Here is a 57,671-nt window from a genome sequence, read left to right on the forward strand (position 1 = left end):
AGAGAAGCTGCGCTTCGCCATCCGTGAAGGCGGCCGCACCGTCGGTGCCGGCATCGTCGTCACCATCAAAGAATAATCGAGCCCGGCATCCGCCGGATCGACAAGGAAAGGGCGGCCCTTGGGCCGCCCTTTTTCGTTGGCTCGCCGCAGGATGTGCCTGCTTTGGTGTCCCAATCTCTGTTGCAAGTCTCTGTGCCTATACTACTATAGATTGCCATTGAAGGGCTTGGTCGTATGGTTCCACGGCACCGTTTTCAGGTTTGGGCGTGCCGGGCACTGGGGCTGATCTGCCTGGTGTTGCTGCTTGCCATGGACAGTGCCGCCTTTGCGGGCCAGACAAATGCGGGCCAGACAAAAAATTCCGAGCCTGACCCGGATTCGCCGATGCGCTTCGTCGTCGTGCGCAGCAACGCGCCGCGTTGCGAGCCGACCTGTCCGGAATGGATATCGGCCGAGGGGGCGATAACGGCCAAGTCGCCGGCGTTGCTCAAGGCCGCCCTGAAAACACTTGGCCGCCGCAAATTGCCGATCGTCGTCAACTCTCCCGGCGGCGATGTCGATGCGGCCATCGCCATGGGCCGCATGATACGCAAGAACAAGCTCGACATCGCAGTCGGCCGGACGTGGTTTGTCGGTTGCGAGCCGGGGACGAAGAACTGCAAGGAGAACGACGCCAGAGGCTCGCACTATATCGGCAACCCCTATGTGCTCGGCAGCTATTGCGCCTCCGCTTGCCCGATGATGCTGGCCGGCGGCACCAGTCGCCTGGTCGGGCCGCTGGCCTTTCTCGGCGTCCATCAGATCACGACGACGGTCGTGCAAATGAACGTGCAATATGAAGTTCGCTATCGCATCGTGAAAGGCAAGAAGCAGGTCGTCAGCAAGAAGGTCGTCAGCCGCAAGAACGCCGGCAGCTACAAGACCTACGAGATGAGCAAGAAGGTGGAGCGCAAGCTGGCCACCTATTTCAAGGAGATGGGTGTCGACCTCAGCGTGCTCGAAACGATGAAGAGCACGCCGGCCAGCGACATCCAGCAGATCGACCTCAGCGACATGCTGGCAATGAAGCTGGTCACCAGCGTCGACGCCGTGGATTTGCTGACCAGCGCAAGCCTGTGCACGCTGGACCTTCCGGCCCCGAATTGCCGGGAAATACCGGCGAACAAGCCAGCCGGCGGCCTGCCGGCCGTGGCCAAGGCGGCGCCGCTGCCGGTGAAGCCGGAAAACGCGCAGCACGATGACGGCATGCGCTTTGTCGTTGTTCGCGGCAGCAATCCGCTCTGCAACCCCGATTGCCCGGAGTGGATTGCGGCGCAAGGCGCGATTACGCCTCAGACGCCGCAGAAGCTCAGCCAATTGCTTGCCACACTTGGCAACCGGCGGCTGCCGGTGGTGATCAGCTCGCGAGGCGGTGACCTATCCGGCGCCCTGGCGGCCGGCCGGATCATCCATGAAAAGAAGCTCGACGTTGCCGTTGCCCGGACCGATTTCGTCGGCTGCGACCCGGCAGAGTGGAACTGCCTGGCCAAGGACGGCGCCTATGCCGGACTGAGCGTCGACGGGGAAGGCGACTGCGATTCGGCCTGCGCGCTCATGCTGGCGGGTGGCGCCAGACGGCTTGTCGGTCCCCAGGCGCGGCTCAGCCTTTATCTGATGGGGCAGAAACAGGCGGTCAAGGCCTATCTCGACGAGATGGCCATAAGTCCGGCTCTGTTCAAGGCGCTTCAGGGCAGTTCGGCAGAGCGTCAGCTCGAACCTGACATGATGCTGAAGGTCGGCCTGACGACCGGGCGTCAGTCGGTGGATGCGCTGACGGGTTCCAGCATCTGCAAGTCAGAGCCGAAACCTGAGAACTGCCGCGTGGTAGCTTCGTCAAGCGCGCAGGCCGAAGCGCCCGCCAAATTGTAGGCGCCTCGGTTTCGGGAACTCGCCATCGAGGCAGGTTGAGTGAGGCGCGATTTTTCCGCTATCGTCGCTGCCGGCGCTGGGGGGCTGGCGGAGGACCGAGAATGAGCCAGGATATCCCGACGCTTTACGAATGGGCCGGCGGCATCGAGGCGCTCGCCCGGCTGACGGAGGCTTTTTACGACAAGGTGAGATCCGGTGGTCGGACCGGTGTTCAAGCACATGTCGCCGGACCCTCCCGCGCATGTCGCGGCCTTTATCGGTGAGGTTTTCGGTGGACCTAAGACCTATAGTGAAAAACGTGGCGGCCATCGCGAGATGGTCATGCATCACCTCGGCAAGCATCTGAGCGAAGAACAGCGCCGCCGCTGGATCAGCCTGCTTGCCGATGCCGCCGACGCGGTCCGGCTGCCCGACGATCCTGAATTCCGTTCCGCCTTCATGGGTTATGTCGAGTGGGGATCGCGGCTGGCCAAGATGAACTCCACCCTCGGAGAAACCTGCGACCCACAGACCGAACCGATGCCGGCCTGGGGCTGGGGCGTACCTGGCAGGCCGTACAAGCCGCCAGCCGGGGATTGAGCGCCGGCAAGCCACTTCGGGCAGGCGGAAAATCACGATGGGAAGGCAGGGGCTGGCCGTCACCTATCCGGATTTCCGGCGAAGGACATGAAAGCGCGTCAGACCACTCTTTACAGCGCGCCCGGAAGCTTTTAGGAAGCGCCTGCGCCGAAACGCGCGTACGGGCATAGCTCAGTTGGTAGAGCGGCGGTCTCCAAAACCGCAGGTCGTAGGTTCGAGCCCTGCTGCCCGTGCCATTTTCCAAGGAAAATCAAGCACTTATAAATCGCCTTGCTAGGCGAGGATGCCGAAAGTAGCCTTACACATCTCTTGCACAAACTTGCACGCACGCAGGGAGTGTCTGGCGGTGGCGGAAAAACACACGATTCTGGAAGGCAAGGTTCACGTCTATCGGCGCAATGACAGCCCGATTTGGCATTGTTCGACGTATCTCAAAGGCAAAAACTGGCGGGTTAGCACGAAGGAGGAAAGCCTATCGAAGGCCAAGGATTGGGCCGAGGATTGGTATTTCGGCCTCAAGGATAAGGGCCGGCGCGGCGAGTTGGTGTCAGAGAAGACGTTCAAGGACGCTGCCGACCAGTTCATCAGCGAGTACGAAGTGCTGACCGAGGGGGAGAGGAACGCCCGCTGGGTCAAGGACCACTATCGTCGCGTTCGCACCTATCTGGTGCCGTTCTTCGGCAGGATGGGCCTTTCAACCATCAATGCCGGCACAGTGCAGGAGTATCGCATCTCCCGGATGACGCCTGAGGAGGGCAAGAAGCTACCCTCACGCAGCACCCTTCACCACGAAACCGTGACCTTGCGGCTGGTGCTGAAAACCGCTGTCCGCCATCGGTGGGTGTCGCATCTGCCGGACATCTCCCAACCCTATAAGAAGTCTGCGAAGGTCGTTCACCGCGCCTGGTTTACGCCAGATGAGTACAAACAGCTGTACCAAGCGACGCGGGGCCACGCTCAGGATGCGCGTGCCGTCAGCCACAAAGCCCAGAAGGGCGAGCAGGCCCATCGGGTATGGCTGGCCGAACAGCTCCACGACAAGATCCTGTTCCTCGCCAATACGGGCCTGCGGCCAGACGAAGCCAACTGGCTTGAGTACCGGGACGTTGAGGTGGTCAAGGACGTGGCGACGGGGCAGAAGATCCTGGAAATCCAGGTGCGCGGCAAACGTGGGGTAGGGTACTGCAAAAGCACCTCAGGCGCCGTGTTCCCATTCCAGAGGATGGTGGCACGGAACAAGCCGAAGCCGACCGACAAGCTATTCCCGGTCGACCACAAGAAGCAGTTCAATGGCATTCTCGACAAGATCGGGCTGAAGATGGACCGCGAGGGCAATCGGCGCACGCTGTACTCGTTGCGCCACAGCTACATCAGCTTTCGGCTGCTTGAGGGCGCCGACATCTACCAGATCGCCAAAAACTGCCGGACGAGCGTCGAGATGATCGAGAAGCACTATGCCGTGCACCTCAAGAACCGCCTTGATGCGGCGGCCATCAACGTGCGCAAGGCCAAGCCCGCTAAAAAGGCAAAGGCTGAGACGCCCGACTTGTTTGACCAATGAAAGGCAGAGCGGGTCCTGAGCGGCGCTTGAATGGCGGACGGGAGTTTGCTGCAATGCGTACAGCGCACCTACGCATCGCCCCAACGTGTACGCATTGAGCAAAAGGGGGGCGATGCATGCTCGGTTTTCTGACCGGCTGCGGAGCGCAGACCGGAGAAAACCGGCAGGTGCGCTGGGGGACACCCCCCGTCCCCCGTCCGTGCCGTGGAGAGGTTCGTGGCCATCTTTCACCTGAACGTTAAGAACATCAGCCGGAGCGAGGGGCGTTCCATTGTGGCGGCAGCCGCGTATCGGGCAGGTGAGGTGCTTCCCAACGAGGCTGAGGAACGCCTCTCGGATTTCGGTGGCCGCCGCGACGTGGTGGCGACCGAGATCCGCTTGCCTGAAAGGGCGCCGAGGTGGATGGGGGAACGGGCCGCTCTCTGGAACGCCGTGGAGGCCGCGGAGAAGCGTAAGGACGCACGATTGGCCAAGGAGGTGGAGTTTGCGCTTCCTCTCGAATTGCCACGCTCCGCGTGGCTGGCTGTGGCCCGGACGATGGCTGACGCCTATACGGCGCAGGGCTTTGTAGTTGACTTGGCCATCCATGACGACGGAACGCGCCATAACCCCCACGTGCATTTGCTCATGAGCACACGCGTGGTAGGAGAAGACGGGTTCGGGCTGAAGATCCGCAGCGCGGACGGAAGGCAGTTTGTCACCGAGGCAAGGGCACTGTGGGAGCGGGTTGCGAATGACGCGTTGAGCAAGGCGGGGCTCGCCGTTGCGATTGATGGGCGCAGCTACGCCAAGCGCAGGCTGGGGCAGCATCCTGGTCTTCACCGTGGCCCAAATCGCCAGGAACGGCGCGCCCGCAGGGTTCTCGCCCAACGAGAGAGGGATCAAATGTCACCAAGGGAGCCTGACGAAGACCTACCCGTGCCGGATCCGGATGGTTCGCCGATTCATCCGAGCGAGCTGGAGGCCGCTGAGGACCGAATGCTGGACGATATGCATCGTCCCGCCTTCGGGGATGCGGCACACGTCGGAGGCGGCCAGGAGGCCGCCCAGACGGCCGTAGACCGGCAGAATGCCCTTCAGATGACCGAGGGCGATGCGGCGGCTTACCGCCTTTCGCCGGAGAACATGCTGGACTGGCTCAACGACCATTCCTCAGTCACTGACGTGCAGACCCTGGAACGCTGGGAGAATCACCTGGACTGGCTGGACGGTCAGGGTCCCGAAGAGCCTCTCGAGCAAAGGCGTTTGCCCGAGCCGGACCGGGATGAGCGTTAAGGGCTGGCCGTCATTTTCGGCCTGGTCGTGTTCCCGTTACATACGGGTACGGACATAGTTGGTGGACGGAGGGCACGCGATGAACGACGAAACAGAACTCAACCTGCTATATGATCACACCCGCTCCCTGGAGAAGTCCATTGGAGATATCGAGCGTGACATCAAGACCTGGGTCCACCGCGTGGGAGCCCAGCGGGTTATGGGGTTTCTTCAGGACCGCTACAGCAAGCAACGGGAGTTCATCTACGAACTGGGCGCCGTCGAAGCGAGAATAGAGGCAATGGAGCAGCTGGTTCCCGAGCTTGAAAGCCGTCATTCCGTCCGTCAGGATGACGACCGGCGTACCGAGGGTAAGAGCCACCTCCAATGGCTTGAGAGGATCCAGCCGGTGCAATTCGAACCTGACCAGGACCATCTGGACTGGTTCAAGGAACAGTTGGCGCAGAACCCGACAACGCCTGAAGAGCCTGAAGTCGGCGAGCAGCCGAGGCAGCGCGAGCCTTCGCCTGACGATTTGCTGGCCTGGCTGCCGGGCCGTGGGCGCTTTCTGTGAGTTTTCAGACACTTCCGATGCCTATAAACTCAGCAGGTCTCTGCTCTTGGACCCACGGACCACTTGCGGGATTCACAATGCCGCCCCATCATCTATCTATGGCCAGGTTACATCAAGGATCTGTATTCGGAATCCGTGAGCTCACGGCCGAACAGCGCGAGAAGACCCGAAAAGTGCTGGAATGGCTGGAAACGGACCTTGTCCGGCGACGAAAGCGCCTAGCCTATTGGGCGATGCGTAAGCACCAGGCCGAGACAATTCCGGGGATTGACGAGGATTTACGCGAAGGTGCGTTCTATTTCCACGCCCGCGCTCAACAGCTCGTCGATTCCGGGGAGAGGCTGCGCGCCCATCTCATCACCGAACTGCAAGAGCAGCCTGAGCATCTTCCCGCCTACCACTACGAGCACTAACCCCTTCGGAGGTCAACGTGAGTCAAGAGGACGAGTTAGCGCGACTTCGCGAGCATGCGCTTTCACTGGAACAATCCATCGAGAACATCGACCACGAAATCGACGCCACCGTCGGCCACGAAGGCTCAGCCCGGCTTATCGCCTACCTGCGGGAGCGTCATAACGTCCAACTCGGCCACATGTATGACCTTGGCAAGGTCGAGCGGCAAATCCAGGATCTGGAAAACCTGCTCCGCGAGCAATGGGAGCAACCCCAGGAGCAGCGCCTTGCGGAGAAGTGGCAGGAGAGCCATCCTGCGCCCCAAGAGGACCACCTCGACTGGTTCAAACAGTCGCTGGCCGAAAACCCGCCGCAGATGGATGAACTTGACCAGGCTGAGCAGCGGATGGTCCAGGACATGGAGCGTGAGCCTACGCGTGATGACCATCTGGACTGGTTCTCAAGTCGGGGTTAGCGGACACAGTCTGTGTGACCGCCCCGTTGCAGAGCCCCAGCAGTTCTGCCTCATTCCACACAGACCTGCCGCGTCACCTCACACGGCCGGTGATTGCGTTGGAAGCATTCTGACAACGCCATCTCCTCGGCGTCCCGGATCGTCGGCTCCAACTGAAGGGCGTAGTGTGATTTTCTCGTCACCGGAATGACTCGCGCCACCGCCGCGCAAGTGTTGCGGAAAACTTGCTTCACTGCGCATTGACTCCCGCCGCTGTACTGGCTGCAATCGGCCATGGCCGCGTCAACCGCCGCTTGCTCGGTCGCGAAACTGCGATCGGTCAGAATGAGGGTACCGTTGGCGGCAGCGGCGAACGCGCCGTAGCGGCCTTGCGGCGCAGACGGCGCCGGACGGACAACCGGCATGACCGGCTGTTCTTCACCGGTGTTCAGTCCATACGTGAGACTGGCAATCCGATCCTGGAAGGTCTGAATTTGCTTGTCGAGGTCGACGCGGGCCATGTCCCGGTCGGCGATTTGCCCCTTAAGCTCAAGGTTCATCTGCCGCAGTTCGTCATTGCGCCGGACCATCTCGTCGCGATCGGCCGTCATCGAAGTCAACTGCTGCGTCAACGAGGCGATCTGGCGTTGCAGGTCGGCTTGGTTCGCAGCCTGCGTTTCAGTTCCCGGGTCGTTCTGCTTGGCGAGCCGCGCGGTGAGCGCGGAGCGGTCGGTGTTCGCCGTGTCAAGCTTGAGGAGCAGGTCCTGAACCTGCCGACGGGCCAGGTCCCGCTCAGCGAGCGCGCCAGAGAGGCCAGAATTGCTGGCGGATGTCTGCTGGGCGAGGGCACTGCGGTCGGCGGCAAGACGTGCCTCCGCCGCCTTCACCGCCTGCTCCCTCGCGTCAAGCTGTTGGGTGCGCGCCATGTCCTGGGTGTCGCTCGACCACCCTGCCTTCGTTTCGGACACCCAATTCCACGACGACGTGATGGCGAGGGCCGCTGACGCCTTAGCGTCATTGAACCGGCGCTCGAGGCCATAGAAGCTGAAGATTGCCGGCGCCACCACGACCAAAAGCGCCATGACCGCGGCGGTCGCGACGAGCCGCTGTGGATTGACCTTCCCGCGCACGAACGCGACACCGCGTCGCGTGCCGCGTCCAAGTGTGTAGGCGAACGCGCTATGCTGCGCGCGCGTGGCGATCTGGAACCCGTCCTTGGCCGTCGCACCGGCGAGGCCGAGGCCCGGCATCTTTTCGGCCGTTCCAGCGGAACCGGGCACAACCGCCGTGGCGGCCTCCTGGGAGGCCGCGTGGACGTCCAGTGCCCGCAGCCGCGCCTTGAGAGGGGGGTGGGTGGCGAAGAGGTTGCCGAAGGCCGCGCCGCGGAACATCAGGTAGCCGTAGTGGCGCTCCTCGGCGGTGGGCTTATCGGCGACACTGTGAACGCGCTTGAGCGCGCGCGCCATGGCGTCGGGCGACGTCAGATGGGCGCCAACCGCGTCGGCGTGAAACTCGCGATTGCGCGAAATGCCCTTGGCGACAAGCTCGGAGGCCACGAAAACGGTTGAGCGGACGATTTGGCCGCTTCCTTTAGCGAGGCGAATGTTGCGATGGGCGTCCGAGCGGCGCTTCGAGCCGGCAGCGGCCGCAATCACGCCAATCACGGTCAGGATGTTCACGACCGTCACCAGCATGCGCTGAAAGCCTTCGGCGAACTGCATCCTCGCCACGTCGTTGTGCAGGATGTGGCCGAGTTCGTGGCCGATGATGGCGTCCAGCTCGTCCTGCTCATAGGCAAACAGGGGTTTGCCGATGACGACCATGGACGATTTCTGGTTCGCGCCCATGGCGAAGGCATTCATGACATTTGTCACGCCGACCGCCGGCCTCGGCAGGCCGAGCCTGTCGGCCAAGCCATGGACCCGCTCGGTCAGCCAGTGGCTTCCATCGACGGTCACCACGCCGAAACTGGTGGTGACGTCGCCGGCCGCGCGCGCAATGTAGCGCCCACCAAACATTAGCCCCAGCACGGACAACACCAAGCCGATCAGCATCGCCCGGTCGGCGTAGTAGGTCATCATGAATCCGTCGAAGGGTGCCCACTGACCGAAGGACAGCATCAGAACAAGCCAGGTCACGGCGCAACAGGAGAGCATGACAATGGCGCAAAGCAGCAGCGCCGTCGGCCACCAAGACTGATTGCGCGGGGTCAGGTGCTGTTCGGATACCGGTGCCGCAGCCGAAAAGCCTAAGAACGCCGCCGCGTCGGGGGCGAACCGCAACAGCAATAATCGGGCGAGCCGCAGGCCCGCGCGGAATTCATAGAGCAGCAGCGCAATGTCAACCGCCAGCACAGTCCTGGTGAACGCGTGCTGGGGCCATGGAGCCAAAGCCCAAGCGAATGACAGGGATCCCGGCGGATAAGCGTTGATCGCGAGCCAGACGGCGCGTAAGGCCGCCACTAGGACCAATGATTTGATGAGCGGCTGAAGCTGGGTCTCGCGCCCGAAGATCTTGCTTGCGAGCGTCATGGAGATCCCCGTTCAGCCATACCGATGCGCGATTTGCAGGTCTCACTTTCCGTGTAAGACACAAGCCTTGTCTTGAAAGGCCGGGCGCCACGCGCATAGTTGACCGCCCAGCGCCAGCCGTTGCGCTGCCAGCCGGAGAGCAACTCCATGATCTCGTCTGGGGTCATCAGCGGCCGCCCCAGGAACTGAACGGTCTCGTTTCCGGACGTTCCCGTGTTGACGGACGCATCCTCGTACCATCCTCCCAAGTGGGAGGACCCATTATGGCCGCTGGACGAGTTGAGATACGCGAGCGTCTCGTGGCCGAGGTATTTGCCGATGAGCTCGCCCGTTATCGGGTCGTCGACGCCGAAAAACTGCTTGACCGAGCAGTTCAGGAACGGCTGCCAGCTATTGCCGGGGTATTGTTCCTGCAGCGACATAACGTCCTGCAGGAAAAACCACAGGCGCACACCCGTGCTGGCATGGGTGCGGATCGCCGCGCGGAATTCCGGGAAAGGCCCGAGGTTGAGAAATTCGTCGAGAACGAAAAGGACGGGGATGTCCGGCAGGCGGCGATTGCTCTCCATCGCGTCGAGCGCGCCCTTGAGGAGAATCCGCAGCCATGGCGCATAGGGTTCCATTTTCCCGAAAGGGATGTCGATGTAGACCGTAATCGGGCGGTCCTTGAGGTCCTCAAACGAGAAGTCGGATGCGCTCAGGCTGTGCTGGATATCGCTGTCGCGCCAAAGGGCGAGCTTGCTTTCCAGCGTCGCTTCCAGCGTTTGAAGACCGCGATCCTGCGTTTTTTCGAGCACCGCCTTGCCGGCATCCGCCGTGGGCGGGAACTCCGTGAACTTTTTAGCAACGTCGAGCAGGTCACGCCCTTTTCGGGAGGCCAGTTGGCAGACCGTCGCGAGTGTGCGCCGATGGGCTGGCGCGTTCCCATTGACGTACATCATCGTGGCGGTGAGGAATCCGGCAGCATCCTCTTGGAAGAACGACGACGCCCGAGGGTCGCGGGGAAACATCTGTTCCGCGAGCGAACGAGCGTCCGATTGGCTCCGCACCAGCGCCAAGGGGTTGTAGCGATGTCGCATCCAGCCTGACGCCCGATCGAACGGGGCGATACGGTAGATTTCGTGTCCAATGGACTTGCGCCATTGCGAGGTCTTCTCGAAATGCTCGCCCTTGGGGTCGAGCACCACACAGCTTCCCCGATACCGCAACAGGTTCGGAACGATGGACGTCACCGCCTTGCCAGAACGGGTGGGAGCTATGGTCAGCAGATGACCATCGTCGTCCCAATGGACAAATTGCGCCTCCGGGCTGCCCTCATTGTCCGAATATGCTCCGAGCAGGATGGATGAGGGGTTGTCGAAGGCCGAGCGGCCGGCAAGGTACAATTTGCCGTTCGGAATTGTCCTCAGCTCCTGGGGGGTCGCCCAGCGACCAGACCCGTACAGCGGAGGCGGGTTGGCGAGTTGCCTCTCGCGCTCCTCGCGGGCCTCGAGGTCGCGCTTGGCGCGCTCGATGATTGGGCCGGGATCGCGGCCGGAGCGGATAGCGGCTTCGACCTGGTCGGCCACTTCGGGCCCGTAGAGCTGTTCGACCTGTTTTCGGGCACTTTTGGCCCGCATATGGCGGCCGATTTTGAGGCCGTATTGGCTCCACTTGACTCCGTTCGAAAAATTTTTGGACAAATCCCCCAAGGGATCGAACTTAAAGTCGCCCATAGCCACACCCCAGCCCCACCGAAGAGAGTAACAACAGCCAAGCCGAATACAATGGCAACCCGGAAAATTCGTTAAGCTAACCTTGAATGGGAAGCATCTGCTTACGCATTATTAGCCAGGCCTAAAGGGCCACTTGCGCCGGACCAGCAGAACTGCTGGCCCCAACACCTCCGGAAGCGGAGGCAAAAAACAGAAAAAGGGATGAACATCCCCTTCTCTGCTGCCAAGGGCGAACGCCCTGCTTTCTTTTGTTTGCTTCTGACCAAACTACCAGGAAATCTCAAGCTCCGGATATTCCGCCAGGATCGACGGGCGATACGCATCCTGTTCGAGACGTGTCGGACGCCAGACGTATTCGAACTGCTCGGAATCGAGCCATTTCTCAAGCGCCTTGGCGGCCTCCGTGTCGGAAAGGTCGAACGGGAACTCCTGAAGGACGCGGTAGCGCCGATGGCCTTGCATGGCCGCCTCATCGATGGCAGCGGCGATCGTCGCGAGCTTGAAAAGCCCCTCGGCGTACTTCGTCCTCTTGTTGGCGGCCATGAGGAAATTGCCTTCCGCGCGTTTCATCAGAAGGCACTCCCGAGATAGGTGTCGGTGATTTTCAGGCGGCTGTGGCCAAGTTCAGCGGAAATCCTGTGGCGCGCGGCGCGGTCGGCCGCGCGTTCCGTGCCGGTCATGTCGGCCCAGCGCTTGCCCCCTGCCAGCGGACAGGGTTGGCTTGCCAGCACCGCGTAGCGTTGCTGGGCATAGGCGTGGCGGAAACCGTGCGTGTTGCGTAGCCCGGCCTTCAGTGTCTGGTACTCGAACCGCTTGAGGTGTTCGACGTAGCTCATCTGGGCCGGGATCAAGGAGCCGCTCCCGGGGACGAGGCGCAGGACGTGCTCCAGGACCTGACGTTGTTCCAGCGTGGTAACCGGCACGGTCCTTGCCCGCCCCCCTTTCGTCCAACTCGCCTGCAAGGCGATATGGTCGGCTCGGGCGGCCGCATGCGGCTGGAACTTCATGGCTTCCTCGCGCCGCAGGCCGAACGCGACCTGCAGCATGACGGAGGCCTTGATGTTGGGGCATTCGATGGATGCGAGCTTGGCATGGTCGAGTAGTTGCGCACGGTTACGCGTGATTTCGCCACGCTCGGCAACGCCATACGCCGCGTTGTCGCGGTTGACGACATTGAGCTTGTTGACCTTCTCGGCCCACCATCGCAGCCAGGTGAGGCGGTTGCGGATGCTGGCATCCGACGTATCGGAATCCTGCCACCTTTCGACAAGAGCCTCGACATGCTTGGGCTTGAGCGAACCGGCGGCCGGCAGCTTGTAGCCAAGGTCCGTGAGGTCGTTGGCCATTGCGGACAGGCCGCGCCGGCGGTTGTTTTGAGTGCCGTAAGAGCCGTCCCGGTTGCGTTGGCACAGCCGCACCAGGTCCATGGTTAAATCGTCCATCTTGCTCGCTTTTTATTTTTTTGGCTGAGTGTTGATGGCCGATGCACGTCCGTAGATCGTGGCACCCCGCGAAGATGATTCGCGGCATGGCCGGAATGCGTAGTTTTCTTTACGGTATGAGCCTCCCGAGCCAGCCGGGTGGCTGGCCGATATGGTTTGCCCTGTTGGGCGTCCGGTTACCGAGAGGTTGAAACCGGAGGTGTGGCCGCCGCGGCGGCGCACGGATGTGATGAGCTTGCATTCTGCTCTCCTATGGTTTGGGGAAAATGGTCGGGTGAGATGGATCAGGCAGTTTTTGCCTGCCGGGATATTTGACGGTGTCGCCCGTTAATGGCCAGCACATTGCACCGGAAATGATCACCGAAGCGCAGCGTCATTTGCGCGTCATGTCGTGGCGTTTGCGCGATCTCGGCATCCACCGTGGCTTTGGGGGCGGTCTGTCACTCCCCAATGCATTGGCGAGTGACAGACCGCCGGCCGCCAGCATGGTCGGGCATCCCATGTCCGACCATGTTGGCTCACTCCTCCGCGTGGTCGCCCCTACACCCGGATGACCCGGCAGATGAGCGGTGGCATCTGTTTATGCCGAAGCCAGGCTATCGTGGCCACCTGGAAGCGCGCTTTCACCGGTGAATCGCCGCGCCCTTGATTTGGAGAATGGGTCAGCCGCCTGGCGCCGTTTCTGCGTCTTTCGCTCCTTTGTGCCAGCCACGGGTCACAACGGCCAGCAATGGGTCGTGTGTGCGCCGTCCGCGCCGGCCTGCAAGGCATCCAACCGTCTCCCTGCGGGACCCTCGGTCGGACCCTCCGTTGCAGGCCGGCTCCGTCGTACGGCGCCTTGCGCACCCGACCGGCCGCAATGACGTGGCCGGAGTATCAAAGGAGAAAGACGATGTCAGAAACCACCACCAAACGGCCGACCCACACCGTATTCGTTGTCGAGGGCGAGGGCGATAAGACCACCTGGACCGAAATCGGCGCGCTGTGGAGCCACGATGACCGCAAGGGCTTCAACCTCAACCTGAAGGCCATGCCGCTCAGCGGACGCCTGGTGATCCGCGAACGCCGCGCCAATACTAAGGAAAGCGTGGGGGCATGAGCCCCCACCGCTTTGGCGGCACAGTGAGTGTCGCCGGCCACGCGTTCGCCGTCAGGGCTGCCGTGCCTATCCGACACCGGTTTATTCCAACCCAGCGACTGGGACCCGTCCCGGCAGTCGCTGCCGTCACATGTCCCAGCAATACCGTGCTGCACGGCGACTGCATCGAGGTGATGGCCGGACTTCCGGCCGAATGCGTCGATTTTATCCTGACCGACCCGCCGTACCTGTGCCGCTACCGCGACCGCAGCGGTCGCACGATCGCCAACGACAATGACCCGCGCTGGTTAAAACCCGCCTTCGCCGAAGCCTATCGCGTTCTGCGCCCGGACAGTCTCTGCGTCAGCTTCTACGGCTGGAACGCGGCCGATCAGTTCCTCGACGCGTGGCGCGCAGCGGGATTCCGCATTGTCGGGCATCTGGTTTTCAGCAAGACCTACGCCTCGTCGACGCGATACGTCGCGGCACAGCATGAATGTGCCTACATCCTTGCCAAGGGATACCCACCGATGCCTTCAGAAGCGCTTCCAGACGTTTTGCCGTGGCGCTACACCGGCAACCGGCTTCATCCTACCGAAAAGCCCGTGGAGCCGCTACGAAGGCTCGTGGAGGCCTTCTGTCCCAAGGGCGGCTTGGTTCTGGACCCGTTTTGCGGGTCGGGCTCGGCGCTTGTTGCCGCGCAGGAATGCGACCGGGCTTGGCTCGGCATCGAACTCGATGCTCGCCACGTTACGACGGCACGGGGCCGAGTTCCCTCCTAGCCGGTTAAGAGCGCCCACCTGCCGCTACCACGGCGCGCGACGATGTCCCGGCCCGTCACCATGCCTGATTGGGCCCTGCGTGCCCGCACGCCCCGAGGCCCCGCGCATCAGGGCTCGCCGGAACCGGGGCGAGCTCAACGCCGCCTCGCTGGGGCTCTGACCCAAATCAAACTCCCGCAGAACGGTTCAATCCATTCGACCACTTGCTCTAGGGGCCCGCTGCCGACAATGCAGGTCGGCGGCACAGTTACGCGAGGCGCGATGTCTCTTCGTAATACGTGCCGATGATGGCGGCGACACCCTTGCAGGCAACCGGCGGGCTGAACAGGAAGCCCTGCAACTCGCCGCATTTTTCGGCGCGCAATGCCTCCAGCTGTGCGACCGTTTCCACCCCTTCGGCCGTAGTATCGATGCCGAGGCTGGCGCCGAGGCCGATGACGGCGCGGACGATGGCGAGCGACTCTGGACACCGGCCGATCTCGCGGACGAATGACCGGTCGATCTTGAGGCGGTTGAACGGAAACTGCCTGAGGTAGCTCAGGCTGGAGTAGCCGGTGCCAAAATCGTCGAGTGCAATGCGCACGCCGAGCGACCGAAGCTGCTTGAGGATGGCGAGGTTGGTGCTGCTGGCCGACAGCAGCACCGACTCGGTGATCTCGATCTCCAGTTGGTGCGGCTCCAGCCCGCTGCCGGCCAGGGCCAGTCCGACCGCTCCGACGAGGTCCCCTTTGCGGAACTGCACCGGCGAGACGTTGACGGACAGCACCAGCTCGCGCGGCCAGGTTGCCGCCTCCCGGCATGCCACCGCAAGTACCCAGCGGCCGAGCTCGTCGAGGATGCCGGTTTCCTCGGCGATCGGGATGAAATCCGCGGGCGACACCATGCCGCGGCGCGGATTGTGCCAGCGCAGCAGAGCCTCAAACCCGCGCAGCTTTCCGGTTTGCGTCCGTATGATGGGCTGGTAATGCAACTCGAAGTCGCGGTCGATTTCGGCGCCGCGCAGCTCTATCTCCAGCGCACGCCGCTCGCGCTGGCGCATGTCCATCCCGGCTTCGAACCAGCGGAAGGTACCCTTGTCCGATTGCTTCGCCCGGTACAGGGCGAGATCGGCGCATTTCAGCAGGCTGTCGATGTCGGCGGCGTCGTCCGGGACCAGCGCCGCGCCGACACTCGCACCGATCACTATCTCGGCGTCGTCGACCTTCCGTATAGAGGTGAGATCGCGGATGATGCGCTGGCCGAGTTCCTCGACGTCGGAGCGGCGTTCGACCGCCGGCACCAGGATCGCGAATTCGTCGCCGCCCAGCCTGGCCACCACGTCGGTCTTGCGCACCAGGTGTCTCAGCCGGGCGCTCACCTCTATGAGGAGTGCGTCGCCTGCCGCGTGTCCGAGAGTGTCGTTGATCGTCTTGAAATTGTCGAGGTCGATCAGCACCACGCCGAACCGCCGTCCATTCTGCTCGAGGCTGTCGGCCGCCCGCTCCAGCTCGCGCGTGAAGACTGTTCGATTGGCCACTCCCGTCAGCGGATCATGATGAGCGAGGTAAGTGATATGGGCTTCGGCGCGCTTGCGCTCGGTTATGTCGACGATAGTCGATAGTATTGCCACCTGGTGGTCTGCGAGGGTTTCGCTTGTGTACTCGATCACATCGAGCTCGCGGCCGTCGGCGGTGCGGTGCCGGAGCACTAGCTCGCGACCGTCCCTCTCGCGGTTGGTGGGGCCATCCACGCGGATTTCGGCAAGGGTGCTGTCCAGGAAGTCGCCGCGACTGTAGCCATAGAGGCGCAACGCCGCTTCGTTGACGTTGAGAAAGATGCCGGTCGACTGGCTGCGCACGAACATCGGCACCGGATTATCGTCGAAAAGCGAGCGGAACAGGGTCTCGCGCGCCTTCAGGTCGCGAATGTCGGTCAGTGTGACCGCCAGCACGCCGCCGGCGATGTCGACGCCGACCTGCAGAGCGACCCTCTGCTGTCCCAGCCGATAGGCCAGCTCGAAGCTCGATATGCACCCCCCTGACCCCGCGCGCAGCAGCTCCTGTGGTATCTCGCTTATGCCGACCTTGGTCAGCGCGTCGGAGAGCCGGGTGAACTGGAGACGGTCAATGGTCGATCCGAGGAAGCCCGCCGCGGCCTCGTTGATGCTCAGTATGTAGAAGTCAGACGTTGCGCCATGCCCACAATCGATCGGGCTCAGCCCGATGATGCCTTCCTGCGTGGAGTTGATGAGCAGACTCGCAAGCTCGACCTGGCTGGTGCGCGGGCGAAGGAATAGAACGAAGTATTCGCCCGGCCAGCGGCACGACAACGGCAGCGCGACGATCTCGATCGCGGAAACCTTGCCGTCAAGGACCCAGTGGCAAACTGTGAGCCGCGGCTCGCCTGCTGAGCAGGCCTTATCGATGGCGGAGCTGATCGCCAGATTGAAGGCATATGGCAGGTCCTGGAGGCTGCGCGCGGACTCAGCAAAGCCCACGATCGCGCGGAAGCGCTGGCCGCAGCGCAGCAGGAAAGGTGGCTCGTCCCCCAAACGACGGACGACAGCGATCTCATCCGAGAAGCGGCCGACGCTGCCCAACGCGATCTCCTCATAGGGCGGCAGCGCGCCTGCGCCGCAGGCGGATTGCCAGCGGCGCAGGATGAGCCTCACCTCGTCGAACTCCGTTTGGGCCGCTACGCTCTGCCCTGCAGCGTCGACCGTGCCGCGGCCCGTATGATCCAGCTCGATCATCGAGTGTGCACCCTTCTGCAGGGAAACGTTTCTGAGAGCCGCAATCATGGTCGCATCTCGCCGGTTCTGCTGCGGTCCAATCGGGTCAAAGGCATCTGAGTAGCGCAGCTCCGGTCGGCCGGGCCATCTGGAGTTCTAGGCAAGCCGGTAGATCTGAGGGTCTGCCGCGGTGCGGTCGCGCGCCTTGTCTGATCCCGTCCCCACTCGTCGAACCTATGGCGAGGACCCTTAACGTTCGACTAAATGAAGCGTCATGATCCTGTTACATCGAGTGCCGCGCAGAGGCATTTGGTTCGTCGGCCTGCTTGTCGACATCACGCACTGGGATGCCACGGAGGGCCTGTTCCGAGTGCGCTCACAACCTGAGGGGCCCGCATGTTTGCGAGGCCATGCCTAACCTCCTCTTAGCGCCCGCGCTGGACGACGCCAGCCCAGGCGGGTGCGTCTTGGATCCAGCCCTCTCTTTCATCGCCTCTCTGGTGGGATCGCGTCGATGGTATGGCTACGAAGGGCGCCTTGCTCAAGGGCGCCCTTCGTATCGACCGGCACGCTTCGGTCCAAGGGAGAATGGACCTAACCACCTCGTGGGGAGCCGCCGATGTACGTTTTTGGTATCGTTAGAACGAGCGCTGGAGGCGGAGGATGCCGCCGATGCTGTTTCGCTTGTCGGCACCGGTCCAGTTGGTGACGGTGTCTTCGCCGACATGCAGATAGTCGACTTCGCCCGTGACCTTGAAGCCCTTGACGATTTCGTAAGCAATGTTCGCCGCAACGCCGAAGTTCTTGCCTTCGTCATAGGACAGCTGGGCGTTGAACGAGGTCTTCTCATTGAACTTGTAGGTGCCACCGCCCCAGACAGCCCAGTTGCCGCTCCACTGCTTGTAGAAGCCGCGACCGTGGGCGTCGATAACGTTGTTCGCGTCATCCAGGAGGTTGTCGTCCGTGCCATAGCCGCCCATCACGAACAGCGACAGTTCGCTGGTAGCGTTGACGTCCAAGCGGACCTTACCGGCCACTTCTTCGTAGTTGCTGTCGTAGGCCACGACGCCGGTGATGGCGCCCCAGCCCTGCGTGTACTTCACGCCGCCGACGACATGCGGAACATAGCTGTCGATGGTCCCGACCACGCCGGAGCCTTCTTCGAGCGAAGCCACGGCCGAGAAGCCGTTGCCGGCGTCGAAGTAGTACTGGACGACGTTGGTGTCGAAGCCGCCATAGGGAACCAGCGTATCCTGGATGACGCTGCCGGCGTAGCCGATGAACGTATCGAAGGCGGATTCGTCCTTACCAACGCGCAGACCACCGAGCTGGATCCAGGCGAAGTTCAGCGAGGGGCCCTTGAAGTGGGCGACATTGTCGGCTTCGAAAGCGTTGTCGTTGCCGAAGTTGAAGCGGGTCTCGGTGTAGGTCTTCAAGGTACCGAGTTCGGTTTCCTGGCCGGTCCAGGTCTTCAGGTTGAAGCGGGCGTTCTTTTTCCAGGTGCCCTGGACATCGCCGTCCATCCGGTCAGTGGTTTTCGCACCGTCGAACGAGCCGAGGTCGCCGCCTGCGATATCGTAACGGACATAACCGCCGATGCGCAGGCAGGTCTCGGTGCCCGGGATGTAGAAGTAGCCGGCACCGTAGACGTCGCAGATCTTGACGTATTCGGCGGGTTCGGGCTCGGCGACAGTAACCGCGTCGGCGGCGCGGGCACCGGAAACTGCGACCAGGGCCGCAGCGGAGCCGAGAAGAAGGCTCTTGATGTTCATTTTTCTGATCTCCAGACAAAAGTTAAAACGGGTTTGATATCTTTGCTGAAGGGCAGCGTTGCCACCCCATCCCCAACTGTCGAAAAAGAAGCGCGCACTGCACCGCCTTCTCACGCCCGACATGGACTAACCGGACGAGGCGTTCAACAGAGATTGTGTCAGAAACGGGGCTTTTCGAATCTTGAATAAGTATTGTTGCGTAAATATCACTGTATCTACCTAAAAAATGGCACATATTCAACATTTTGCACGAATGACACGTGGAGTTAGATTTGCACCGCATGAAACTGAACCGATTTAGACGGTTTTATGAAGTAAATCATGCCCAAAGCGTCGTGGCTGGGCACAGGATTTCCAATTGCAGGGTTCGTGGTTCTGTGGTGAGAGGAGATTCGCGCACGTTCGCCGATCCGAGGCCCAGATCGGCCGCCATATCGTCAGAGGCACCCAGTGCTGCACCGATCGTGCCGGCTGCGCACCACTTCTGGGTTCCTGTCGCTGCGTGTACCGGAAGCCGCCGCCGATGGAATGGGTCCGGTGGAAAGGCTCAAGCCGAAGAAAATTTGCGGGCAGCCGACACGACGTCGCACACCATGTCCTGCTTGAGCACCTCGATCGGAATGCGGCCGTCGAGCTCGGGCAAGGGGCGGGTCAGCCAGAACCACGCCAGCCTTGGATTGCCGATTGCCGACAGCACTTCGCTAATCCCCGATGCCGGTCTGCCGTCGACGAACTGGGCGAGCGGGAAGACATGCTTGCGGCCGCCCTTGCGCAGGGCGACAACCTCATTGCGCCTTTGCCAGCGATGCAGCGTCGAGCGCGGTATGCTAAAATTGTCTTCCAGATAGGTCGATCCGGCGACCTCGCCCGCCCAATCCTCAATCAGCACCGATTGCAGATCGTTGGCCGGCTGCAGCGGTGAAGGTGCTGCGGTTGCCGGCATTAGACTTTCATCCGCGCTGCTGGCACTTGCCAAGCCGCCGTGCGCGAAGTCCGCCACTGCGCGGAAGAACTCGGAGGCAAGCGCAGTGCATTCGCCCTTGAAAGAGCCTATCGAGAGCCGCTGTGCTTGTGGAAGGAAGGGAACGGCGGCGGCGACGCTGCCGGCAATAGCGCTGGCTGAAACCAGGGTCTGTGTATCAAGAACGATGCCGTGCTGGATCAGAGCCTGTTGCACGGCTTCCGCCACAAGGCCTGCCAAGGCCTCCTGCGAGATCCCATCCGTCGGATTTTGAAATCTGGTCATGTATCTGTCTTCGGGCCACGCGCCCCCTCCCTAGCTGGCCGATTGTTGAACGGCTACAGCGGGAAGAAATGGCAGCGGCAACAGATACAGCGACCCCACAGGTTGCTGCATTTCGATACCCCCAAACGAACTGTCGAGGCGTCCCGAAATGTCAGTCACGGGACGCCTCGATTTTCGTTTAGGTGCGATGTGTGACAGCCGCGCGACGGAGGCGGCCGAATTAGTCTCATACGAGGAAAAACGAAAGTTTCTACCAAACAACGGCCGCGTTCGCCGCTGTTGTTTGTTTTGACAATATTGTTTTACGTTTCCCTTTGTTCTCCAACGCGAGAGCAAAGAGAAACACCGCCTTCACTTAGATGTTGCCTTTGCTCAGGCGCGACTCCTCGGCAGCGGCGCTGATATGATCACGGCGATCTTTTGGCATGTCGGAAACTCGCCCTAGTCGGGGTAGGCCTCAGGCCTTGGCCTTGCGCTTTGCGGGAGGCTTCTTGGCTGGAGCCGCCTTTCTCCCCAAGCCCAACGATTTTGCTAGCGCTGATCGGGTTGCCGAGTAATTCGGGGCGACCATGGGGTAATCCTTCGCCAATCCCCACTTTGTCCGGTATTCATCGGGAGTCATGCTGTGTCTGACGGCAAGATGTCGCTTGAGCGACTTGTATTTCTGGCCGTCTTCGAGGCTGATGATATAATCCGGGAACACGGATCTCTTGGGATTAACTGCCGGCTTTTGGATAGGCGTTTCCGTTGGGGTAGCCTGACCAATATTGGCCAACGCCGAATTCACGCTCGCGATCAAATCCGGCAATCCAGACGTTGGTACCGGGTTCTTCTGGACATAAGCGGAAACGATATCCGCAGTAAGTTCGATTAGATTATTGCCTGATTCCAGGGACATCTTTGTTCTCCTTAATTCCCCCAGGTTCTCATACCCGCCAAATCGGTGATGTGCAATATGTGCAAATAATGCGGTTCTGGGCACACTGAAGCGACCGGCTTTTGTAGGGTGCCAGCTGTAAATGGCGACCAACTAGACCGCATCTGCCAGCAAGCTCAACAACATGGCTGCTGTTTGTCGTAGAGGCACGTAAATGTGCTCAGGCGGCGCTCTGCTTCTGGTTGCCGTCAGTCGGGAAGTCGCCGCCGAAGGGACGGAGACGAGCGATTTTCCTGGCCACGATGGCTGATCCGATGCGTGTGCTGATTACGAACTGCCACAGGTGAAACCGGACGAATTTACGGTACTGTGGGGTAGGCGGGCAGGAATTGGCATATGCAAGGAACGGAAATTCGATCGCGCCCCGGGAAATCTGTCGTCGCCACAGAGGTTCCCTAGTCAGAATACCCTGACCGACTATGGCCAGAATGCCAGCGAGGAAGGTACGGCGCGAAAGCTTGGGAATCGATCCGGTGGAGGAGCCGAGCCGTGCCCGCAAATCTGTGAAAAGCCACCTCGCGCAAGTGCAGTGGCTCGTGACCACCGGCTACAAGGAACTGTGCTGGGACTGAGAAGCAGTCGACAGCCTTACGGACAGTGCTTGGCGTGTTCCGATCGCGTCACGGTTTCGCCAAGAGCAGCTTCACCTTGGACAATCTTATGCGGGCCAATCGTCGCGCTGAATTCTGGGATGCCTCTCTGCCGCCGTCAACAAGGAAGACCAGCGTCATTAACTCGATCAGGAGATCGTCGATCGCCGTCGAGACCAACTGAGAGCAGCCTTCGAACTGGCGGAGCAAAGTCCGAGCTTCGGCCACGGCGTTGGTGCCTCCGGCATCGATTAAAGACTCGAGCTTGTTGAAGCAATCCAACGCCTGACACCTTCGCCAGTTCAATGGGCTATCGTACGGCAAGATATATCAGCGCCAGCATAACCAAGGCCAGAGTAGAACCGACACACCTCCTGACGAATATTTCCGACAGTTCAGATGCATCTTTGTGTGGCGGCTCTTCATTATTCCGAATTTCCACCTCAACAATTTGCCGTCAGTTCGTCGTGAGGGCTTATCGAGGAGCCCGTAGCCGCCGTTAGGCGATCTGCAAGGTCGGTCTTCTCCCAGGAGAAGGAACCGTCCTGGCCTGCCTTGCGGCCGAAATGGCCGTAGGACGAGGTCTTCGCGTAGATTGGCTTGTTGAGGTCGAGATGACGGCGGATGCCCGACGGCGACAGGTCCATCACCTTGCGCAGCGCCTCCTCGAGCCTGGCTTCGTCGACCTTGCCGGTGCCGTGCAGGTCGACGTAGACCGACAGCGGCTGAGCGACACCGATGGCGTAGGAGAGCTGGATGGTGCAGCGGTCGGCGAGCTTGGCCGCAACCACGTTCTTGGCAAGATAGCGCGCCGCATAGGCGGCCGAACGGTCGACCTTGGTGGTGTCCTTGCCGGAAAAGGCGCCTCCGCCATGGGGGGCTGCGCCGCCATAGGTGTCGACAATGATCTTGCGCCCGGTCAGGCCGGCGTCGCCGTCAGGCCCGCCGATGACGAACTTGCCGGTCGGGTTGATGTACCAATTGCAGTCTTCGGACACCTTGAGATCGCCAAGGGCCTCGCGGATATAGGGCTCTACGACCTTGTGAACCTTTTTGGAATCCCAGCTCGAATCGAGGTGCTGGGTGGAAAGCACGATCTGCGTGACTTCCGCCGCCTTGCCGTCAGCATAGCGCACTGTGACCTGGCTCTTGGCATCCGGGCCGAGCTTGCCGGCCTCGCCGTCGCCCTCATGGCGCGCTGCGGCCAGCAATTCGAGAATCTTATGGCTGTAATAGATCGGCGCCGGCATCAGGTCGGGCGTCTCGCGGCAGGCATAGCCGAACATGATGCCCTGGTCACCCGCACCTTCCTCGCCCTGGCGGTCGGCGGCATTGTCGACGCCCTGACCAATGTCGGGCGACTGGCCGTGCAGCAGCACGTCGATCTTGGCGGTCTTCCAGTGGAAGCCCGCCTGCTCGTAGCCGATTTCACGGATCGCCTTGCGGGCCACCGACTTGAACTTCGCAGGGTTGACGACCGGATGGCCTGCGGCGTCCTTCAGGACGTTGCCCGCCTTATCCTTCTTGAGTAGGGTTTCGGGGACGCGGACTTCGCCGGCGATGACGACGCGGTTGGTGGTGGCAAGCGTCTCGCAGGCAACGCGAACCTTCCACGGATCCATGCCCGTCTTCTCGGCTTCGCGATAGACAAGATCCACGATCTCGTCGGAGATACGGTCACAGACTTTGTCGGGATGGCCCTCAGAAACGGATTCCGAGGTGAAGAGATAATTCTGCAGCGTCACGGGTGTCCCCTCTTGAAAACATCGGCAGGCTGCCGATTTGGCGCGCCACGTGTTAGCGGTGGCGGCCGGCCTCCGTCAAGCATTACTGACGTCGGAACCAGCCAATAGTCTATATTCACATCAGTTTTGTGACGAAGTACGAATGCAAATGCTGCCGTGCCCCAAAGAATACAGAGATCAGTGTATAGTTGAAAAATTTTATCTAACAGACGCGCAAAAATGCGACATCATCGACACAACTATATACCATCTATAACGCTAATCCGAGACTATCTATGCCATATATACTAAGATCAGAAGAAAAACGATCCAAAGCCGCTGAATACATTCGGACGCTCTTCATTGACGATGGACATTTTGTCGCGCTGGATCGCGTCGCCCCAGATAACGAGATAAACGACATTCAGAAAGTACCCTGCCTGCAGCACCAAGGCGGCAACGGCAGCCCAAATCAACGAATATCGGATCGAGCCGGTCATAATATATATCGATGTCAGAAAAATCGTTAATACGGCAGTCGCACCCACCAGAAACCGCGGGAAATACATTAGTTTGCCCCAATAACCCGGTTTGCCATCGACTCTTCATTTGGCGGGCGCTTCGGTGAGCGGTCGGACCCGACGAATTGAAGGCCGATTTCCAGCCAATCTCTCTACAGCAAGGATATGGATGAGTCTACTGACACATCTTTGCGGAACAACAAAAAATAAACAATTATTACAATTGCGAATTTTTCTATAAAAATAGTTTGGCTTCGCGTAACTCTGTTTGTATGATCCAAAATTCCTTGGAATCCCTACACAGTGCACCAAATGGCGAGACCTATCGCCAGGACTGTTACGATTATCCAGAATAAACACGCCTGGTCTCCGTTTTGGCCGTCATCGAACAAGTTTCATTCTCCATCTCCTCCAAATCAGATAAATCCGTGCCGCGAGGATCGCTTAATCAGCGTGCCTCGACACGACGTGGATAAATCGGATTCGGTTAACCTGCACTTGGTTGGAAGTGCTTTGTAAAACATGGTTTTTTGCAACTGAGGCATGATACCTACCGTCGTCGCGCCACCGGTTCCTCAGACTTTTGAAATTGAACAGAGCCGCGTCCCAGAACCGGCCAGATATCAAAATCCCAACATAATGCATTTGCCACGAACAGCATCGTCCGAACATCGGTGAATTTTTAGTTAGGAAACGTACCACAAAACACTAGACCTGCGCCCGGGCGACATGGCAGAAGGCCGGGCGGGTCATTGGCGGAGACACTGATGCCGGAATATGATGTGCTTTGCATCGGCAATGCCATTGTCGACATCATCGCCCAGTGCGACGACGCCTTCCTCGAGACCAACGGCATCATCAAGGGTGCGATGAACCTGATCGACACCAGGCGCGCCGAGCTGCTCTACAGCCGCATGGGCCCGGCGATCGAGGCCTCCGGCGGCAGCGCCGGCAACACGGCGGCGGGCGTGGCAAGCTTCGGTGGCCGCGCCGCCTTCTTCGGCAAGGTCTCGAACGACCCGCTCGGCGAGATCTACGCCCACGACATACATGCGCAGGGCGTTGCCTTCGACACCAAACCTCTCAAGGGCGAGCCGCCGACGGCGCGCTCGATGATCTTCGTCACGCCGGACGGCGAGCGTTCGATGAACACTTATCTCGGCGCCTGCGTCGAACTCGGCCCTGAGGACGTCGAGGCCGACAAGGCATCCGGCGCCAAGGTCACCTATTTCGAGGGCTATCTGTGGGATCCGCCGCGCGCCAAGGAAGCGATCCGTCAGACCGCGAAGCTTGCGCACGAGGCCGGACGCGAAGTGTCGATGACGCTGTCGGATTCGTTCTGCGTCGACCGCTATCGCGACGAGTTCCTCGAGCTGATGCGTACGGGCACCGTCGACATCGTCTTTGCCAACAGCCACGAGATCAAGTCGCTTTACCAGACCGCTTCCTTCGAAGAGGCGCTCGCCGCCATCCGCAAGGATTGCAGAATAGCCGCCGTCACCCGTTCCGAAAAAGGCTCGGTCATCGTGCGCGGCGACGAGACCGTCACCCTCGAGGCGACGAAGATCAAGGAGCTGGTCGACACGACCGGAGCCGGCGACCTCTATGCCGCAGGCTTCCTCCACGGCTACACGACCGGACGCAGCCTGAAGGATTGCGGCGACCTCGGCTCGCTGGCCGCCGGGCTGGTGATCCAGCAGATCGGCCCGCGGCCCAGGCAGAATCTGCGCCGTGAGGCCGAGCAGGCCGGGCTGCTGAGAAGAGTGGGTGATGGCTGGTGAGATCCCAAAGCCCCCTCTGCCTGGGCTAGATCGCGAGGTTGCGGTTGCCAAAAGATCGTATTGCACCCCTCGAGCGAACGGAGATCAAGCAGACACGACCTTAACCGTAGTGCCAATGTGGCTTTGGCTCTGTACCCGCGAACATAACCCCAAGCCTGTCCGATCGGCGCCACTGGACCACTGCTTTATAACCCACGCCATCAGTCGGGATGTAGAGAAGGAATTCACTAGGAACGCGTGCTTCAATTGACACCTTCAGCTCAGCGCCTTGAGAATTCATGTTTCTAACAGTGCACTTGACTTCAGAATTCGAAATACCTGTCAGAATCGACGCTCCTTTGAGAACGCGCCTCCGACATTGTTTTCTGGCGTCGTCAACATTGTTCATGAAAATGCCCGTCGATCAGTAAGGGTGGATTGCTTCATCCACTCATTTACTTAGCAACGGAGCGGTGGGCAAGGTCTGTTATTCAGGAAATGACGAAAAGGACGCTTGCTCCATTTCTACGGACGGCAGTAGTAGGGTCGACCATTGACCATCTTCATGGTGCCGTAGGCGCCTGGACCGCAAGTGGCCGGAGGGCCGTCGGCCAGTTGCAGAATTGTGGCGGAGACGGTGCCCGAGACTTCGAGTGACGTGGCGGGGTTGGTGGTGCCGACGCCGACATTGGTGGAGAAATAAGCTCTGCTGCCGCTAACTGTACCAGTCGTGGAGACGCCGCCTGCGACCCAGATGCCATTGTAGAAGTAGCCGGTGGTCACGCCGGATTCAGTAATGGAAATGCTGTTGGTGGTGCCGTTGGCGATAACCTGGGCGGTGCCGGAGGCGATCCGGTCGGAGCCCGCTGCGATGACGCCGGTAAGGCCCGAGCCATCACCATAGAAGTGCGTGGCCGAGATATTGGCAAAGTAGCCGGTGGTGGCGCTGACTGTGCCGTTGCGGGTGGCGTCGATGTAGGAGGCAGAGACGTTGGTGGCGCTTACGCCCTTACCGACGTAGACCCCGGCGGTGGAGACCTCCACCACGTTGCCATCACCTAGGACGACTTGATTGGATTTGTTAGGCTGGGCGTTGAAGCCAACGCCGGTGACGTTGCTGTAGGTGTTTGAGACGGAAGCGTTCTGGACAGCATAGGCACCAAGGGCCGTAACGTTAGAGGCCAGGTTGTTCCGCGCCGCGAGATAACCCAAGGCGGCGGTATTGAGGCCGGTATTATATTGGCCCGCGTAGGATCCGATGACGGTGGAGTTGGAGCCTGTATTATACTTCCCGGTGGCTACGCCCATTGCGACCAGGGCGTAGCCGGAGTTCAGTTGCCCGGCTTCTTCACCCACCGCCGTTACGTAGGCGGACGTATTGTCCTTCCCGGCGAAATAGCCGACGCCCGTAAGGTGGGTCTGGGTGTTGTTCTGCCCGGCAAAGCCACCGACCAAGGTGGAATAATCCCCTGTGTTAATCTGCCCTGCGGCATAGCCCAAGGCGGAGAGATAGAGGCCGGTGTTGGTCTGGCCTGCCAAGTACCCCGCCGCCGTTATGCTGTTGCCTGTATTGTTCTGGGCGGCATAGGTACCCATTGCGGTGACATTGGTGCCGCTGTTGTTCTGGGCGGCGTAGGCACCCGCAGCCGCGGTGTTGGCGCCTGCATTGCTATAGCCGGCGTAGGTGCCCATCAGCGAGGCGGTGCCACCGGTATTCTGGTAGCCCGCGCCATAGCCGAGTGCCGTCACATTGCCACCATTATTGAGGCGTGCCGCCGAGGCGCCCAAAGCCGTGACGCCGGTGCCGGAGCTGCTGAGGCCTGCATTACTGCCCACGACCACCACGTTGGTGCCGGTGACGATATCGAGCAGGCCGCGAACGGAGAGGTTGCCGTTGGGGCTGAGGGTGGCGACAGAGGTGCCGGAGACAAGGCGGTCGGTGACCGTGCTGACGCCGGTGAGGCCGGACCCGTTGCCGACGAAGTTGGTGGCGGAGACGGTACCGGAGACCTCCAGAGCGGTGGTTGGGGTTGCGGTGCCGATACCGACTTGCCCGGTGCCGAGGATGCGCATCAGCTCGGTACCGCCAGCCATGAAGTAATGGTTACGGGCACTGTTGTAGCTGCTGTAGTAGAGGTTGCCGCTGGAGCCGTTAACGCTTGAATAGAGGCCGGTTATGTCACTCAGGCGGATTATGGGGGATGAACCCATGATGTTGAGAGAGGTGCTGGGGGTTGCCGTGCCGATGCCGACATTGCTGCTGAAGTAGCCGCTGGTGCCGGAGATGCCGCCGGTGGTGCTGACGCCTTTGCCGACGTAAACGCCAGCTGTACTCACTTCGACAACGTTGGCGTTTCCCAGAACCACCTGGTTGGACTTGTCGGCAGTATAAACGGCATAGCCCAGGAGCGTGACGTTGCTGTAGGTGTTGGACGTGCCAGCCCAGCCCCCGACGGCGGTGACGTTGTTGCCGGTATTGGTCTGTGCGGCGGCATGGCCAACCGCTGTGAGTGCGGTGCCGCTATTATACTGCGCGGCGAAATCGCCAACTCCCACAACGTTGGGGCCAGCATTGCCGTACCCAGCCGACTTCCCCACGAAAGTGGCAGCGCTGCCGGTATTGATCATACCAGCCGAGCCCCCCAGTGCCGTCAGGTTGTCTGCGGTGTTGGAGGTGCCGGCCCAGCCCCCGACGGCGGTGACGTTGTTGCCGGTATTGGTCTGTGCGGCGGCATGGCCAACCGCTGTGAGCGCAGTGCCGCTATTATACTGGGCGGCGAAATCGCCAACTCCCACGACGTTGGAGCCAGCATTGCCGTAACCGGCCGACTTCCCGACCAACGTAACGGCGCTGCCGGTATTGGTCATGCCGGCGTTGGTTCCAACAGCAACGACATTGGTGCCAGAATTGGTTAACCCGGCGTTGTTCCCGATCGCGACCACATTGGTGCCGGTCACGATTTCAAGCCTCCCGGCCACGGTCAGGGCACCAGTCGGGTCGATAACCGCCGAGCTTGTGCCGCTTACGATGCGATCGGTTGTAACCGTAAGGCCGGTGAGGCCGGATCCATCCCCCACGAACGTGCCCGTAATCGTCGAGCCGCTGACAACCGGCGCGTTGGATGGACACCCAATGTCGCCCCGCGAGGCTTCTCCATAGCAAAGGCGGTTGCCGGTAATGCCCATGGTGGTGGAGACGTTGACGACTGCGCCCCAATCTTGCGCCCACGCTGGCGCCGCCGCCAGCGTGGCGGCCAACAGCAAAAGGCGGAAAAGGAGGCGCATAAGTCACTCTACCGCAACCTCAGCCGCTTGGCGTCGTCAGTGATACCGAATGGGGCACCCGCCGTTGCGGCGTCGCCACTTCGTGATTGTGCACACTGGTGACGGGGGCGGACGCCTGGCGAAATGGGAGCCTCATGCTGCCGTAGCATAACTGCCCGTATTCGCTTTGTTCTCGTGTAAGCGCAAGCGGCCAATCAGCGCACGCAAATGCCGCCCCCTGGGGGCGGCATTCCGGAGGACCAACGTTAGTTGATGGTGTTGGCGGCGTAGCAGAGGATTACGGAGTTGGCCGTAGGCTGGGCGGAGGGAACGGTGGTTGCGCCGCCGCTGGTGGCGTTCAAGCAGGCGGTGGTGCCGTAAATCACACGGCCCTTGGTGGCATCAACGCTCCCATCAATGGCTTTGTCGGCTTCCTTGGCGTCGGCCAACGGCATATCGGCAAACTGGACGACCAGACGCTGGTCGGGACCGGCGGTAGCCATGGTGTTGACCTGTTCGGTGATAGTGCCGGTGGTGGAGGTACCGCTACCGAAGCCATGGTAAACCACGGCAGAGGTGCCGGTGCCGGTGATGCGGAAGCCGGGCAGAATGTTGCGCAGGTCGGACTGGTCGATGTTGGAGGCCCAGCTGGCAGCGGGAATGGACTGGTTAACCAGAACGGCCAGGTTGGAGGTGGGGGTACCCGCAGTGGTGAGGGCGGATTGCGGCCACACGTGCTGGCCGGAATAGAACTGGCCGTTGGCGTCTTCCACCTGCTTGAGCTGGGCACCGGCCTTGGTACCGCTGGAGCGGTTGATAAGCTGCCAACCCACGGTGATGATCACGAGGGTGATAAGAATGGCGATGATGGCGACGATCAGAATGGTCTGGTCGATCGTATAGCCCTTGTTGGAGGTTAAACGGTTGAACAGGTGGTTGAAGGCGAGTTGCATTGTCGGGGGGTCCTTAGCTGATTGTTGGTCTTGAAACCTATGTTACCCCGCTCCAGATGTTCTGACAGGCAAAGGAGAAATTTCTGACAGGGCTGTGTGTGATTTGTGCACTGAACCAAAGGGTTGCAGTGTCCGAAAGGAAACCACCCCGCGCCAGTGGCCGCCCAGTGGGACCGCCAATGACGCGTCTTCTGGGCTTGGCGGTAATTGGGGCGCCGCAATCAAAGGCCCCCTGGGGGGGCCATCAAGTGGCTTTAGAACGACTGGCAGAGGCTGGAGGGCAGTCGCCATCCCTCCGAAATATGTCCTGCGTCAAAGGTCAAAATTCGCGAGCGAGCTCGGCGATTTCACTTTGTGGTCTGGGCGGGTGGGTTGCGGCCGAAGCCAGTGGATTTCGCAAGCAGGGATCGTTGGGCGGCATAGTTGGGGGCCACCATAGGATAATCCGGGTCGAGTCCCCACTTTGCTCTATATTCCTCGGGCGTCATGCCGAAATGGGCCCTGAGGTGCCGTTTAAGAGACTTGAGCTTCTCCCCGTCCTCTAAGCAGATGATATAGTCGGGAAACACGGAGCGCTTTCGATCAACGGCCGGGACAAGCTCAGGTTCTCGGAACGCAGGCGGTTGTAGAATTCCCGTCAGCGCAGAACTGACACTTGCGATCAAGTCAGGAAGGGAGGCAGCGGGGGTCGCGTTGCCCCTGACAAACGCCGCCACGATGGCGGACGTCAAAGCCACCACGTCAACCGTTGCCTGTTCAGTTTTGTCATCATCCATAGACATGCTCTTCGCCTTTCGCTGGCCCTCGTATCCGGAAGACTGGCAGCTCCATCTCCCTCGAGGGCGTTAACTGCACCGTCACGTTGGTGCTTGCCAGAAATTGCCGTAGGTCGTCGCTTCCGCGTCGGAGGGATGCCTGTCAGATACTTGCGCTTGGCAGGCTTGGCATTGCTTTCGCATCATCTCCAGGCCCCACGGTCAGCCTGCGCAATCTGACTTATCTCCGTAGGTTCTCTGACCTTCTGGGCTGTTTCACCGGAATCTGGGGGCCTAGACGGTCTCCTCCTGGAATTCACATCCCAAACTGAAAACCGACCTTCCGAGAACGTCTGGCCTGCACCTGACGAGGTTCGAATCTCCCAATCTGACCGGCTGAGACCGCTTACGGCATTTTGTCGCACGACCATTTTTTTGTCCCCCTCCAGACTAATGTCGGGCTTTCGGTCCCCACCCGGAAGACGGCTTGCGATCTCCTTTTCAAGCGCTAAAACCATGGTTGCACCCTTAACGTTACTATTACTTTTTGGCCGACCGACTGGCTGGGAGGGGCTTGTGGTGACATTCACAGGGCTGATCCTGCCGTGACAAGCTGGTTCGGACCTCAAGCGAGGCCGATTTCGGCTTCCCGGAAGTTCTCGGCAATCGGCCCAGTAGGGGGCTTGGCACCATGAACCTTCCGACCGCTCCCGCAGGCTCGTGGCTCGACTTGTGACGGACGGTTGCGATCATCGCGATTGCCAGCATGACTAACGAAACGTGGCGGTACCACCCATGCCAAGAGCGGGTTTCATTATGGTCGAGGCCAAGTTCGGCCTTTGCAGTGCGAAGGCCTCCCTCGGCAATCCCGCAACATTGCTGCACCGCGACCAGTGTATTGATCACGGTTCCGGCCGGGGCCCAGGTGGAAAAATAACGGAGGACGTGGTTTGCGTCTCGGCGTATCAAGAGCGCTGGAATCCACAGCCCGGACCGCGTTTTTTGGTATTCTCCGACATCCAGTTCAGTGAAGGGGCAATAGGCCCATTCTCCGGTCTCCTCAACGGCTTCTCCCGAGGGCAAGCTGCGCCACAGGGAAGGATCGACGTTCCGTGCGATTTCCTCTGCCGTGCCCCCTGTTGGGAAGAGGGCGTTTTGGCAAGCGAAGTGATGGTTGGCGCTAACCCCAAGGACGTAGCCCTTGCACCAGCGGCGGAGGGTCATTTCGATGTCGGCGCCGCTTAAGACGCGGTCAGCGACCACCCAGTTGAAGGGAACGTCTGCCGCCAGGGCGCGGCCGATCATTTCCAGCGCAAGATGGGACTTTGTAGCAAATGGGGTGCCCGCAGGGACGTAGGCCCGCGCCAAGCGGGCGGAGTCATCCGTCCAGATCTTGGGCAGGTAAAGGGCACGATCGATGAACGCATGTCCGTGCCTGGATACATAGGCCGCGAACACGCCGATCTGGCAGTTGGCCATCTTGCCCGTTGAGCCATTGAACTGCCGCGCGACCCCACAGGATGTCTTGCCTTGTTTGATGAAACCCGTCTCGCCTATCGCGAGGACCGCTTCGTCGTCAGCCAGTGTTTCGAGTGCATATTTGCGGACGATGTCGCGCAGGACGTCTGCGTCCCACTTCGCCCTTCCGAGAATGGCCTGTTGGCGCCATGGCCCGGGGTCGCCCGCAGCTTCCGCGCGCATCCAGCCGGTCTTGCGGTCCTCGTCCCGGAGCAGGCCTTCAAGGAATAGACCAGCTGAAATCGCCACACGCTCCTGAGGGAAAAGCCTCCTGATCCGTGACTTCACGTCGTGCAGTGTCGAAGCCCATATTCTCAGTGTCGTTTCAATCGATTCAACCACCACCAATAACCCCTTTTGGCAGCCCGAACAAAAGCGAAAAAAGGCGAGTACATCCATTGCGAAACGCAATTGTAATACTGTCTTCTTTCTCAGCGGTCTCTCAGCGATACAATAACCCACCGTTGACAATTTAGGCGGCGCACAACTCTCACATTCTGTTGTTAGAAACAAGCTTGACTTGGCAAATTCGCGTTGGCATAACCCCGACGCAAACGAAAAACTAAGCATTGCCGCTCGACAGAAAAGGATATCGGCGGGAATGAATTTGCTGATGATGCAGAAATATTAGAACAAGATAATAAAAACTCGAAGAAACGTGGAATGAAATCGAACCTAGAATTTCATTTGTCTCATCACGGCCGGCGAATTGTCAGGTTGTGGCAGGGTTATCTTTAGGCGCTAGGAGCCGAAACTCGGTCGGTGAGGTAAAGCGGCAGCAGCATTCTTTCTATGCTGTTGGATGCTGGCGCCGGTGAGCGATGTGTGAATGACGGTACGTGACAATATTCGTATCTACGGGCGTATAAGTCTATGATTTCGCTTAATAGTTGTAGATTAATACTTAATAAGCCGGAATAAAGAGGCGGGGATGAATGGATCGTGGATAGCCTGCCGCCTGCGAAGACTCATAGTCAGCGCAACGGAGGCACTTTCTACTGGCTCACGCTTGCGACGGCGGTTGCTGATCGGCGGGTGAGCGCACTGGGATGAATGAGAACAGGAAATCGGGCTAATACGATGGAAATGTCCGAAGTGCCGCTCTCGACGGCAGCCGCCGGTGTCAAGGGTATTCGCCGCATAACGCAGGGTGAGGAAGCAAACCTACTTGCCGTTGCCGAAAATCTGCAAGCCGAACTCGCTCCCTCCATTTTTGAGATGGTCGAGGCTGGGCGGGCGTACGAGGCCGTAGCGTATCTCGATCGGGAGGGGGCTACCCTTCACTCTCCGGAATTGGCACGTCTTCGTGGCGATTTGGTGCGCGCACTCCAAGTTCTGGAAGCCCATCGTCGCCCTGCGCATGGCGAAAGCACTTCACTGGCCGCGCTCGGCTGCATTCTTGATGCCCAGTTAGCGCGCCGGCTCCCCCCGCCGCCCACTAAACGCCTAACGGGAGTGGCGCTGATAACCGGCCACCTCGGGGCCGGAGGAGCTGAGCTCCAGATGGCGCGGACGGCCGAGATGCTTGCTGGGGCGGCAGGTAGCCACCAGAAAATAGCGGGCGTGAAGCTCTCGCGTCCATTCCATGTGGTTGTCAATTCGCTGACGCCGAACACCAGGCGCCCGCTCAATTTTTTCGGCCCAATTCTAGCGCGCAAGAACATTCCTGTTTGGGCTTTGGAGGATTTGCCTCCTTCCTGCCCTGAGGATAGCCTCATAAACGATGAGACGACCAGGGCCCTTTTGCCGCTGCTCTACCCAAACATTCGGAAAGGCCTACGTCTCGTCTCCTGGTTTCAGCAGCAGAAGATTCAGGTGGCTTATATATGGCAGGACAACGCCATTCTGCATTTCGCCGTGGCGGCATTGCTTGCAGGAGTGCCCCGCCTGGTGCTCAATTTCCGGGGGATGCCGCCGGTTCTCCGCTGGAAAGAACATCTCCCGGAATTCGAAAAGCTCTACACCGCGCTTGCGGCAATGCCGGGTGTCACCTTCGTCTGCAATAGCAGCAAAGCGGCATCAGCCTATTCGGACTGGATCGGCTGTTCACGTGATACTTTCCACGTAATTTCTAATGGGTCCGACCTCCACTCTGCCCACCCCACTGCCGGCGAGTTGAAAACCTGGTCGGAATTCGACGCGCGGACGCTGGACGCTACCATCACGATCGGAGGCATCTTCCGCATGCATCCCAATAAACGGCCGTTGGAGTGGGTCCAGTTCGCCCGGTGCTACCTAAACTCGCATCCCAAGGCGCGATTTGTGCTGATAGGCTCGGGGATCTTTTTTGAAACGGTCCGTGATCTCGTACGCACCCTTGGGCTCACGCGCCGGCTGCTGCTAATCCGGCAGACCAAGGCCGGTACCTACTGGCTCAAGAAGATGGACGTATTCGTGCTGCTCTCTCGGTACGAAGGCACCCCAAACGTCCTGATCGAGGCGCAGTTAGCCGGGATACCTGTAGTCTGCACGCCTGTAGCAAACGCAACTGACACCTTTGTCGACGGTGTCACAGGCCTATCGACCTCGATTGCGATCGATATCGAGGACATAGTTGCCAAGGTGGATCAGATTGTAACCCACGCCCGCCTGGGGGATGCCGTTCACCGCTACGCCCGTCGCCACATCTCGGCCCGCTACTCGGCTCGCTCGATGATCGAGCACACCGTGCGCGTGCTGTCGGGGCAGGGCGATGGGTGCCGCATTTCGATAGGATGATTTCGTGACAGAGTTAAACAAGGAACCAGTTATGCCCGGGACCCCCAATACGCCTAAGCTCGCCTTGAAGGTAAAGGCCACGAGGATCGCAATTGCCTTACAGGACATCCGGGCCGCCTGGGAGGCAGAGGACTACGCGGGTGCGGCGGGCTTAAGCCGAGAACTTCTGAAATCCGACCCCGATGCTACTGAAGGTCTGGTCCATCTCGCTCGGGCAGCCACGCTTACTGGCGACTGGAATGACGTGGCTGAAGCCGGCGAGGCGCTGGTTCGGAGCAGCCCAAAAGACGCTTTCGTGGCCGCCGGCAAACTAAACCGCGCCGGACGTGCGCTTGAGGCGGCGACGATTTTTGCCCGGTTAAACGTTCAGGAAGACTGGTTCGACGCAGAATCAGCCAATCTGGCCCGCAAGGATGCCGATCTGTTGATCGCGGCAGGCGAAGCCGCCTCAATGAAGGAAGACAGCTGGGCAGCCAAAGTCATTTGGGTCGCTGGTGCTCAAATTGCGCCGCGGAGCCAGATTCTGGCGGGTAAGGTGAGACGGCTTACGCGGGGTCTGAAGATGAGCCTAGCGAACCTGGATCCTGATAAGAATCCCGATGAGTATTTAGACGTTTGCCGCGACCTGGCGTGGGTTAATCCCAGTAACCTGGCAGCGGTAGTAAGGTTCGCGCGGGCGAGCGAGCGGTCAGGCGAGACCACCGCGGTCGACGCGTGGCTAAAGGTGCTCGCGTTGGCACCCGATAATGAGGCGGCAACGACGCGGCTGGGCAGCCTCGCCGGTAAGGGACAACTCGAAGACCACGCCATTGCCGGCCTGCTCGCCCTCGGACGCAGCAAAACGTCTGATCCAATCATTCAAGTGTTGGCCGGTGGCCGGGACGCGAGAGCTAAGAAGGCACTCGACAAAGAGGTCCGGTTAGCCACCCAGCGGGCTGCAAAGTTGAAGCGCGAGGCAAACCCCAAAGCCTACTTGGCTGCCTGGAAAGATGTTCTGACTCTCGAGCCCAATAATCTCCGTGCCGCCCGAAAGGTGATCGGAGGAGCCGGTCATCTTCGTGATTACGCAGCGCTAGTGGATGGGTGGGCTGCTTACCTGGAGATCACGCCAGATGCTGCCGGGGCGGATCGCTTGGCCGCTGCTGCCCTGCGCGCCGGTGATGAACAGCGCGCGCTAGACTGTCTCGCGCGCAACAGGCTTACTGGCGAGTTGCCTAAAGCAAGACTGAACGCTCTTTGCAAACGCATCCTCCACGCGGGCAAAGTCGCTTTGCGGGACTCGGAGTTTGACTTCACCTTAGCCTGTTATCAAACGCTGAGGCTGGTTGACTATGCCGGCGCGGATGGCCTGCGGTTCGCTTTGGCCAACGCGTTGGCCGGAAGCGCCCGGAAAGCGGAAATTGAGGGCGACAGGGCTGTTGCCGTTGCTCAGGCCGAGGAGGCGCTAGAACTGGTTCCGGATCACGCCGCGGCTCTCACCCTGGTCGCGCGCCACCGGAGCGACAAGCGGGCTAGCCGCATCTCCGGAGCGCTGCCGGACCAAGGACAGGGTCGCTACGAAAATAGCGCGCCACTTGAATTGATGGAAAGCTGAACGGCTCGATTACTGGCGTAATACTTTGCCGTCAAGCCGCAAGAATTAGACAGGTATTCGACAAACCATAAGTGCTGGGAGAACCCGAAGGAAAGGTTCTCTAGCCAGTGCGGACATCGGAGAGGCGGGCGTGAAGATCGTAGATTCCCGAGAATTGATCGAGAGTGCAGCTGCATCGGGTGCAGTAAGCACAACATCCTCTTCCATAGACTCTTCGGCGAAGCCGAAACGACGCAAGCAGCCCGCGAAGGCTGCAACGCCGACGGCCGAGCCAGTTCATCCTGTCGATATGAAGGAGGTCGGTGAAGCCGTCCGCCGAATAAAGCAGGCGTGGAAGGATAAGGACTATTCCAGCACGGCGACTTTGAGCCGAAGACTTCTAGGATGGGAGCCAGGAAACATATTTGGCCTGCTCTACTTGGCGCGCGCCGCGGCCTACACGGGGGAGTGGAAAGACGTTGCCGAGGCCGGGGCAGCCATCGTCCGTCATAGCCCTCGCGACGCTTTCAACGCCGGGCGCAAACTCAACCGTGCAGGCCAGACGCTTCAAGCTGCGCAGATCTACGCCAAACTGGAAATTCATGAAGACTGGTTCGACGCCGCCGTCGCGGACTTGGCCTGGAAGGAAGGTATTTCGCTTCTCAAGGCGGGGCAGGTAGCCGACAAGGATGGCAATCACGGCCTTGCCAAGGTGCTTTGGGTAGCGGGCCTGCGGATAGCTCCGCGGAACGAAGTCCTGGCCCGCCGTGTGCGGCAGCTTGTGCTACAGGCGATTAAGACAGCCAAAGGCCAGGACCGAAACAAGGATGTTGTGGCCTATGCCGACGCTTGGCGCGAAGTGCTTTGGCTTTCTCCGTCAGATGTGCTCGCGGCCGCGAAGCTTGCCTGGGCACACGAGCGCCTCGACCACAAGGATGCAATCGACGCCTGGCTCAAGGTTCTTGTGATCGCACCGACGCACGAAAAAGCCCACGATCGGCTTCGCTATCTGGCATTGCGCCACGACCTTGAAGACCGTGCGATCCGCGGGCTTGTTCAATCGGATCAGAACGAGGCTCTCGAGGCACTGGTCAAAACGCTGTCCGAAAGCCGGGACGCTAAGGCCCGCGAAAGTCAAGACAATATCCTCAAGGTCCGGCTTCGTGAGGCATTGGCTCGCGCCCGTGTTTTGGATCGCGATGCGGAACCTCGGAGGTATTTGGGCGCATGGAAAGATGTGCTGGTCCTGGATTCGACAAATCTCGGCGCCGCCAAGAAAGTCGTACAAGTGGCGAGGCAGTTGGGAGATTACTCGGAGCTTTTGGAGGGATTGATCACCCTTCTTGAGATCACTCCGGATGACGCAGTCCTTCAGGGGCGCCTCATCAAAACTGCGCAGCGCGCGGGTCGAGAGCAGCGCGCGCTAGAATGGCTGGCTGACCACGGGCTGGCGAACGTGCCGAAGGACCAGGTCCAAATACTTCGCAAGCGGGTGTATAACACTTGCAAGCACGCCCTCAGGGCATCGGACCTTGATGCAGCCATGGGTAGTTTCCGCACCCTGCAGCGCATCGACGGCCAAAATTCCTCGATCAGTGCGCTAAAACCGGCTGTCTTGAAGAAGGCGGTCTCTAGCGCGTGGGAGGCGGAGAAGGCCGGTAACCCGGCCTTGGCCGTTCCATTGGCTCGACAAGTCCTGGATATCGCACCCGATCACCCGATTGCGCTGAAGATAGTAGCCAGGGATCTGTTGCGCCACGATCGCTGTCAGGAATTGGTGACTTTGTGCCAGCCATTTATCAAGCCCGGCCCAGAATACGTAGCTGTGCAAAAGCTGCTGGACCGGGCGAACGCCAAGCTGGCTTGTTGACCAAAATGAACATGAGGGGCTTTCCGGCTGGATGACGTTCCGCACAGCGACGGATCACACGTCCTTCTGCCATTCGCACGAACCAAAATCTTCACCGGGAGGCTGCGTGCCTTCCGACTAGATCGAGCGGCTCTGTTCGTCAGGCCGGGACCAGGAGTTATGCAGTGACGGCCACTATCATGAAGCTAGCCACGGGTAGGGTGGCTGCAGAAGAGCCTGAGGTCGCGCTCGTATACCGCGTGGCGGAGCTCGAGGAACGCCTTGCTGAAACCGAACTGTTCCATAACAACCGCGTGCTGAGATCACGGATCGAAAGGCTGGAGCGAGACATCACGACCTATCGCGAAGCGCGGGAGACGGCCGACTTCGCCACCATTGACCTGCGCCAAGCGCTGGAACAGTCTACAGCCTCGACCGAGGCAGTAAAGGCGTCGCCGGCCTTTCGCTTGGGCACTTTGCTCATCGAGACGTGGCGAAATTGGCGTTCGATAGGCGGGCTGCCGAGCGCCATCTCGCGGTGGTCGCGGGAGAACCGGCGGCAGCAGGAAAACGCTGAAGGATTGCTGGTTCCTGACGGTTCGGTGACCGAATACAACGCAGCAACTGAAAGAGCGTTGGAAATTGCTGGGAAACGCGGCGTACAAGAAGCCAAACGCTGGATCGCTAATCAGCATTTGCGGGATTCCGTAGCCGCACGGGCGCTTTCCGAACTCGCGTCCTTTGCACGAAGGATTGATCCAAGCGAGGCCGTACGTTTAGCGGAAGCGGCGCTGGAGGCGGATCCGCACGAGAATCGTGTCAAGCGTCTCGCATTTCTGATGGCTGAATCCGGATCAGTTACGGAAGCCGCCCAACTCCTCCGATCCGCGATCGGACGGGGTGCGAGGTTCAACGCAGCCGAGGAGGCTCGCGGTCAGGAAATGCTGGCGATGGCCGATCTGGCATCGACTGGCCTCGTCTTCGTTTCTAAGCGGAAATGGGCGCCGGCGGTGGGGGCAGCGAACCAGCGAGTGCTCATTCTTGCACCTCAAGCCTTCCCATATCACTGGTCCTCACTCTCGATGAGGACCCACGCCGTTGCAGAGAGCCTTGTACAGTCGGATATTCTTGTCGACGTCGTTACCGCTCCCGGTTACCCGGATATCGGCAACGGCAACGTGGATCAGGCCAAACGACCATCTTCACGCAATGTGGATGGCATCGACTACCATCTTCTTCCGCCTGTAAAGGCACGGCCAGGCATCACCAACGAATACGTCCAACAGGCCTCGCTCGCCTTGATGTCATGCATGCGGCGCTTGAAGACGACTGTTCTAATCGCGCCCCTGGAGTTGATGCATAGTTACCCAGCTGTAGTGGCATCTCAGAGACTGGGAGTGCCCCTGTTACTGGACTGCTGGAGCGCCAGCCCGGAGGAGGGCCAGTGCCGCACCGAGCGTGGACGGATTATGTCGCGGACCGAAGACTCATTGCTTCACTACGCGCAAGCTGCCGTGGCGCGCACGCCCGCGATTGCTACCCGGTTAGGCCTCGCGGCGCGCGGCCCGAAAGTCTTCTTGGATATGGATGGCATCCCTGGCCGCATTTCGTCCGAATCTTCATCGACGTCGCCCGAAGGTGCTGAGTTTGTCTTCGGATATGTGGGAGACAATAGCGTCGATATCGACCTCGAGAGCCTTATCACCATCGTGAAAGGTCTGGTCGCGTCCGGGGTCGATACCAGACTTGTCATTCACTCGGTCGGGACGCGCATCCAAGCCGTGCGGGACCAACTTGAGCTTGCCGGCTTGGGCCAGCGTGTCAGTGTTGTGTTGAAATCTCCTCCGGGTCGGAGAGCTGGCCTCGCCTACCAGGAGATTGACGCCATTGTTGTCCCATTCGCGCCCGAGGAGGAGGCGGTCAAGTCGCCCTACCAGATTGTGGCGGCCCTGCGACACGGCAAATGCGTGATTGTCGTTGGCGGCGAGAGTCACCAAGACTTGTTCGGTTCGGCCGTCGTCTGGGCAGAGGATACGCAATCAGCCATCGAGTCTTTGAGAGCGTTGGCTGCCGACGTGGAGCGTCGCAACCTACAGGAGTCGCAAGCGCGTGCCTGGGATGCGGCCCATCCGAGCGGAAAAGCGCTCGTAGCCGCAGTCGAGTCTCTGTGATGGACAGGCAATGACGACCGTACCTATTGCAGCCGCTCCAGAGGGCGCGGTCCGGGACATAGTTGACGACGAACTCGAGAGAGTAACGGCTGCTACCGGCATACGGATGACGTCTAGTGAACACGCGCAGCTAAAGGCACGCGTGGAAGCCATGCGCAAGACGGCAGACCTGACGCCGATGCTGGGTGAACTGTTTCCGCTGATAAGGAAACAGCCATACGACGAGCGTCTTCAGCGCCTGGTGGCCACAGCTCTGGCGCGGGTGCAAGATCCCCGCGCGGCCCTGATCTGGCGTGGAATTGACCGTCGCTTTCCTGAATCTGACACGGCGCCCGTTCGCGTTGTACGTGACATATACAGAGCCAAGGGGCTTGAAGCAGCCGAAGCCTACATCGAAAGGAAATTCCCCGAAGTCCCGGAGAAACCGATACGACGGTTCGTGCTTGCTCGGGCGCTGATCGAGGCGGGAAAGGAGGACGCCGGCGAGGATTTGCTGCGAGATCTCATAGAGGATCCCGGTTCAAACGCTTCCCTGCTCATCAAGGTTGCTCAACTCCTGCTCAGGCAGGGTTTGTTCTCCGAAGCCGAAAACGCGGCAGAGGTACTAAACTCCCGCTATGGCAATACGCCGGAGCACAATGCAGTGCTGCACGAGGTCAATCACGCTCAACGGATGGTCGGCGTGACAGGCACGCCAGATGATCACCGCTCGGCCATGCTGGTTCGGACGATCCACAAGGTTCTGGGCGAAGACCTGCCAATCTCCACATTGGTCCCCGATACCCGGTCGCTTAGCTCACTGGGTCCTGTCGTAATGATTGGTGGCTCGCTTGCGGCGGGCGGAGCTGAGCGCCAGTTCGCGGTAACAGCACTTGGCCTCCACGATGCCGCTACGGCTGGGGCGCCGATCGACGGGATCGAATTCCAGGGACCTTTGACCCTCATCTTGCGTTCGCTCACCTCTCGAGCAGGTGATGATTTCTACCTTCCCCGTCTGCGCGACGCCCACTTGCAGGTGCACGAATACTCAACGTTTCAACCCTTCGGCGGACGGCCGCGGCGATCGCTATCGAGATTCGTCGCTCCCGTCCTTCCCCATTTGCCCGGCCGAATGCGGGAAGGCATCGTTCACCTCGCCGACGCGTTGCGCTATTTGTCGCCAGAGGTGGTCCACATCTGGCAGGACGGTTCCATCCTGGCTACGGGCGCCGCGGCGGTCCTGGCCGGGATCCCTCGCATTGTCCTTGGTGTGCGTACCATGCCGCCCACCGATCGCCACGATCGAGCCAAGCCAGAATACCATCCGATCTTTTCTCATTTGCTAAGGCGACCGGGCGTGACAATGGTGTCAAACTCGCGCCTGGTCGTCGGCCGCTATGCCGACTGGCTGGGTGTGGGCCACGATAAGGTCCGCGTGATACCGAATGGTGTCGCGCCGCCTGACACCACGCCCACCCCCGAGAGTTCGGCGCAAGCTGCGCTCCTGCCACCATCCGGCAAACGTTTCGTGGTGGGCGCCGTAATGCGAATGGCCGAGGTGAAGCGGCCTTTGCTGTGGGTTGATTGTGCCGCCGCGATACTGGCGCGATGCCCGGAGGCTTACTTCATCGTCCTTGGCAAAGGCCCGCTCCTGGAAAGTGCGATCGAGCGCGCGCGCGGCCTTGGGATCGGTGATCGCATCATCTTTACCGGCACAAAACCCGATGTCGGGTTCTGGTACTCCCAGATGGACGTGTTGCTGCTGCTCTCCAAATACGAGGGCTTGCCCAACGTGTTGATCGAGGCGCAGATGTGCGGGGTACCGGTGGTCACAACGCCCGCGGGCGGATCTGCAGAGGCGCTCGAGCCAGACGTTACGGGTACCGTTCTACCCTCAATCGATGTTGATCCAGTCGCCGTGGCAGACGCCGTGCTCGCTTGGCGTCGCGATACGAACCAAAGAGCGGAATTAGCCGAGTCTCTAAAGGAATGGGCAAATGCGCACTTCTCCGTTCGCCGAATGCTCGAACTGACGGTTCAGAGCTACCTCGAATGAAAGGCCCACGGTTGGATGAGAGCGATACCTCAAAGTTGGATAGGGATATTTCTTTGGCAGGAGTGCCGCGACTGCGCTCGTCCTATGGCTGCGGTCGCGCCGGTGAGAGGTCGAGACCAGATGGCATCGGCGAGAAATGACATGCGCCTAAGTGCCATGGCCCACCGGACGGCCGAGCGACCCCTGGACTTTTTCGGAAGGCGAACATTCCTCAGTCGCGGCTTGCTTCGGCAATGCGGGGCGTCTCTTCGGTCCCATGTTGCTCAGGGCTATCAGATCGGCCTTAGTTTTGGAGGCTAAAGGATGTTGACGCGCAACAAAGCAATACTGACCGATGCGCTGCGAGATGCCGCCGCCGACGGGTCGAGAGAAATTCATGGCAGCACAGCTTCAATGATCCGGACGTTGCCGTTCGGCGGCTGCTTTCTTCATAACCCGATCAACGCCGTTTTAAGAAAAGAACAGCAGGCGAGCATCTTCACCGAAATGGGGCTCCGCGGCACTCCGTTCTCGTTATCTGCAAATACAAATCATCAGCTTATCGATTTCATAACTGGGAAGCTGAATTTCCCGGAATGGCTGAAGAACCTCGTTTATGGCGAATTTGTCGATCCGCCGAGCCCAGAAAAGGCGGAACTCGTCTACAGCGGTGATCTCGCGCTGGTTGGGATGTCAACGCCTACGGAACTGATATTCGAAAGAGCGTTGCTCAACGTAAACAAGGTTGATGAGTTTATCAAAGAAGAATTGTCAGCACTTTCCACCGAAAAAAAATTGGTGAGCAGCTGGAGAAAGGCTCTCCTGGAATCGAACGAAGACGCTCGAAAAGTTCTCTCAGAAGAGCTTTACAATACCGTACTCAAAAGTGGCAATGTTCGGGAGCACGTTCCAGACGTTGTCAGGCATACGTTGTCGCGGACACTCGATGTCGACGAGATGACTAAATCCGTGGCTGATCTGCGCGATCGGCTCGACATGCCGATGGGAATAGTTCTTTACAATTTCATGTTCATGCCGGACGGCCGTTCTGTGCAATGGCCAGCAGGCTTCAAAGGAGATTGCATCGAAGTCGCGCGTCGGCTGGACATCCCGGCTTTCGACTTTGCTCCGTTTGTGGCGCAGGAGGGGGTTGAAAAGGTGTTGATGGACGATCGACGCCACTGGAACGCGCCGTACTATTTGCCACTCGGTGAAATACTGTTCGACTTCTGCGCTGGGATCGTTGATCGGTCGCCCAAGAGGAAGGTGCCGACGACTGGGAGATATCGCCTCGAAACGCCGAGCGCCGACGCGCCGGCGGTGGGCACGGCAAAGATATCCGACAAGCCTGCGAAACCAGCATCCAAGCCGGGCAGCGTGGCGCCAAAGGCAGGCGCACCGAAGGAGACCGTAGGGAAAGGGATCGTTGCACCGGCGGTCCTCCCAACGCCTCGGATATATCAATTCGACGCTAAGACAGGAACCCACCTTCCCGAACATGCGTCGAGCATTTTTGCGGTAGTCGTGCTGGGCGGTGCTTGGGCAAATGGCTTCAATGGCGACCCCGGAGACGCGACCGTCTCCGATGTTCCAGAATATCCAGGCAAGGCTTTGATGTTCGACTTGGGGCTGCGACCACGTGGACGAGACGTGGCTAGTTTCGTCGATCTGCGCGAGCGCGGCGGCGGCGGTGCGAAGGAGACACCTTGCGCGGGGCTAGCCGATCAACTGATCCGAAATACTTCGGCCCGATTCCAAGGTTCGCCGACGATGCTGTTCTTCTCGGTCTCCAAAGGAGGTTCAGGCCTATCCGGTGCCGGCCAGACGGACGAAGATGGCCTCATGCGCGGCTCAGCCCAGCACCGCGAAGTGCTGCGCCTTGTCCACCGCGCGAGGGAGATCGCTGCTGCCCAGAAGCGCCGGCTTGAGGTTGCAGCCATCTGTTTGCTGCACGGGGAATACGAAGCCGGTCGCAACAGTTCAGGCTCTGCGTACCGCCGTGGGCTGTCTTTGCTGCAAGTCCAATACGACGCAGATATTCGCGCGCTAACCGGGCAATCCGACCCGGTTCGTCTCTATCTGACGCAAACCAACCGTGGCTCCGCCCGCTTCAAAACTCCGGAGCTAGCCATCGCCCAGCTCAACGCCAGGTTCGACAACCAATATGTTCACTGCGTAGGTCCTGTGTATTTTGCGCCGCCGGAAGCGCGGCCGGAGCGCGCGTCAATGCATTTCAAAGCCTCCGGCTATCGGCGTATCGGTCAATTGTTCGGCCGATTTCTGCTCGACGACCTATGGGGCCATCAGCGAGAGCCGTTGCGTGTAGAGGAAGCCTATTGGATGGGCCAACGGACGATCCGCCTTCGCTATAATCGTCCTATCCGCCTGGAAGAAGACAATAGTCGCGTGAACATTTCGGACCTCGGACCGGGCTTGGGAATCGACTTTCATGACGGGACCCCTTGGTCTCCCACAGTAGAGGGAGTCCGCTTGGCGAGGGACCAAGATTGTGAGCTCGATGTAGATCTCACTGCACCATCACAGGGATTCCGGAAGGTCCTCTTAATCGCGGCGCGAACAACCGGGGAGGGAGGTGTAGGAAGCCGCCACGGCGCGCGTAGCGGCATAAGGTCGAGTGCTCCTTTCGATGTCGATCCCCTGGACGGGGCCGAGCTGTTCGATTGGGCCTGTTCCGAACAGGTGGTCCTTCCATGACCTCCGGCAACTCCTATCGACGCGTGGTATCGGGAACCATAACCCGGGACCGTGCAATCTTGGGCTGCCAGGCTGACGCTAAGCCGCAGCTCGTTGTCGGGTCGCACCGCCCGGTTTTCCTCATCGGAGCCCGCCGCGCACAGGCTCGCTCAGCATGCCCCGGCCCGGGGTTCGAATGACCAACCAGGAACGGATCGAGGGATGGCGGAAAAAGCGTCAGGCCGGCCTCATGCCGACCGACCCGCAGGCAAACGCCCTTTCGGCCGCCTTTAGCCAAATCCGCGCCCTGGTCGGCGAACCAAATCGGGATATCCGCGCGATCGTGCAGATTATACTCGATGGCCTACCCGCCTTTCCTAATGCCGACCGCCGCGAACTCTACCAGCGAGTCCACGATGGAACCGACGCCGCCATCAAGGAGCGGAACCTTTCCGAAATCGCTGCGGACTATTGGACGCGGCGTGTCAAAGGCGCTGTCAGAATGCTCGAAGCTGACATGCGCAAGGAGGTCGACGTGTTCGCCGCCGGCTACCTGCCTGGCGGCCTTGCCGAATTCGATTCCAAGCTTGAAGCAGGATACCGTCTTCGCCTTCGCCAAATGCGGGTCACGCGCGCGCGCGAAGAGCGTCGCCGGGCCACTCGCGAGGATAGAGCCCATGTCATACCGGTGTTACCTGACGAAGCCGCCGACCTCGCGCGTCTTCGGCCGCTTCTGGATTATCTCCATGCGGTCCAGAGACCGACGCACCGTGGCACCGTGCCCCGCTTCCAGACCATCGGCCCGCTCTTCTTGCTTCGGCTACTGCTGATTCAAGCGGACAGCCGCATCGCGCTGATTTGGCTTTTCGTCGGCCCATTGGTCATAATGGTTCTGTGGTCATCCATGTATATTCTCAACGGGATGAGGTTCGTCCTGGGCATGGATACTGTTACATTTACCCTTACCGGTGTCGTCGTGTGGGTAATGCTACGCCAGATTGTATTCAGAAGCAGTGAAGCCTATGTCGGCGCTCGTGGATGGCTTAACCTTGAACCGATCTCGCCGGTATTGCTGTCGGCCATGACGGGCGGAGTTTATCTCCTCGTGTATCTATTCGTTTTGTCTACGATGATTGGATTGGGTCGCTTCCTGGGGGTGATTTCGCTCCCTGATGATATCCTTGGTGTCTTGTCGTGCATTGCGGGAATTGCCATCATTGCGGTGTCAATGGGATTAATATTCGCGAGCATAGCGTCAAGGTGGCACTATTTCATGCGGTTTTCTTCGGCCATCGAGCGGTTCCTTCAGGTGTTTTCTAGCGTTTTTTTCGTCTCCGAGCAGCTGCCATACGAATACAGGCGCTATTTCCTTTGGTGCCCCCTGGCTCATGGATTTCAACTTCTGCGATCGGCCTACTTCGTGGCCTACAAATCCCAGGACGCCAGCCTGAATTACTTTCTGGTTTCGATCACCGTTTTCGTCATCTCGGCGCTGGTCGCAGACCGGCTTGCGCGACCTAACCTCCAGCCCACCTAACATTATGATAATGCTCGAAAACGTACTGGATGCGCCACATATCTTTGGGGATAGCCACGTACTGTTGGAAAACGCCAACCTCGTGCTCCCGCTTGGGCGGTATGCGCTACTTTCAGCTAATCCCGAGTACCACCCGGCGCTGATCAATATTCTGGCAGGCCTGAGAACGCCACGACGAGGCTTCGTACATCGCAGCGCGTTTATCTCCTGGCCGATCGGCCGTGCGGGGTTCGTGCGCGGAAAGCTGACGGGGGTGCAGATGACAAAGTTCATCTGCTCCCTGTATGGCGTTGACTCTGGTAAGTGCCTGAATTTTCTCTCGGAGATAATGACAACGCCCGAATTCATGGAAAAAAGAATCGCAGAGTGGCCAAGTTACGTGAGATTGGAATACACGTTCGGCCTGGCGCTTGTCCCGGCGTTTGACATGTTCATAATCGATTCGTCAATACCGATAGAAGAGACAAGGTTTAGCCGGCTATGGAGATCAATATTTGAGGATCGAATCACCGGTAAAGGATTGATATTATCGACTTTTCGGGAAGAACAGCTGATTGACTATTGTACAAAGGCTCTGGTACATGAGCAAGGTAAATTCTGGATCGACGATGACCTCGAAACTTGCATTAGACGATACCCTCCTCGACAATCCCGAGCCGAGCAGCCAAGCGGCGAGGGATTTGATGGTGCCGACTTCGGAGACCCCGCTGAAGCGGATGGATTCCTCTGATGGCGCCTTGCTTGAAAGGGTGTCCACGATCGATCACCGGCGCCGCTTGCGCTCCGAGGCGCAACGACATCGGATTCGTGGGCGCCTGATGACGCTGGCGCTTGCTTTGATTCCGGTTGTCGCAGCCGGCGCCTATCTCATTTTTCTAGCAGTGCCCCAGTACCAAGCGGAGGCGCGCTTCTCGGTGCAGGCGGCTCAATTGGCCGCGGCTCCCATGGGCACCGGCTCGACGATGAGCAGCCTATTGTCGCAAGGCAACGGCGCGGCGAGCGCCGCCGCCGGTTTTGTAGATGGCTGGGCGGTTCTGGACTTCCTCAATTCCCGCGATTGCATGCAGCAGTTGGACCAGAAGATCGGCCTGGAGAAATACCTGCCCAAATCGCCGCTGGAGCTCCTGACCGGATCCAGGAAGGGCTCTAGTAACGATCCTTTCAGGGCTTATCTGAGGATGGTCCATGCTTCGTATAACATGATCGAACAGATTAATGTTGTGGAAGTCGACGGTCTTTCGCCTCCGGACTCCGAGGCGGTAGCGAACGGACTGCTCGCTGTCGTGCAGGACTTTGTCAGCCGAATGAACCAGGAGGGTATCAAAGACGCCCTTAAGGTCAGCCGAGAGGCTGTCCAGCAGGCGGAACAGCAGGGGAAGGCAGCTAACGCCGAGATCTCGCACTGGCGTTTGGAACACGGCAATATCGATCCTTCTGCCGAAGCCGGGATGCTCCTTAACCAGGTAAGTGAATTGGAGACAAACCTTACTGCGGCCGAAGTGAACCTGGCAGGCATCAAGGCACAGGGAAACCCCAAACATCCGATGCTTGCACCGGCACAGCAGCAGGTGGACGCGCTCAACAGTCGTCTAAATGATCTTCGTTCCCGTATGAGCGGCAAAGGCGACACACTTGCGTCCCAGATGAAAACCTATGTCGAACTAAGCAACCAGCAGACATTTGCAGACAGCAACTTATTGCAGGCGAGGCAGTCCTATCAGCAGGCCTTTACCAACGCCATGGCTCTGCAGAGATACCTATCAATTATTGCACGACCGGTGTCCGAAACGCAGCCGAGCATACCCAATGTTCTGATTGTACTGCTTCTGGCGCTAGGCGGCGGCTGCTGCCTTGCTGGCTGCTACAACCTTATTCAGGCGCTGTACCGCAGTTTCCGCTATGCGTGAGCAGCAGATAAGCCCGACTGCAAGCGTTCGCGCAGGATCCAGTGGCGCGCCTCTTGAGACACAAGCGAGGAAGGCCTTCGCACGCGAAGACTGGCAGCGATGCCTGGCCCACTTCCGAGCGGCGGTTGAAGCGGGAACCGTGCTCACTGCGCCGGACAAGCTGATGTCGCAAATAGCCGTAATTCGCAGCGGAGACGAGGGTGCCATCGGTTTAGATGCGGCTCTCATACGGGAGGCAAAAGGGGAGGCGGTAATACGCCGCCATCTTCTAAAGCCCTTCCACAAAGCCGAGCGTTGGGCGGCCATGGCTGCGGTCCTTGAAAAGCTCCTTATGGCTTATCCCGACCTGGTGGACGCCCGACGCACTCTAGCCAGCGTGCTGACCCGGTTGCAGCGTTGGGATGAGGCAATTGCTCACATAGACATGGCTGCGGCCGCCGAACCGGGCAACATTGCCATGCAGGCCAGCCGCATCCAATACAGAACACTGGCCCGCCAGATAGAGGCTGCCGCGGACATTGCCTGCCATCTCAAACCTCGCCTGGCGCCAAAATCGCGCGAGACTTACGTCGTTATGACAGCTCTCCTGCGCGGCGGCTTTGCCCAGGAAGCCGCCGAGATAGCGACCGCACTCGAACCGGCCGATTTCCCGGCTCCGCATCAGGCTGCAATTGCGACTGAAGCTTTGCTTGCCGCTGGCATGGCGCATAAGGCGATAGCCATGGCAGAAGCCGCCATTGCGGCTGGCCACGACTCCGGTGTTATCCGGGCTCACCTTGGCCAAGCCATGTTGGCCGCCGGCAGACCGCAAGACATTGCATCCCGGGGAGTTGAGCATCTCCGCGCCGGGGTTGAGAAGGCGCCGGAACACGGGCGCATTAACGCCCTCTACGGCGAGGCCCTGCTTCGCGCTGGTCGGCATCAGGATGCCATCGGCCCTCTCAAGAAGGCGATCGACAGCGAAATGCAGTCGCCAAAGACCATCAAGCTCTACGCCCGGGCTCTGCGTTACACCGGTCGATACGAGGAATGCGCCGATCAATATGTCCAGCTTTTGCGCGATGCGTCCGAAAGCTGGACGACGCACCGCCAGGCGGTGGGCGCCCTTTGCCAAGCGGGTCGACAGGCTGACGCCTCGGAAGTCTTCAGGGCGATGATCGCGAAACGCGATGCCGCCCTCGAACCGACCTTTGATGAGGCGCTGGCTGGACTCAGCGACAAGCTTGAAGCAGCTAAAATCCCCCAGGCAAGGCTTGAGTGGGCTTGGCGACTGCGCCAGGCTCAGGATGGAATCGACCGGGCCGTATGGGAGCGAAGGGCCCGGTGGGGCCTACTTGCCGACCTCCTTATCATCGATTGGCTGGAATGCCGCGAACAGCAAGCCGAGGAAGCGATGGGCCTGCTGGCGGACCTCACCCCTGCGGAGGAGGCCCTCAGGCCGTACAGAGGACGCGGCTTTGTTGTGGCCACTGCCCACCTGGGTCCCATGTTCTCAGGGCCAATCCTCCTTGAACTGCTAGGCCTTCCATCGCGCTGGGTCGCCTCGACGCCAAGCATAGCCGACGCGCACTACGCCGCCTCGGTCATCTCTACAAGCGATCAGACCGATTCACAGGTCGTGAAGGCATGTCTAAAGGCGCTGGATTCTCACTATGCGGTCGCCATCGCTGTCGATGGATCGGGAAAAATCGGTTCGCCCACGATACCCTTTGAGGGGCAGGACATCACCTATTCCAGCTTTGCAGCTCGGGCAGTCCACAGGGCCGAAGTGCCTTCCATCTTCTACGCGCCGCGTTGGCAGAATGGCCGCATCGAATGCGTTATCGCGCCTCTGCCGTCACCGCGTCCCGACGAGGACCTGCTCCCCTTCGCAGAGCGGTGGCGCGCAGCCTACCTGGCCAATCTGCGTACCTGTTTGGCAAGTCCGCCGGAAAATCTGCGTTTTGCAGGAGGGCTCTGGAGTTGCATCCGCCCTAGAGCATAACTGGGCACTGAATTGATATAAGTAAACGACAGGATTTTTATGAATTGTCTTGGTTAGTACTTTTATTGAGAAGGAACTTACGATGGAAAACCAAACCGCTCTAGGAGATGGCGTTATGACACACGAGGAAATCTCAGATCAGACGTTCGAAAAAATTCGACGGACTACAGCCGGAATGCTGAAGTCCGATGTATACAAGGCGATCTATGAAGCGGCGCTTGATGTCGAGAAAGGAATTTACGTAGATATTGGTCCCGCCCAAGGGGGTAGCACGATCTCGATAGCCCTCGGGCGTCAAGTCGCCGGGCGGCAGGATCTAATCTACTCAGCCGACGTCTTCACGGCTTCGAATGCATTGAAAAGCTCTGATGTGAACACCAACGTGAGAGTCCTCCAGGAGAACCTGGCGGCATTCGGACTGGGGGAAGATATAAATATCATCGTCGTGGGTCAGCAGGACATCGCAACGACAATTCCCTTGGACGCAGCCATAGGCCTCTTCTTTGTTGACGCCGATGGCGCACTGGATCGCGATTTTGAGCAGTTTTACGACAGGATAGTGCCCGGCGGCATCATTATACTGGACGACTGTGAAAACAAGAGTACTGACAAGTACATTCAGTATCCGCCAGACAGGCTCGAAAAATACGTGAAGTCAAAGGGCGCAAAGAAGATCAGCGATCTTACACCACTGGGCAAGCACTATACCGTATATAAATTTACGAGGAAGCTTGTTGAGCTTGGGCTCATGGAAGAAATAAAGACGATAAATAATACTATCTTCCTGCGTAAAATCGGAGGTAAGAGTTATGTGGCCAGCGGGGCGCATCAAGCCTTATCGGATACACGAGACTCTATAGCTCGCGAGTTCTTTGAAGCGCGCAACGCATTCTTTGACATGGCGGGGTAGGAACGTCCTGGCTGCGAAAAGCTCAGGTCCCTCTCAGTTTGTCTTTTTGCCAAGGCAATTCTGTTAGGGGGCCAGGCAAGGTGGCAATTCCTGCAGGAGCGGGAGCCTGGCCCCCCGGGCTGGTAGCGATCCCTGCGCGGCGCAGCGCAGGGGCTTCGCCGAAAAGTTCCGGCGCGGTCACGAGATGCGCTTCGACCGGCTTGGCCAAGGGTAGCCGAACGATTTCACTCCGCCAGAAATATGCTGCTCCTGCCCCCTCCCGGACCCGAAAGTCACCCCATTCGACGGTATGGCGGAATAGAAAAAGGTAGGAGTCGCCCTTCGTGGAGGTCCGGACATCCAGGAGGCTGAAATCTTCTGGCGTTGCGGCGAGCTCGAGCTCTTCCCTAATCTCGCGGGCTGCTCCATGGGCGGGGGTTTCGTCCGACGTCGATAGTCGGCCGCCCCACAAACCCCACCGCAAAGCGAAGACAGGAGCGAACGCATCACGGAACTGAAGCAGTGTGCGTCTTTTGGAGTCGCGAACGAGGATGTTTACATTCAGTACGGCCACGCGGCCCTCCATCTCAGATTTCGGGGGAGCGTCTTGCGCCGTTAAGACGGGACAGCTCTTGCAGCTTTGCGATCGCCCACCGCGCAAATTCCTAGGCGCAATCCCTCAGTTTGCACGTGCAGTTGATAGAAGATCCTGGCAAAACCGGATCAAGGCAGCATCAAAGCGGGTCGTATCGAGGGCGAGCACGTCATGCCTATCAAAGAGAAGGGCATAGCCGAGGCCGGTCAGCCAATCGCGTAGGTCGGACGACACCTCGGCCGAAAGATGCACATGCTCGAACTGCACGACGTTGGGTTTGTGGCTTGAAAAATCATAGGTGCGCAGCACGACCGCGTCGCACCCTTCAGTATCAACGACCAGCACGTGCGGTTCTGTATGGCCGGTCTCGACGAGCAGGGTGGCGAGACGGCGGGTTGGCACCTCGATCGTGAAAATCTCGGATCGCAGATCGTCGTACTTCGGTTCGTGGCGCAATATTGTTTCCAACGAGAAACTGCTGAGAACGTCGCAACCCTTAACCACATGCATCGTCTTCTCGCCTTCATCCGGCCAAATCGCCACGTTGGCGAAATCCACGCCGGACGGCGCCTCGTAAGAGGATTTTAGTCTGTCGAAGGCCTGGGGGACCGGCTCGATGAGCAGGCCCTGCCAGCCGCGCCGGAGGACGTGGCGACGCAACGGATCGGTCCCCATGCCGTCATTGGTGCCCACTTGAACGAAACGGACAACTCCCTGGCGGCTCAGTTCATCGAATATGTAGTTGCGCACCACTGCATAGATGAATTTGGTGTTCCGCGGTTCAGGAGCGGAGAAAACTGACTCGGAAATACTTGCAATGCCCTTCCAGCCAAGTCTTTTTCTAAGGCTCATGGCTTTTGCAAATCCTACGGTTTGAATTACCGATCAATAATTACCAGAGTATCAGGGTAGGTCAATCCTCACAAATGTCTAAAATGTCGCATAGATAACTAAATTGAATAGCCGGCAACCTACATGAAAGCAAATAGTTGGAAAAGTTTTTATGGATTTGTTGAAAGCGCGCAACTTGATGGTTGCTGCCGCCCACGAAGCGGGCGAAATCGGCATGAAGTTCTTCAAAGCCGGAGACACTAGTCCGTCTCGAAAACCAGATCAGTCGCCCGTTACCGCAGCGGACCTTGCCATCGACGCGTTGCTCCAGGAACGGCTTACGTCTTTCTGCCCGGATATTGGATGGTTGTCGGAAGAGCGACCGGATTCCTCCCATCGGCTGAGCCACCGGCGGGTCTGGATCGTAGATCCGATCGACGGTACAAGGGGCTTTGTGGCTGGAACTGATGAGTGGACGATATCACTTGCCTTGGTGGAGGATGGTCGACCCGTCGCTGCCGTACTTTTCCGCCCGGCGACCGACGACCTGTACCATGCCGTGCTCGGCGGCGGGGCCTTTCTTAACGGCCAGCAATTGCGGGTATCCGATGGCTCTTTGGAAAGCATTCGCGTCTTCACCGGTCCCAAGAAAGTGTTGCAGGAGGCGGCGTCGGATATGCCCGAAGCGGTCTGGATACGCAGTTCCTCGTCCCTGGCCTTGCGTATTGGTTTTCTAGCCGCTGGTGTGATCGATACTGCACTGGTCAAGGCGGGCGCACGCGATTGGGATGTCGCCGCTGCCGATCTCATCCTGTCGGAAGCGGGCGGATATCTTACCACGACTGATGGTGCCAGGTTGGTTTACAACCGGCCGTCGGTACGCCATACCGCGTTAATTGGCGCAGGCCCTTGTCGGCACGTAGCCTTCGTTTCGGCTTTTCGGGCCGGAATCCTGCATTTCGACTGATCCTCATCATTTTGGGGTAGGCCCTACAAATACCTTGTTCCGCAACGAACGGATGCACTGCCGAGAGGGCGGAATAGCCCGGGACATCCACGGTTGATCAAGTGCCCGAGCGGACCTGCCCGGAGAACAGATCATCGCTTGCCCGCGCAAGGGTATCCCGCATTGCGAGAAGGGTCTCCGCTCTTGCGGTACCGCCCGATTGAAGGGAATCGCCGCGTCCGACGGCGTAATAAAGCAGGCCGTGCTTCATGACCTCGGCAGGCTCGTAGAGATTGCGCCCGTCTACAACGATCGGAAACGTGAGGGTCTTGGCCAACCAGTGAAAATCGACCACCCGGAATTGTTTCCATTCAGTGCAGATTACGAGTGCATCGGCGCCTACAACGGCTTCCTTTGCAGTAGCGCAAAAAGCAATGTCGCCCACCGTGGACAGACGTCGCTCTGCCTCGTGCATGGCCTCCGGATCGAATGCCCTGACCGTGGCCCCTGCGTTGACTGCGGCTTCGATGAGAACACAGGAAGGCGCATCGCGCATGTCATCAGTGTTCGGCTTGAAGGATAATCCCCACACCGCAATTGTCCGCCCGGCGAGGTCGCCATTGAACGCTGCTGAAAGCTTCGAAAATAGCGTCTGTTGCTGTGCAGCATTCACGGTCTCGACGGAGGCGAGAAGATGCGGCTCATGATTGACGCTGCGTGCCATATGCACAAGCGCGCGGACGTCCTTCGGAAAGCATGAGCCTCCATAGCCGGCACCAGGATAAATGAAGTGATAGCCAATTCGAGGATCGGAACCGATGCCTCGGCGAACCTGCTCGATGTCCACCCCGAGGCCTTCGGCGATGTTGGCGACCTCGTTCATGAAGCTGATCTTTGTCGCCAGCATCGCATTGGCGGCATATTTGGTCAGTTCCGCTTCGCGTATGCCCATGAACATAAGCTTGTCGTGATTGCGATTATAGGGGGCGTAGCATTCGCGCATAGCCTCTCGAACGCGCTCCGAGTCCGTACCCACGACGATTCGTGCTCCTCGAGAAAAATCCTCGATGGCACTGCCTTCCTTGAGAAACTCGGGATTGGAGCAGACATCGAAAGAGATGGACACGCCACGCTTGTCGAGCCGCTCCACGATTCTGGCGCGAACCTTTTCGGCTGTTCCGACGGGGACAGTCGACTTGTCAACCACAACCGCATAGCTGGCGAGGTGGTCTCCGATCGTTTTGGCCACACTCAGCACATGCTTCAGGTCAGCTGAGCCATTCTCTCCGGACGGCGTGCCGACTGCAATGAAAACAAGCTCTGCATCCTGGAGCGCAATTGACGGATCCGTCGTGAACGACAGGCGGCCTTGTTCCGCATTGCGGGAGATCAATTCACCCAGTCCGGGCTCAAATATGGGGATCTCGCCATGTTGCAAAAGGTCCACTTTGGCGGAGTCGGTATCGACACCTACAATGTGGTGACCGACGTCGGCCAGACAGGCTCCCGTGACCAAGCCCACGTAGCCAGACCCGAAGATGGCAATTTTCATTTCAGACCTCTTCTATACCGAAATAGAATGTGGGTTGCGGAGGCCAGCCAGAGTTAACGCGGCCCATTAGTGAGATCAGAATGAACTCACTCCGCGTGCGATGTTGAGGGGTTGGGCCACCAACGAAAGAAAGTACTGCAGCTCGACAGCCGGATGCCGCGACGCGTAAATGACATCGCGGTTCTTGACCTGGAAGGTCTGGCCATTGACCAGGCTATCAGGTCTGTTCATGTCAAGGCGGTAAACGATAGGGTACTTGCCGTCTTTGTTTGGCGTCAGCCCCTTGGAAACGAGCTCATCAAATCGCTTGCCGCCAAGCAGCGTCCGCACGATTCCTTCCTCTTCGTAGCGGAAGACGAAGAAGCCAGAGGCGCTTACGTTGCGGTCATTGCCCCCGCCGGCAAGCGCGATCGCCTCCAGCAAGTTCAGGTCATTGGCGCCGAATGCAATCCGATTGTTGCTGGTTGTCTGCCCCAGCATGGTGAATGTCCTCGGATCATGCGAAACAAAGATCTGGTCGTTCGGCTGGATGAAAACATTGTTGGTCGGGCTTTCGATGATTGTCTTCATCAGCGCCGTTGCGGTTCTGGTTCCGCGGGTCAGCGTCACGTAAGTTTCATATGGCGGATCAACAGGTCCTCCGGCCTTCGCTATGACATCCATCAGCCGGTTGCCGTTCAGGTTCAGCGGGACCTGGGCCGATGCCTTCACCGAACCCGTGACAGTGGCCACGCGCGAATCCGTCCCGAGACTGGTGACAATGACATCGGGCTCCACGGCTTTCCCGCTCAAGGCGGCAAGAATGGATTTTCGGGTTTGTTCGGGTGTGCGGCCAGCGAAGCGGATCAGTCCGGCGTAGGGGATAGGAACATTCCCGTCCGGCTGCACCTCCAGGTCCAGACTCATCTGCTTGGAGTCCTTAGTAGAAAACAATCCGGTATCGCTGGCCTCAAAGATAATCACGCGCACGCGGTCCCCGACACCGAATACCGCGGTGTTCAGCGGGCCGCCTATGCCGAATCTCTTGCTGAAAATCTGAGACGAGTAGTCGGCAACCAGGCGGGAGCTGTAACCGTCAATGTCTACGACGTCGAACACAGCCGCATTTGACCGACGCTGTTCCGGGCCGGATTTTCCGGATGCCGCCAATATCGTGCTGGCATCAGGGCCTGCCCCGGGGACGACTTGGCAGCCTACCAAGGGTGCCATGACGACGCACAGAGCGAACACCTTCGTTCGCAAACGGCTTCTGGACGGCCTGTCAGGCATGGCGTCCCGACTCCAGCCGTGCAGCGGTGAAACGGCCTCGCATTGCGAACTGCTGCTCATCGAACGCGCCTTTCGGCCTGCAGTCGCGTGAGGGCCTCAATGATATCCGGCAATGGTCGCGGGCGGTCGGACAGAGCAGTGAAAAAATCCTCTGACGGCGTAGAGTTTGCAGCGGGGGTGGCGCCGCGTCGTGATGCGGTGCCCGCGAGCGAGGCGCTGCGGGGTCCGCTTGTTGACCGTGATCCAGAACATCCGGCCACAAGAATCGGCGTCAGCGCTGCCAGCGCGATAGGGGCGGGGGCGTCATAAACCGGTTGGACTATATAGTATCCGGGCTCCGCCGATTCATCGAGGTGGGCATCCCTCGTGAACCGCCATTCGTCGGCGGGCTGAGACTTTACGCGATAGACGTAGCCGAACGGCTTCGGCTGTACGGCCGCCGGCGGGGTTTCGCAGGATAGGGCAAGGCGGTCGAGCTCGGCGCGCATTCCACCAATGTCGGTGATCGTTCGAACACCGCCGCTGCCCGAGAATATCCTAAGCTCAACACGAGCGGATAGATCGGCAGAGGCATTTGGGGTCTCGCTCATCTGTCGACTCTTCAAGGCTGCTGGTGCAGGGCAAACAGACGTACACGAGACTGGCTCGCCCGCTGCGTTGGTTGGCAACCGCTTAAACGGCATAGTATTCGCGATACCATTTGACGAATTGCGGAATTCCGCAGTCTATAGACGTGGACGACGAGAAACCGAGATCCAATTGGGAGTCCAGAGTGTCAGCGGATGTTCTCTCAACATCCCCGGGCTGCATAGGCATAAACTGGATCTGCGCTTTCCGCTCGAGCGCGGACTCAAGCACAGATATGAAATCTGTGAGTTTCTCCGATTTGCTATTCCCAAGATTGTAAACCCTATGCGGCGGCAAAATAGTCGGAGGCCGCTCCATGGCGGCAATTATACCCGACACAATATCGTCTATATAGGAAAAATCACGCCACATCTCTCCATTGTTGAATACATTAATGGGAGATCCTTCTAAAATGGCCTTCGAGAATAACATGGGAGCCATGTCTGGCCTGCCCCAAGGCCCATAAACTGTGAAGAACCGCAAGCCCGTTAGTC

Annotated in this window: 40 protein-coding genes, 1 tRNA gene and 2 pseudogenes (1 of these 43 running past the window's edge); 23 read left to right on the forward strand and 20 right to left on the reverse strand. The window is 59.5% G+C overall.

Annotated features, from left to right (window positions below; translation table 11 throughout):
* The 9 genes and pseudogenes from ACWGTI_RS25825 to ACWGTI_RS25865 form a co-directional block, all read left to right on the forward strand.
* Window positions 1-76 (forward strand): EF-Tu C-terminal domain-related protein (locus tag ACWGTI_RS25825; protein ID WP_454589835.1); only part of this gene is annotated, 76 nt, incomplete at its 5' end.
* A 158-nt stretch (window positions 77-234) separates the two neighbouring features.
* Complete coding sequence (locus ACWGTI_RS25830; RefSeq protein ID WP_454589741.1) at window positions 235-1,908, forward strand: hypothetical protein; 1,674 nt, start codon at window positions 235-237, stop codon at window positions 1,906-1,908.
* Window positions 1,909-2,009: 101 nt separating this feature from the next.
* Window positions 2,010-2,487: pseudogene (locus ACWGTI_RS25835) on the forward strand (group II truncated hemoglobin).
* A gap of 160 nt (window positions 2,488-2,647) precedes the next feature.
* A tRNA-Trp gene (locus ACWGTI_RS25840) sits at window positions 2,648-2,723 on the forward strand.
* A gap of 110 nt (window positions 2,724-2,833) precedes the next feature.
* Window positions 2,834-4,048 (forward strand): tyrosine-type recombinase/integrase, encoded by a 1,215-nt coding sequence (locus ACWGTI_RS25845; protein ID WP_454589742.1) that lies wholly within the window; start codon window positions 2,834-2,836, stop codon window positions 4,046-4,048.
* A 216-nt stretch (window positions 4,049-4,264) separates the two neighbouring features.
* Window positions 4,265-5,323: a MobA/MobL family protein gene (locus ACWGTI_RS25850; protein WP_454589743.1), complete on the forward strand. Its 1,059-nt coding sequence runs from the start codon at window positions 4,265-4,267 to the stop codon at window positions 5,321-5,323.
* A gap of 79 nt (window positions 5,324-5,402) precedes the next feature.
* Window positions 5,403-5,876, forward strand: coding sequence for a hypothetical protein (locus ACWGTI_RS25855; RefSeq protein WP_454589744.1), 474 nt, complete (start codon window positions 5,403-5,405; stop codon window positions 5,874-5,876).
* A gap of 173 nt (window positions 5,877-6,049) precedes the next feature.
* Window positions 6,050-6,289 (forward strand): hypothetical protein, encoded by a 240-nt coding sequence (locus ACWGTI_RS25860; protein ID WP_245514647.1) that lies wholly within the window; start codon window positions 6,050-6,052, stop codon window positions 6,287-6,289.
* A 17-nt stretch (window positions 6,290-6,306) separates the two neighbouring features.
* On the forward strand, window positions 6,307-6,744 hold the full coding sequence (locus ACWGTI_RS25865) for a hypothetical protein (protein WP_454589745.1): 438 nt from the start codon (window positions 6,307-6,309) through the stop codon (window positions 6,742-6,744).
* 50 nt (window positions 6,745-6,794) lie between these two features.
* On the opposite strand, the gene ACWGTI_RS25870 is transcribed toward ACWGTI_RS25865, so the two are convergent.
* From ACWGTI_RS25870 to ACWGTI_RS25885, 4 genes are all read right to left on the reverse strand, one after another.
* Window positions 6,795-9,254, reverse strand: coding sequence for a M48 family metalloprotease (locus ACWGTI_RS25870; protein WP_454589746.1), 2,460 nt, complete (start codon window positions 9,252-9,254; stop codon window positions 6,795-6,797).
* Window positions 9,251-10,969: a type IV secretory system conjugative DNA transfer family protein gene (locus tag ACWGTI_RS25875; RefSeq protein WP_454589747.1), complete on the reverse strand. Its 1,719-nt coding sequence runs from the start codon at window positions 10,967-10,969 to the stop codon at window positions 9,251-9,253. Before ACWGTI_RS25875 ends, ACWGTI_RS25870 begins: the two co-directional genes overlap by 4 nt.
* 267 nt (window positions 10,970-11,236) lie before the next feature.
* Window positions 11,237-11,539, reverse strand: coding sequence for a hypothetical protein (locus ACWGTI_RS25880; protein ID WP_454589748.1), 303 nt, complete (start codon window positions 11,537-11,539; stop codon window positions 11,237-11,239).
* Window positions 11,539-12,411 (reverse strand): phage integrase N-terminal domain-containing protein, encoded by an 873-nt coding sequence (locus tag ACWGTI_RS25885; protein WP_454589749.1) that lies wholly within the window; start codon window positions 12,409-12,411, stop codon window positions 11,539-11,541. The genes ACWGTI_RS25880 and ACWGTI_RS25885 overlap by 1 nt, the downstream gene beginning before the upstream one ends.
* Window positions 12,412-13,303: 892 nt before the next feature.
* Here ACWGTI_RS25885 and ACWGTI_RS25890 point away from each other — a divergent pair.
* Window positions 13,304-13,510 (forward strand): hypothetical protein, encoded by a 207-nt coding sequence (locus tag ACWGTI_RS25890; protein ID WP_454589750.1) that lies wholly within the window; start codon window positions 13,304-13,306, stop codon window positions 13,508-13,510.
* Window positions 13,507-14,271 carry a DNA methyltransferase gene (locus ACWGTI_RS25895; RefSeq protein WP_454589751.1) on the forward strand — a complete coding sequence of 255 codons (765 nt, stop codon included), beginning with the start codon at window positions 13,507-13,509 and terminating at the stop codon, window positions 14,269-14,271. Before ACWGTI_RS25890 ends, ACWGTI_RS25895 begins: the two co-directional genes overlap by 4 nt.
* A gap of 247 nt (window positions 14,272-14,518) precedes the next feature.
* Here the strand turns inward: ACWGTI_RS25895 and ACWGTI_RS25900 are convergent, their stop codons facing one another.
* The 7 genes from ACWGTI_RS25900 to ACWGTI_RS25930 all read right to left on the reverse strand — a co-directional run bounded on the left by ACWGTI_RS25900 (window position 14,519) and on the right by ACWGTI_RS25930 (window position 23,750).
* A complete protein-coding gene (locus ACWGTI_RS25900; protein ID WP_454589752.1) occupies window positions 14,519-17,050 on the reverse strand; it encodes a putative bifunctional diguanylate cyclase/phosphodiesterase in 2,532 nt (843 codons plus the stop codon).
* 569 nt (window positions 17,051-17,619) lie between these two features.
* Window positions 17,620-18,753, reverse strand: a complete 1,134-nt coding sequence (locus ACWGTI_RS25905) for a porin (protein WP_454589753.1) — start codon at window positions 18,751-18,753, stop codon at window positions 17,620-17,622.
* A gap of 547 nt (window positions 18,754-19,300) precedes the next feature.
* Complete coding sequence (locus ACWGTI_RS25910; RefSeq protein ID WP_454589754.1) at window positions 19,301-19,999, reverse strand: antitoxin Xre/MbcA/ParS-like domain-containing protein; 699 nt, start codon at window positions 19,997-19,999, stop codon at window positions 19,301-19,303.
* Window positions 20,000-20,456: 457 nt separating this feature from the next.
* A complete protein-coding gene (locus tag ACWGTI_RS25915) occupies window positions 20,457-20,897 on the reverse strand; it encodes a MucR family transcriptional regulator (protein ID WP_454589755.1) in 441 nt (146 codons plus the stop codon).
* Window positions 20,898-21,556: 659 nt separating this feature from the next.
* Entirely contained in the window at window positions 21,557-21,808 is a 252-nt protein-coding gene (locus ACWGTI_RS25920) for a hypothetical protein (protein WP_454589756.1), read from the reverse strand.
* A gap of 161 nt (window positions 21,809-21,969) precedes the next feature.
* The gene (gene metK, locus ACWGTI_RS25925; protein WP_454589757.1) at window positions 21,970-23,271 is read right to left on the reverse strand and encodes a methionine adenosyltransferase; all 1,302 of its coding nucleotides are present in this window, start codon (window positions 23,269-23,271) and stop codon (window positions 21,970-21,972) included.
* Between the two features lie 293 nt (window positions 23,272-23,564).
* On the reverse strand, window positions 23,565-23,750 hold the full coding sequence (locus ACWGTI_RS25930; protein ID WP_454589758.1) for a hypothetical protein: 186 nt from the start codon (window positions 23,748-23,750) through the stop codon (window positions 23,565-23,567).
* A 788-nt stretch (window positions 23,751-24,538) separates the two neighbouring features.
* Between ACWGTI_RS25930 and ACWGTI_RS25935 the strand changes: the two genes are divergently transcribed.
* Window positions 24,539-25,552 carry an adenosine kinase gene (locus ACWGTI_RS25935; RefSeq protein WP_454589759.1) on the forward strand — a complete coding sequence of 338 codons (1,014 nt, stop codon included), beginning with the start codon at window positions 24,539-24,541 and terminating at the stop codon, window positions 25,550-25,552.
* A gap of 504 nt (window positions 25,553-26,056) precedes the next feature.
* Here the strand turns inward: ACWGTI_RS25935 and ACWGTI_RS25940 are convergent.
* The 4 genes and pseudogenes from ACWGTI_RS25940 to ACWGTI_RS25955 form a co-directional block, all read right to left on the reverse strand.
* Window positions 26,057-28,816, reverse strand: a complete 2,760-nt coding sequence (locus ACWGTI_RS25940) for a beta strand repeat-containing protein (protein WP_454589760.1) — start codon at window positions 28,814-28,816, stop codon at window positions 26,057-26,059.
* A 245-nt stretch (window positions 28,817-29,061) separates the two neighbouring features.
* Window positions 29,062-29,748, reverse strand: coding sequence for a hypothetical protein (locus ACWGTI_RS25945; protein WP_454589761.1), 687 nt, complete (start codon window positions 29,746-29,748; stop codon window positions 29,062-29,064).
* Between the two features lie 347 nt (window positions 29,749-30,095).
* Window positions 30,096-30,530, reverse strand: coding sequence for a MucR family transcriptional regulator (locus tag ACWGTI_RS25950; RefSeq protein ID WP_454589762.1), 435 nt, complete (start codon window positions 30,528-30,530; stop codon window positions 30,096-30,098).
* A gap of 696 nt (window positions 30,531-31,226) precedes the next feature.
* Window positions 31,227-32,366, reverse strand: a pseudogene (locus tag ACWGTI_RS25955) (IS701 family transposase); the annotation flags it as partial.
* Window positions 32,367-33,101: 735 nt separating this feature from the next.
* Here ACWGTI_RS25955 and ACWGTI_RS25960 point away from each other — a divergent pair.
* The 10 genes from ACWGTI_RS25960 (at window position 33,102) to ACWGTI_RS26005 (ending at window position 51,378) form a co-directional block, all read left to right on the forward strand.
* Window positions 33,102-34,739: a glycosyltransferase gene (locus ACWGTI_RS25960; protein WP_454589836.1), complete on the forward strand. Its 1,638-nt coding sequence runs from the start codon at window positions 33,102-33,104 to the stop codon at window positions 34,737-34,739.
* A 31-nt stretch (window positions 34,740-34,770) separates the two neighbouring features.
* Window positions 34,771-36,333: a tetratricopeptide repeat protein gene (locus ACWGTI_RS25965; protein WP_454589763.1), complete on the forward strand. Its 1,563-nt coding sequence runs from the start codon at window positions 34,771-34,773 to the stop codon at window positions 36,331-36,333.
* 130 nt (window positions 36,334-36,463) lie between these two features.
* Window positions 36,464-38,182: a tetratricopeptide repeat protein gene (locus ACWGTI_RS25970; protein WP_454589764.1), complete on the forward strand. Its 1,719-nt coding sequence runs from the start codon at window positions 36,464-36,466 to the stop codon at window positions 38,180-38,182.
* Between the two features lie 164 nt (window positions 38,183-38,346).
* Entirely contained in the window at window positions 38,347-40,332 is a 1,986-nt protein-coding gene (locus ACWGTI_RS25975; RefSeq protein ID WP_454589765.1) for a glycosyltransferase, read from the forward strand.
* A 151-nt stretch (window positions 40,333-40,483) separates the two neighbouring features.
* The gene (locus ACWGTI_RS25980) at window positions 40,484-42,367 is read left to right on the forward strand and encodes a glycosyltransferase (RefSeq protein ID WP_454589766.1); all 1,884 of its coding nucleotides are present in this window, start codon (window positions 40,484-40,486) and stop codon (window positions 42,365-42,367) included.
* A gap of 303 nt (window positions 42,368-42,670) precedes the next feature.
* Window positions 42,671-45,061, forward strand: a complete 2,391-nt coding sequence (locus ACWGTI_RS25985) for a hypothetical protein (RefSeq protein WP_454589767.1) — start codon at window positions 42,671-42,673, stop codon at window positions 45,059-45,061.
* Window positions 45,062-45,236: 175 nt separating this feature from the next.
* A complete protein-coding gene (locus ACWGTI_RS25990; RefSeq protein WP_454589768.1) occupies window positions 45,237-46,577 on the forward strand; it encodes an ABC transporter permease in 1,341 nt (446 codons plus the stop codon).
* Window positions 46,578-47,158: 581 nt separating this feature from the next.
* Window positions 47,159-48,484 carry a hypothetical protein gene (locus ACWGTI_RS25995; RefSeq protein ID WP_454589769.1) on the forward strand — a complete coding sequence of 442 codons (1,326 nt, stop codon included), beginning with the start codon at window positions 47,159-47,161 and terminating at the stop codon, window positions 48,482-48,484.
* Window positions 48,477-50,468 carry a hypothetical protein gene (locus ACWGTI_RS26000; protein WP_454589770.1) on the forward strand — a complete coding sequence of 664 codons (1,992 nt, stop codon included), beginning with the start codon at window positions 48,477-48,479 and terminating at the stop codon, window positions 50,466-50,468. Before ACWGTI_RS25995 ends, ACWGTI_RS26000 begins: the two co-directional genes overlap by 8 nt.
* A gap of 82 nt (window positions 50,469-50,550) precedes the next feature.
* Window positions 50,551-51,378: a class I SAM-dependent methyltransferase gene (locus ACWGTI_RS26005; RefSeq protein WP_454589771.1), complete on the forward strand. Its 828-nt coding sequence runs from the start codon at window positions 50,551-50,553 to the stop codon at window positions 51,376-51,378.
* 22 nt (window positions 51,379-51,400) lie between these two features.
* On the opposite strand, the gene ACWGTI_RS26010 is transcribed toward ACWGTI_RS26005, so the two are convergent.
* Entirely contained in the window at window positions 51,401-51,943 is a 543-nt protein-coding gene (locus tag ACWGTI_RS26010) for an NUDIX domain-containing protein (protein ID WP_454589772.1), read from the reverse strand.
* A gap of 93 nt (window positions 51,944-52,036) precedes the next feature.
* Window positions 52,037-52,804, reverse strand: coding sequence for an FkbM family methyltransferase (locus tag ACWGTI_RS26015; RefSeq protein WP_454589773.1), 768 nt, complete (start codon window positions 52,802-52,804; stop codon window positions 52,037-52,039).
* A 151-nt stretch (window positions 52,805-52,955) separates the two neighbouring features.
* Between ACWGTI_RS26015 and ACWGTI_RS26020 the strand changes: the two genes are divergently transcribed.
* Window positions 52,956-53,750, forward strand: a complete 795-nt coding sequence (locus ACWGTI_RS26020) for a 3'(2'),5'-bisphosphate nucleotidase CysQ (protein ID WP_454589774.1) — start codon at window positions 52,956-52,958, stop codon at window positions 53,748-53,750.
* Window positions 53,751-53,847: 97 nt separating this feature from the next.
* On the opposite strand, the gene ACWGTI_RS26025 is transcribed toward ACWGTI_RS26020, so the two are convergent.
* The 3 genes from ACWGTI_RS26025 to ACWGTI_RS26035 form a co-directional block, all read right to left on the reverse strand.
* Window positions 53,848-55,281: a UDP-glucose dehydrogenase family protein gene (locus ACWGTI_RS26025; RefSeq protein ID WP_454589775.1), complete on the reverse strand. Its 1,434-nt coding sequence runs from the start codon at window positions 55,279-55,281 to the stop codon at window positions 53,848-53,850.
* Between the two features lie 75 nt (window positions 55,282-55,356).
* A complete protein-coding gene (locus tag ACWGTI_RS26030; RefSeq protein ID WP_454589837.1) occupies window positions 55,357-56,550 on the reverse strand; it encodes a polysaccharide biosynthesis/export family protein in 1,194 nt (397 codons plus the stop codon).
* Window positions 56,551-57,222: 672 nt separating this feature from the next.
* A protein-coding gene (locus ACWGTI_RS26035) for an NAD-dependent epimerase/dehydratase family protein (RefSeq protein WP_454589776.1) crosses the window boundary here: on the reverse strand, window positions 57,223-57,671 show its final stretch. 523 nt of this gene lie beyond the right edge of the window; 449 of the gene's 972 nt are visible here — the last part of the coding sequence; its start codon lies off the right edge, out of view; the stop codon is at window positions 57,223-57,225.

It is taken from the genome of Mesorhizobium sp. ArgA1, assembly GCF_053714375.1.

What these genes read in the sequence shown, in the direction of transcription:
- ACWGTI_RS25830 (WP_454589741.1), top strand. Translation starts at nt 235, where the DNA reads ATGGTTCCACGGCACCGTTTTCAGGTTTGGGCGTGCCGGGCACTGGGG.
- ACWGTI_RS25855 (WP_454589744.1), top strand. Translation starts at nt 5,403, where the DNA reads ATGAACGACGAAACAGAACTCAACCTGCTATATGATCACACCCGCTCC.
- ACWGTI_RS25870 (WP_454589746.1), bottom strand. Translation starts at nt 9,254, where the DNA reads ATGACGCTCGCAAGCAAGATCTTCGGGCGCGAGACCCAGCTTCAGCCG.
- ACWGTI_RS25875 (WP_454589747.1), bottom strand. Translation starts at nt 10,969, where the DNA reads ATGGGCGACTTTAAGTTCGATCCCTTGGGGGATTTGTCCAAAAATTTT.
- ACWGTI_RS25880 (WP_454589748.1), bottom strand. Translation starts at nt 11,539, where the DNA reads ATGAAACGCGCGGAAGGCAATTTCCTCATGGCCGCCAACAAGAGGACG.
- ACWGTI_RS25885 (WP_454589749.1), bottom strand. Translation starts at nt 12,411, where the DNA reads ATGGACGATTTAACCATGGACCTGGTGCGGCTGTGCCAACGCAACCGG.
- ACWGTI_RS25890 (WP_454589750.1), top strand. Translation starts at nt 13,304, where the DNA reads ATGTCAGAAACCACCACCAAACGGCCGACCCACACCGTATTCGTTGTC.
- ACWGTI_RS25895 (WP_454589751.1), top strand. Translation starts at nt 13,507, where the DNA reads ATGAGCCCCCACCGCTTTGGCGGCACAGTGAGTGTCGCCGGCCACGCG.
- ACWGTI_RS25900 (WP_454589752.1), bottom strand. Translation starts at nt 17,050, where the DNA reads ATGATTGCGGCTCTCAGAAACGTTTCCCTGCAGAAGGGTGCACACTCG.
- ACWGTI_RS25905 (WP_454589753.1), bottom strand. Translation starts at nt 18,753, where the DNA reads ATGAACATCAAGAGCCTTCTTCTCGGCTCCGCTGCGGCCCTGGTCGCA.
- ACWGTI_RS25910 (WP_454589754.1), bottom strand. Translation starts at nt 19,999, where the DNA reads ATGACCAGATTTCAAAATCCGACGGATGGGATCTCGCAGGAGGCCTTG.
- ACWGTI_RS25915 (WP_454589755.1), bottom strand. Translation starts at nt 20,897, where the DNA reads ATGTCCCTGGAATCAGGCAATAATCTAATCGAACTTACTGCGGATATC.
- ACWGTI_RS25930 (WP_454589758.1), bottom strand. Translation starts at nt 23,750, where the DNA reads ATGACCGGCTCGATCCGATATTCGTTGATTTGGGCTGCCGTTGCCGCC.
- ACWGTI_RS25935 (WP_454589759.1), top strand. Translation starts at nt 24,539, where the DNA reads ATGCCGGAATATGATGTGCTTTGCATCGGCAATGCCATTGTCGACATC.
- ACWGTI_RS25940 (WP_454589760.1), bottom strand. Translation starts at nt 28,816, where the DNA reads ATGCGCCTCCTTTTCCGCCTTTTGCTGTTGGCCGCCACGCTGGCGGCG.
- ACWGTI_RS25945 (WP_454589761.1), bottom strand. Translation starts at nt 29,748, where the DNA reads ATGCAACTCGCCTTCAACCACCTGTTCAACCGTTTAACCTCCAACAAG.
- ACWGTI_RS25950 (WP_454589762.1), bottom strand. Translation starts at nt 30,530, where the DNA reads ATGTCTATGGATGATGACAAAACTGAACAGGCAACGGTTGACGTGGTG.
- ACWGTI_RS25960 (WP_454589836.1), top strand. Translation starts at nt 33,102, where the DNA reads ATGGAAATGTCCGAAGTGCCGCTCTCGACGGCAGCCGCCGGTGTCAAG.
- ACWGTI_RS25965 (WP_454589763.1), top strand. Translation starts at nt 34,771, where the DNA reads ATGCCCGGGACCCCCAATACGCCTAAGCTCGCCTTGAAGGTAAAGGCC.
- ACWGTI_RS25980 (WP_454589766.1), top strand. Translation starts at nt 40,484, where the DNA reads ATGCGCAAGACGGCAGACCTGACGCCGATGCTGGGTGAACTGTTTCCG.
- ACWGTI_RS25985 (WP_454589767.1), top strand. Translation starts at nt 42,671, where the DNA reads ATGTTGACGCGCAACAAAGCAATACTGACCGATGCGCTGCGAGATGCC.
- ACWGTI_RS25990 (WP_454589768.1), top strand. Translation starts at nt 45,237, where the DNA reads ATGACCAACCAGGAACGGATCGAGGGATGGCGGAAAAAGCGTCAGGCC.
- ACWGTI_RS25995 (WP_454589769.1), top strand. Translation starts at nt 47,159, where the DNA reads ATGAGCAAGGTAAATTCTGGATCGACGATGACCTCGAAACTTGCATTA.
- ACWGTI_RS26000 (WP_454589770.1), top strand. Translation starts at nt 48,477, where the DNA reads ATGCGTGAGCAGCAGATAAGCCCGACTGCAAGCGTTCGCGCAGGATCC.
- ACWGTI_RS26005 (WP_454589771.1), top strand. Translation starts at nt 50,551, where the DNA reads ATGGAAAACCAAACCGCTCTAGGAGATGGCGTTATGACACACGAGGAA.
- ACWGTI_RS26010 (WP_454589772.1), bottom strand. Translation starts at nt 51,943, where the DNA reads ATGGAGGGCCGCGTGGCCGTACTGAATGTAAACATCCTCGTTCGCGAC.
- ACWGTI_RS26015 (WP_454589773.1), bottom strand. Translation starts at nt 52,804, where the DNA reads ATGAGCCTTAGAAAAAGACTTGGCTGGAAGGGCATTGCAAGTATTTCC.
- ACWGTI_RS26020 (WP_454589774.1), top strand. Translation starts at nt 52,956, where the DNA reads ATGGATTTGTTGAAAGCGCGCAACTTGATGGTTGCTGCCGCCCACGAA.
- ACWGTI_RS26025 (WP_454589775.1), bottom strand. Translation starts at nt 55,281, where the DNA reads ATGAAAATTGCCATCTTCGGGTCTGGCTACGTGGGCTTGGTCACGGGA.
- ACWGTI_RS26030 (WP_454589837.1), bottom strand. Translation starts at nt 56,550, where the DNA reads ATGCCTGACAGGCCGTCCAGAAGCCGTTTGCGAACGAAGGTGTTCGCT.